This window comes from Rhizobium mesoamericanum STM3625 (genome assembly GCF_000312665.1).
In the GTDB taxonomy this organism is placed as follows: domain Bacteria; phylum Pseudomonadota; class Alphaproteobacteria; order Rhizobiales; family Rhizobiaceae; genus Rhizobium; species Rhizobium mesoamericanum.
The window spans coordinates 491,749-543,330 of the sequence record NZ_HF536778.1; the positions used below are offsets into that span (position 1 = coordinate 491,749).

The window sequence follows — 51,582 nt, forward strand, 5'->3', positions numbered from 1 at the left end:
AAAAAATCAGCGATTGATTGACAGATCAGCGCTGCCCGATTTAGCCGCGCGCGCTGAGCAGGCCTCAGTCATGGCCGATACTCTAGTTGCAGCCGGCTATCTGCAAATCGGGCTCGACCATTTCGCCTTGCCGCATGATGAGCTTGCACTAGCGCACAGAACAGGTCGTCTGCGGCGCAATTCGCTTGGGTACTCCGCCGAAACGCGCCAAACTGTGATTGGCTTCGGCGCGTCGGCCATCGGTCGTTGCCGCGAGGGTTACGTTCAAAACGAACTCACACAAAGCTTTTATAACCGACCCATTGCGTCCGGCCACCTAGCGACGTCAAGAGGCTATCGTCTAACCATCGAAGATCGCGTACGGGCCGCAATCATCGAGCAACTCATGTGCTACTTAGAGGCAGACGTACCAGCAATCTGTACGGCTCACGGATTTGATCCGATCCATTTGCGTAGTTCAGCTAAGCAGTTGGACATTCTGGCGGAGGACGGGATAGTTGATGTCGACGATGGTTTAATCCGTGTGCGGCAGGAATGTCGCTTTGCGCTTCGCGGTGTCGCTGCCGCATTCGATGCTTTTCTTGGCCGCCCGTCCCTCTAGAGTGTGGCTCCAATTAGCGGTTCTCCTCGTGTGCGTCACCTGCTGGCATAGGTGTCGAGCAATGCCTCGCAGGCCATTCATTCTTCAGCCTCGGCTCTAAGAGCTGCGCCATAAAGTCGAGTTTACAGAGCAGCCTTGGAGGTTCTTCAGATCGACGTCATTATCCTCAAGCTCGGCGTAGGTGAAGTGGTCCGCTGCCCGTTCGTAGTGATCTCCGCATCGAAATCCCCGCACTTGTCGATGAACTTCCGACAGGCCTCGTCTCGGTCAGCCTGGAATCTGGCGATGACTTTCTCTTCCTGGAGCCGATCGACCGCGACCGTTTCCAAGATCACGGATTCTCCATCTCGGAGACGCCAATTCTCGATCATCTTCAGACCGCGGACGTGGTCGTCGGTCTTGGGGAGCAGGCAAACCCCGTTCTGCAGATACCTGCGACCCGCTTTGCACCGGGTTCGGGCGGGACTTTGTAGGTCAGCAGCAGCCAGGATGACGTAGCCATAGCTGCATTCCAATGTTACGGCTTTCACAAAACAGTGTGCGGGAGCTTTAAATTCCCCCGCGATGAAGATGGTACTGCTCACCTGCCATCTTCTTCGCCTGGGGCTGCTGCGCATGCATCCAATCAGCCGCTTGCTGCGCCTTGCTCGCGGCGGTGAAGATGGCCCTGGGGTCGTTCTTCAGGACCTTGAGTAATCAGCACCAGCGCAAGGAGGACGGCGACAAGCCGTTGCGCGGACGCGCCGGGCGTCGCGCGCTCCGACCACGCCGGTATGGAGCCCAGCGCGGCAGGCCAGGCCTGCGCTCTCGTTCTTTGTGCGGGTTGGGATCAGCTACAGAGTTGCGCAGCTAGTGCCGCCACACCTTCACCGCAGAGATCAGAAGAATGATTGCCAAGGCCGGAAGCAATATCGCATTCGGAACAATGCCGAGCAGTAGACCGCCGATAAATGTGCCAACGATCGATCCTGCCGCCATCACCAGCATGAACGTCTTGTTCCGGCCGATCACCGAGAAGCTCTGATCCCGGCTGTATCGCGTGAAGCTCACCAGCATAGTCGGCAGACTGACGGCGAGTGAGAGACTACCGGCGAGTTTGACTTCCGCCCCAAACAGAAGGACAAGCGTTGGGATCAGCAGTTCACCTCCGGCGACGCCGAGCAATGCCGCGACGATGCCGATCATGAAGCCTGCAATCACCCCTGCGACAAGTTGGACCGCTCCCGTTAACAATGGCTGGCCCGCTGTCGCGGCGTGCCCGAGGACCAGGACAATCGCGATGGCCACGAGTATGATCGCAATGACCTTGTAAAGGGTCTCTGATCGAAGCCTCGTCGCCCAGCCCGCCCCGAACCAAGCGCCGATCAGGCTGCCCGCGAGAAGATTGACTACGATCGGCCAATTGTCGGCGATAACACTAAATGGCACGGTTCCAGCGCGAAAGGGCAGCGCGGTCGCGACGACGACGAGGCTCATGGCCTTGTTGAGAATGACCGCCTCAAGGGCCGCGAAATTGAAGAATCCAATCAGGATCGGAAGTCGAAACTCGGCGCCACCAAGGCCGACGAGGCCGCCGAGAGCGCCAATAATGGCCCCTCCACCGAAAGCAGCAGCAACATGACGGGACAAGGATGAATTGGCGGTGTCAGACATGGACGTTATGTATGCACAGATATTACGACGGTGGATAGTGGATATAGGGTGGAAGCGCCGCGAGTAACTATGCCGCTGTCGATGCACCGCCGATGTTGTTTAGGATCCTCGAATGCTCTCTTGAGTTCCTGGTGCAGAACTGCACGCCTGCGACGGCCGCTTCTCCTTCAACAGATTCTTGGCCTCGTCTGCAGCACGAGCCCATGCTGCCCGCTGCCTGGCGGGAATCTCAACACCTCAATCGCCTTTTGACCCCTGCCACGCCGGCACCGGTGGTCGGAGGCCGATCAGCGCGGCGATGCGCTGGCAACCCTCGTGAAACCCGACGCGTTCCAGACGCGACATCAGGGAAAACACGTGGCCTTTTTCGTCCCCGAGCGGGTCGAACCGGCCGCGCCCGTCATGCGTAGCAATGATGATCTCACTTCCGCGGCGATACTTCATCGCCCGCCTGGTGCTTTCTCTGACGTCAATTGCAAATCTCGGTTCCATGTCGCGTAGCATGTCCGATGTATCACAATGTCGGACATGCAAGACGGCGGGTTAGATCGATTGCGCTGTATCAAAAAAGAGAGTTTTGTTTTTGGCAGGCATTTTGCGCGGAGCCATTTGCAGGTGCGCAAGAGCAACGATAATGTGCGGAGAATGTCGAAATGTCAGAAAATTGCTTTCCGCCGCCGGGGCCTGCATCCGATCTTTCTCCAGTAGGACGATCCCGATGCAGACGAATTAAGAGGTCGTACAGGAATAGTCGAGCGAAGGCTGCACAGGGGCTTGCCGCGGTTCCCTCGCGCGGACGCCCAACTCTACATTCGTTCCAACCCGGCGAGATCCTCGATGTCCATAAAGGCGCTGTCACGGCAACTGCGGGAGGGGCTGATGATTCATGATGAAATGGATTCACTGGCGCAGGAAATCCGCGTCCCATATTAGCTCAGAGCCGGCTGGGCCTGGCCTATTCCGCTATCAGCGACAAAGAACCGCAATTCTTCGCAGGGAAGGAAGGCGGCCTGCAGGCAAGCCGCCTGGCCGACTTCTCCATCAGCATCGGCGGCCGGTAAGGCCCGAGGACTTGCGAACCTCGTTGTGATCGAAGCTCTCGATGTGCTCGGTTTGCGGCCCATCAAAATCCTGTTCACTACGATGGCTGCCGCCTTGATGGCGACCACCGCCTTTACTGCGGATCCGATCCCCGCAGACCTCAGAGCAATGGCGCTGGCTACCTTCAAGGCGTTGCCATCCACCACGCCGGCAGTCGTCAACAACCCGATCACACCGGAGAAAATCGTCCTAGGCAAGGCACTGTTCTTCGATCCACGCGTCTCGGCGTCAGGCGTTTTCTCATGCAACTCGTGCCACAACCTGGCCACTGGGGGCGACGACAATCTTGAAACCTCGATCGGCCATGGTTGGCAGAAGGGACCGCGCAACGCGCCGACGGCACTGAACGCTGTCTTCAATATCGCGCAGTTCTGGGACGGTCGCGCCGAAGACCTGAAGGCTCAGGCCAAGGGGCCGGTCCAAGCCAGTGTCGAAATGGCCAACACACCGGGTCAAGTCATTGCCACGCTCAAATCGATGCCGCAATATGTCGAGTGGTTTAGTGCAGCTTTCGCGGGTGACGCCGATCCCGTCACCTTCGACAACTTCGCCAAGGCAATCGAAGCCTTTGAGGCGACACTTGTCACGCCGGCTCCATTCGATGCCTTTCTCAATGGCGATGACGCCGCAATGACTTCCGAACAGAAACAGGGCCTGACGCTTTTCATGGAAAAAGGCTGCTAGTCCTGCCATGCCGGTACCAACGTTGGTGGGAATGGCTATCACCGTTTTGGCATTGTTGAAAAGCCCAGCGTCGGCGTCCTGCCGGAAAAAGACAAGGGCCGTTTTGCCGTCACCAATACATCCGACGATTTATATGTTTTCCGCGCAGCTCCGCTGCGCAACGTAGCACTCACGGCACCTTACTTTCATTCGGGTAAGGTTTGGGATCTCAAACAGGCCGTCGCCATCATGGGGACCACCCAGCTCGGCGAAGCATTGAAGGAAGAAGAAGTCGACCTGATCGTTGCCTTCCTTAATTCGCTGACCGGAAAGGTACCAGAGGTCGCCTATCCCCTTTTGCCCGCCGAGACGGGGGGAACACCCCGCCCTGTGTGGATAAAGGAGGGGAGTAGGGGCTCTATCGGACGATAGGATCTAGGACTGAGCTATCAGACGTGCCGTAGAGGCGGCCGTACATTCCTACGACCTCCTTCTCGGTCAGGCTAGCTACACAGTCAGCCGTAAATCTCGCTACGTTTTCCTCTGCTATCTCCCAAAGATAGCGAAGCTTCACGGGGAGAAATGTCGGATAAGTGCCCTTCGATTCTGAGTATATTGCCTCATATAGAGATCGCAGAATGTTCTTTTGACCGTGCTGCTGGGCGATTAGTGGCGGGCTTTTAATGATGAACTCTCTGAAGATCTGCTTTAATAGGATGACCGTCGTCTGCTCGTCTTCACCAATCCTGACTTCTTCCGGCGACACCACCTCCGCAGCTTTGATAAAACGGCCAATTAGTGTGGAAGTGAGATTTCTGAGCTGTAGGCGCTGATCCTTGCTACCTACGTAACGCTCGTAAAGAAGACTGTCGTAAAACTGGTTAAAGAACTCGAAGAGCCGGTAGAGAGTCGGACAATAGCTGCTCCGCATTAGGCGGCGCGTTATGCCATTTTTCGGCGGCGGCGTCGACAATTTGGTCGTGCGCTCCGAAGACCTCAATCCAAGGTATGGCCCCGCAGCGATGGAAATCCTCTAGGTCGTGCACTGAGTAGGCGATATCATCCGCCCAATCCATGAGCGCCGCCTCGACTGTCCTCTTGTCGCCACCATGGAATTTACGGACGAAAACAAAGGCCTCTGCATCAACCTTGTAGGCAGACCACTTAAAGGTTTTGTTCTTGTCCTTGCGATCACGCAGCCAGGGATATTTTAGTGTGGCTGCGAGCGTAGCTCTCGTTAAATTAAGGCCATTATGTTCTGGAAATCTGAGCGCGAGGGTGGTGAGAATTCGAAAGGTCTGGGCGTTGCCTTCGAAACCGTCCTGATCGTCACCGGAGACTAGCTGATCCAGCAACGATTCACCCACGTGGCCGAATGGCGGATGCCCCAAGTCGTGCGCGAGGCAAGCAGCTTCCACCACCTCTGCGTCGATCACGCTAGCGAATTTTGGATACTCATCGATGCAGCGTTGAGCTAGGCGTCGCCCAACTTGTGCAACCTTCAGGGTGTGCTGCTGCCTGTTGTGAAAAACTTCCTGCTCGCCGGCGCGCACCACTTGCGTAATTCCGGCGAGACGGTGAAAGGCGGTAGAGTAAAGTATTCGGTCGCGATCTCTTTCGAAGTCATTCCGTTGGTCGGTTTTGGTAGCTTCGTAAAAACGCTTCGAACGATCGTTAGCTGTCCACATGCTTAGGCGGCTTCGGACACCCGACCCAAGGTAAGCCGCATCCGGCTGTCGATTTCGATATAGCCTTTGTCCAGCGCAGATTGAACAGCGCGCTGCAAAGTCCGCTTGTCCTGGTGAACGGCCTTCGCCAGCTCGGATGGACGTATCGTGCCTCCGGCCGCTCTAATGGCCCTTACGACTTGATCGATATCGTTCGACATTCCAGTGACCCCTTAAAAAGAGTTGCGAACCAAGCCTAAAACAAACTGTTTTAGAATTGGTAAGTTCCCAATTTTGTTCTGCTTCCCTTGGCCCAAGCTGTTTTGCCCTCAGCTCGTTACAAAATGGATACCACTAGGCTACCTGCCGGACAAGCCAATGGAACAGAAATCACACTACACCAAATGTGGTGCCGCGATAGATCAAATGAATGGCCCATGTTGTCGCAGCGGCAACATTTTTTGCCCCACAAAAAACAGCGCCTGCTTCGGTTGAGTGAAATTCATCAACGAAATCAATGTTAATTTCTGTCGGTGGTGCCCCATGCCGGTGTCGTACCAGGGAAGCACGAGGCCCGCGCCTTTTCCCTTCTTTGGACAGATGCCACCCTCAGCGTCGACTTCTAAGATCGCTATCGGCCAAAAAGTACTGGGCTGAAGTGTCGATCCTGTATTTTACCCCGTGCATTAAAATCGGGGCCAGGCTCTCTACCCAAGGGCAGAGCTCCATCTTCTTGGTAAACCAGCGTACGCGTTTGTCGCCTCGGACAGGTCGCTGATGCCCACCAGCCGATCGACCGGACGCACCTGGTCCAAAAATCGCTTTCGCTCGGCTATCATTGCTGCTTTCTTATCTGTTTGTCTCAAAAACGCAGTCAATCTTCAATCACGTGAAATAAATGGCAGTGGGTTAAGACAAGTTACGCAAAGCATCGGCGGATCATAACAAATGGACCTCCGACTTTCCAGCAGTGACCAATGGGGATTTGAAGTTCACCACAAACGTTTAACGGCGGGGAGCGTGTCAAACACCTCGTCCGCTGAAATCAACGCCGTCCCAAAATCCAACGCACTGGCTGCCAAAAGACGGTCGAACGGGTCGCGATGTTCCCACGCAAGAGTCGCCACTTTCAAACAAATCTCCGGCGCCAGTGCGGCAACTCTGCCGCCTTGTTCTACCAGCAAGCTCGGCAAATGGTTGATGAATGGCTCCATCTCCGGCCACTTGCCGATACGAACCTTCTGTCCGATCTCGAAGAAGCTTATCGGACTGACGAAAACGCTGTCGGCGTCCGTAATTAGCGCGGTTGCTTTGGCAGATAAACGCGAATCGCCGGTCAGCGTCCATGCCCATGTGTGAGTGTCGAGCAATACAGCCGTCACTCTGCCCCTTCCCAAAGCGCCAATTCATCCTCACTCATAGGCTCGAAGAAATCTGGTCCATCTCCTGTGACCTTGTCTTTCAGTAGCCCGATGGTGAACCTGTTTTGCGTGATGGCAACGATCCGGGCAACAGGAGTCTTACCCTTGGCGATGACAACTTCTTCGCCAGCCTTCGCCGCCTCAATAAGTTTGGACAGGTTCGTCTTGGCGTTATGGATTGTAACCTGCATGGAAACCTCGGTTAGCTAAGTTAGACTGCTTTTTCATCTAAAATCCAGTCTCACTGGCATAGTCCCTACATACGCATGGTTCATCCGCTGTCGTATTGTTCGCATTGATTCGGCCTCTGTCCAGATCACCGGGATCGGTCATAGCTTATGAAGACACGATCCGTTGGCAACAACGATTGGCAATTTTGGTTATCGCGGGGGCCCAGTACGCAGCAGCTTACGACAGGAATCTAACCCTGCCGATCTCATACCACCGGCCACTAGTTGAGACTAGGTGGTCAAACCTTCGATTTCCATGAGGCGGTGGTGATCGTTGCGGTTGGCGGCGCGGTAAGGGACGGCCGTGCGGGAACTGAATCTCACGTTGCGATGGTCCCCGTAGGTTCAGCTTTTCCAAGAGCACTAAAACATCGGCTTGATATCGAGGCGTAAGCAAACCTGTCCGGGCATCAGTTCGCCATCGGAAGCCGTTCTGTGGCTTCCCAATTGGCGTTTCGTTCACCGCAATGGCCCACGACAGTACCCTCGCCGCCGCGGCAGGGTGCTTGCAATGCTGTCCGACCGCACTCGCAACCTGCCTATGTGAGTTCTTCAGCGTTATGCTTGATCGCGATTCTGTTCGGGAACGACGCCGCAATTTTCTCACGAGTCATGGCAGCTACGCGAAGAGGCGCCCATGGAAAAACTATCGGTGCGTTATCAACGATGCAAATGAGAGTGAAGTACGAACCAGGTCGAACGGCATCGTGTCGCGGACCCGACAAACCGAAGTGGTCGCTGCGACGAGCGTCTTCTTAGGAAAGCGGGCAGGGGAAATCAACCAACGATGGCGGCGCGGCCCGCGGCGCAGGTTCCATGTGGGCGTTGTGGTTACAGCTTCTATTCCGCCACGGTTTGTTGGAACGCGAAGGAGCTGATGGAACGTGTTTGCCATGGGTATGGCAGAATAGACAGCTCGAGTCCGTGAGGGGGAGGCGGACGTCATGGTGTTGGCTGATTTCGCAAACCTCCCTCATGCACTCCGCCTGCAGGCCATGTGGGGAACCGATGCGCTTCACTGTACGCACCGTGGCGCGGGCGAGGGTACTTCGCCGCGCGGTGATGGGTGGGTTGATGCAACAGGCCATAGCGAACGGCCAAATATCATTGGCAAATGCTTTGAGATCAAAGACGTTTGAGGAGCATGGCGCCTGGCGTCGGTTTCGTTCCGACGCTCTAAGGCGGCGCAGGCGCTTGAACGGCATTTGGCAGCCAAGGAGTCCTCGCTGGTGGAAAAACAAAAAAGAGCGCGATCTGGAAAACCAGACCGCGCTAATCCGCACTGGTGTGCGGCAGTTGCCCTGGAGGCATTATTCAGCTGGCTGGGCGGACGTCGCTTTGGTCTCAATCGGCGCTTCGCCTGCAAGCGCGGCGCGAAGCTGCGCCTGGTGGAGCTCGCCTTCCCACTTCGCCACGACCACCGTCGCGACCGCGTTACCGACAATATTGGTCATTGCGCGGCATTCGGACATGAAGCGGTCGATGCCGAGGATCAGCGCCATGCCGGCGACCGGTACGGACGGAACGACCGAAAGCGTCGCGGCGAGCGTGATGAAGCCTGCGCCGGTGATGCCGGCAGCACCCTTTGAACTCAGCATAGCGACGAGCAAGAGCAGGATCTGATTGCCGTAGGAAAGCGGGGTGTCGGTCGCCTGGGCGATGAAAAGCGCCGCCAGCGTCATATAGATGTTGGTGCCGTCGAGGTTGAACGAATAGCCGGTCGGAATGACGAGGCCGACGACCGAACGCTTGCAGCCAGCCTTCTCCATCTTGTTCATGAGGCCCGGCAGTGCGGCTTCCGAGGACGAAGTGCCGAGAACGAGGAGCAGCTCCTCCTTGATGTAGCGGATGAGCGCCATGATCGAGAAGCCGTTGTAGCGCGCCACAGCGCCGAGTACGACGAAGACAAACAAGAACGAGGTGAGATAGAAGGTGCCGATCAGCATGGCGAGGTTGGCGATCGAGGCGAGGCCGTATTTGCCGATAGTGAACGCCATGGCGCCGAGGGCACCGATCGGAGCAGCCTTCATCAGGATCGCCACCAGCCGGAAGATCGGCAGCGTCAGCGCCTGCAGGAAATCGACAATCGGCTCGGCCTTCTTGCCGACCATGGCGAGCGAGATGCCGAAGAGCACCGAGATGAACAGGACCTGCAGGATGTCGCCGTCGGCAAAGGCGCTCGTCAGCGTCGTCGGAATGATGTTCATCAGGAAGCCAGCGATCGACTGCTCATGCGCCTTTTCCGCATAGGTGCTGATCGCCTTACTATCGAGTGAAGCAGGGTCGATATGCATCCCCACACCCGGCTGCACGACATTGGCGACGATGAGGCCGACGACGAGCGCGAGGCTCGAGAAGGTCAGGAAGTAGATCATCGCTTTGCCGGCAACGCGGCCGACCTTGGCGAGATCGCTCATGCCGGCAATGCCGGTCGCGACCGTCAGGAAGATGACCGGCGCGATGATCATCTTAACGAGCTTGATGAAGGCGTCGCCAAGCGGCTTCAGCTGAGTGCCGAGCTCAGGATAGAAATGCCCGACCAGGATACCCGCGGCGATCGCCGCCAGGACCTGAACATAGAGATGGCGGTAAAATGGTATCTTGCCGCGGACCGCCGCGGGATGTTCGATGATCATGATATCCTCCGCGTGGGCGCCAAGTCCAGCAACGCGCCGGGCCTCCCAGGTCGCCGTCCGAAGATCGACAGCCGCGGCTGCTTGTAGAGCAATCAAGCAATCAATGTGCCAACTGACCCACGACGAGGAGCGCTAGCTATGTGTTACGCGCTAAATTGTAGCCTAATGCATGCGGCTTCGCAGAAACGCAGAGGTTCATCGAGCGAAATGGGAAAGCTGGCACGATACCTGTCAAAACGTCTTTCGATGGAGGTAATCCCACGCGTTGGCGACGAGTTCGACGAGTGGGGAGGATCACGCGTTCGAATGCAGGCGGCGGCCGCGGCCGCCGCCTGTGCCAAGCGCGCCGTCGATCAAAATCAATCCAAACCCATTCCGGACAACGTGAACCGTCGCCTGAGATTGAGCGCCAGCGACAGATCCAACAGGATCTGCGGGCGGAGAAGCAAACAAACCGCGAGACTGAAACACAAAAAGCAGACGCAAAAACCAAGGCAAAGGCGATAGGGCCATTCCCGTCCACCGAAGATAGCCCCGTCTCTACCGGGTGGCGGCAAGACAAGGCTTAGGGCGTCGCTGTCTCCAGCGAAAGTGCATCGGCTACGAGGGTGAGATCAACCATATCGCTTTTGCGAGAGGAAATTTTGACGACCAGGCGTTCTTCGTCTTGATTAAGCGCAGCGTCCCAGCCTCGACAATGTCGCACATTGAACATTGCACTATGAACGCCATCATTGTTTTAAAAACGAGTGGTCGTATGGCAAGCTACGTGCTTCACCGTTTAACGTTTTAACGAAGATCTGAAGGGCCCTACTGATGAATGAGCAGCTCATCATGCTTTTGACAGGAGCGAGCCGAGGTATCGGGCACGCGACAGTGAAACTGTTTCAAGAGCGAGGATGGAGAATCCTTACAGTTTCTCGTCTCCCCTTTTCAGAGGACTGCGCATGCCCAGCCGCACGCGAGAGCCACATCCAGGCAGATTTAGCGCAAATCGATAAGATAGACGATCTTGCCGAAGAGGTACGAAGCCGACTTCCAGCCGGCAAGCTTCATGCGCTCGTCAACAATGCGGGTATCTCGCCGAAAGGTCCGAACCAGAGCCGGCTAGGCGTGCTTGGCACTGATTCGCGCACTTGGACACAAGTACTGCACGTTAATCTCGTTTCCACGGCTTTGCTCGTGCGTGGCCTTCTTCCCGAGCTTGAGTTGGGCAAGGGCTCCATCGTGAACATAACTTCGATCGCCGGCGCTCGCGTTCACCCTTTCGCAGGCGCTGCGTATGCAGCCTCTAAAGCAGGTCTCGCGGCACTCACCAGGGAAATTGCTCATGAGTTTGCTGGACAGGGGGTTCGCGCTAATGCCATAGCCCCGGGCGAGATAGAGACGTCGATCCTGTCGGACGGCACGGACAAACTCGTTAGCAGCCAAGTACCAATGGGACGTCTCGGCGACCCGTCTGAGATCGCCGAGTCGATTTATTTCCTCTGCACGCCTGCCTCGTCCTATATCAATGGTGCTGAAATCCACATCAATGGTGGGCAACACGTATGAGGGTTCTCGTAAAGGATTGGCTCATCAATCCTCGGCCGTTGAGCGACTGTATTAGGGTTAGGTCAAGTGCTCATATTCGTGCGAATACCTGGAACAGTGCCACGTCGAAACATACGACAGACAGACCAATCAGCCTATAAGAGAGCTTCAACTAGCCAGTCAAAGACGGCGACTTTTCTCCAAAGCGGGCTTAGCAAAGTTGCTGGCCATTGAGCGGGCTTGCGTGCGCTCTAAAGGCTTATTCTAGGACAGGAGCGGTTACGAATACGCAAGGAGTTCGCGGCAGCCCTTTTGGGGCCTTGTGGCGGGGCAACAGAGCTGCCCTGTTGCGGCCAATCTGCCGGCGAGCAATTCGCAGCAACGCGATGCTGGATGGCAAATCGAGATTCCGCGTGTTCGCCGCATCGCCACTGGAATGTATTGCTTTAGACGCGGCGGCGTACGACAGGTCGACGAAGCCACCAAGAGTTAATATCGGCGAGGAACGCCCCGGCATGACTTTTGCACGTTCTCACAACGATCCTAAGGACCACCGTTGCAGCTTGGGAGAGTGGTCTGCTGCGAGGCTAACTGCATTTGCAGGGATTGCTTGTAGCGGATATCTCGAGGTGCCGTCAAACTTTTTGAGTCGGGAAAATTGAACACAGCTCTAGTTACCGGCGGTTCCGGATACTTCGGGGAATTGTTGAGCAAACAGCTGCTCGAGCAAGGAGCCTCCGTTCGCGTCTTCGATCTGAACCCTCCAAGCATGAGCCATCCAAATCTTGAGTTTCTCAAGGGCACAATTCTGGACAGAGATGCTGCAAAACAAGCAGTGACCGGCATCGGAAAGGTTTTTCACAACGTTGCGCAAGTCCCTCTGGCTAAGGAAATAGATCTATTCTGGTCGGTCAACAGGGACGGCACTCAGATCATTGTTGACGCATCCGTTGCCGCTGGAGTGGAAAAGTTCGTCTATACGTCCTCAAGCGCAGTCTTTGGCGCGCCGGATTCGAACCCCGTAACAGAAAAAACAGAACCGGATCCGGCGGAAGATTATGGTCGCGCGAAGCTTGCGGGTGAACTTATCTGTAAGAAAGCAATGCAGCGCCATGGTCTGGATGTGGCAATTGTGCGTCCTCGCACTATCCTCGGACATGGGCGCTTGGGCGTCGTTCAAATCCTTTTTGACTGGATTGAACGGGGATTCGATGTTCCAGTGCTGGCTGGCGGGAACAACAAGTATCAGTTCGTGCACTCGGATGATCTGGCATGGGCATGCATCGCAGCGTCGAATGTAAGAGGCTTTGCCGTATACAATATTGGTGCTGCCGAATTCGGTACAATGCGTGAACTTCTCCAGGGTTTAATCAATCACGCCGGAACCGGGAGCCGAATTAAATCCATCCCTATGGGACCGACGGCGCTGGCAGCGAATATGGCGAGTATGCTCGGCCTTTCTCCGCTGGGGCCATACCATTCGCTGATGTATGGCCGATCCATGTATTTCGACATTTCAAAAGCGCAGAAGGAACTTGGCTATGCACCGAGATATTCAAATTCCCGGATGATTACGGAATCCTATGATTGGTACCGGTCAAACAGGGAGGCTCTGTCTGAAGGCGTGGCGTCACATCATAGGTCGCCGGTCAAGCAGCAGATGCTAGCACTGGTTCCACGCATATTGCGGATGATCCCGACATGAACGCGCTGCCAATGGTCCTTGTTTTTGCTGCGGCCCTGAATTCCTGTATCGGCAATATGTTGCTGAAATGGAGCAGGGCCTCGCTGCCCGCCGACGCCGGAGTGGCCGACCAGTTTATATCAATCGGCTTCATGGGTGGACTGACATTTTATGGTGTCAACGTCGTCTTGTTCGCAAAGGCTCTCGATTCGATGGAAGTGTCCATCGCTTATCCGATTATGGCAGGCTCCGGATTCGCGATGCTGATGGTTGCGTCGTACTGCGTTTTCGGAGAACCATTCCACCCGCACAAATGGATCGGTCTTGCCCTTGTCTTGGCTGGCATCATCTTTCTGGCTCGAGGGAACTGAAATGGCATTCGATCGAATGCTCGTAGAGACAATGACGCCTATATGGCCATTACTTGATGGGGAAGAAAAGCCAATGGTGATAACGCAAGTCGCAAGCAGCGTCACTCGCGCCATTGCTATTGCCCCTTTTCATATTCGTCTGCCGGTGAAAAGCGCTTCGCTTTTCCTGAGCTTCTGCATTGTGTTTATTTCCGTCGGCGCGGGCGGTCCCTTAGCACGAAACCGCCGCGCAGAAAGGTTTTATCATCTCCTGCAAAGATTTCCGGGTCCGGTGGGCTCAGTCGTGCTCCTTTACCGCTCAATGACCCTGCTTGCATTCTATGAACAGACACCTGTGGCCGAGAAACTGTTGAGGACGCAGGCTCTGAACCGAGTTAAAAGGCTTGAGTATGAGAGGCACTTTTCGCCTAAGTAGTGAGCTGCAACTGGAAGCGGATGCGGTTATTATTGGCTCCGGTGCGGGCGGGGCCAGCGTGGCAGATGTACTGACAGCTAGCGGTTTGTCAGTGGTTATGCTGGAAGAAGGCAAACATGTCCCATCATCATCGGCGTCTCCTGTCGCAAGCGAAGCCTTCGCGGCAGCTTGGCGCAGTGGAGGATTGACCGCCGCGTTTGGACAGCCTCCGATTGCGTATGCAGAAGGCCGATGCGTTGGGGGAGGAACAGAAATCAACAGTGCCATTGCCCAACGAGCCGATAACTACCTCATCGATCAATGGCGCAAGGTCTACAAGATCGAGAATTTTACACCGGACGAATTGACGCAATATTACCAGCGAGCCGTTGCGACGGTAAATGCAAGTCTCACTCCGGGTCCGGTCGGACGTGCCACCGATATTTTGCGGCAAGGGGGCGATGTGCTCGGCTGGGAAGTGTCGGAGCTGAAACGGGGCCAGCGTGGCTGCAAGGGTGCTAATCGTTGTGCTTTTGTTTGTCCGAGCGGCGCCAAACAGTCCATGGCGGTGACCCTCCTGCCAAAGGCGATAGACCGCGGCATGCGGCTTTTTGCGCAAACACGTGTGGCCAAGATACGTCTTGTTAACGGGCGCGCCACGGAAGTCATCGCCCGCTCGTGGGATGTGGCTGGCCAAGGTCGTTCGATACGTGTAAAGGCCGGCATGGTGTTTGTCTGCGCAGGAGCAATTCACACACCGGCGATCTTGCGTCGCTCTGGCCTGCGTGAACGCATCGGCAATACGCTCCGCGTTCATCCGACAATCAAGGCAACGGCGCTGTTTGATGAGCCTGTTGATGCACATCGGTCGCGCCTTCCGTTGACAGCGGTCACCGAATTCATGCCGGAACAGCGGATCGGCGGGTCGGTGTTCACGCCTGCGCTGTTTGGCCTCTCGCTTGCGGGAGATTGGATCAATCGCGGCGACCTGATGCAGCATTGGCGCTTTTGCGGCTCATATTACGGCATGATACGACCACGGGGAGTGGGCGCAGTGAGACCTCTTCCCGGTATCAATGAGCCACTTGTCCGCTTCACGCTCGCTCCTGAGGACTGGATCGCTTTGGGCCAGATTCTCACCCGTCTGGGCCAGGTCATGTTCGCGGCCGGTGCCCGTAAGGTCTTCCCGAACATATTCGGCCATGAGGGCTGGACAAGCCCTGATCAGGTGCACGAATTCTGGGACAATCCCCTGCCCAAGCGGCAGACCAATTTGATGACCGTACACCTGTTTTCCAGCTGCCCGCCCGGCGAGCATCGGGATGTTTGCGCCGTCGACAGCTACGGACGCGTGCGAGGCGTCGAAAATCTCTTTGTCGCTGATGGCAGCCTCATTCCGGAGGCACCCGGCGTTAACCCCCAAATGACGATCATGGCCCTGGCATTCCGGGTCGCAGAAGCGGCACTCAGTCATTCCGTTAAAGAGCGCGCCCAATCAGCCGCAACAGATAGACGTTGAAGGCAAATGGTGGAGACCAAAGTAGGTTACAAACATTGAGCTGAGTAGCCTTATAATTTTAGTCAGACACAGCGCGCGAACTCGCAGCAGGGCGCATTATCGATAGATGCGCCACTTGCCCTTTTCCTCGGACACAAGCTTGTAAACCGAATTGTTGTCCAGTACCGGTTTGCCCCACAACCCATCTCTTGAAGTCACGACAAGAGTCTTGCAGAGATATTTTTCCTTCATAACTCTGAGTTGATCTTCAGTGGCATTGCCTTCGAAGGCATCCACGAAGAATTCATAAACGCCTGATGCTTGCTCAGGTGTGAGTTGAGCAGCATAGGCGCGCAAGAGCCCCAGCGGCGTTCCGCAATTTCGTCTCTGTGACAAAACCGCCCAGGCAATGTTTCCTGGCCAACGCGTTACACTTGCCAGATCAAGCGGGTTATTGGCGACTGCTTCAGCCGATGGAGTCACCTGACGGACAGCTTTCCACATCTCAGGAGATGCCTTGAAAGCTATGCCCTCCTCTGTCTCAGGTCCCTCAACTCGAAATTTGAAGTTGGCCGCGTATACGCATTGGGCGCCAGCTAAAATTGAGGGGACCAGAAATATAATTGCGGTCATCGTTGTTAGGCGCCCGACCAGCGTGTTTTTTTCGATGCGTGTGGAGAAAAGTGCAGCAGTCATTGCCGTCATAAGAAGCAGCGATGGAATGAGGACACGCCATCCTAGATCATTATACATAATGACACTATGAAGGAACTGTGTGCAAAACAGCGGAGCAATCACCGCGACAATTATCGCGCGGTCAATATGTGGACGCCTGATCGTCTCGTCTGAAACGATAGAAAAACTCCAGATGATAAATGCCAAAAATACAACGCCGAATTCAAGAAGGAGCAAAACCGCCCAGAACCCGGGAACATCATAAAACCAATTTCCGCCAAGAAATATCGGAAAAACCCAAAACGCCACGACTTTTCTCGCGTGTATAATGGAGGATTGTTCACGAACCAGGACACCTGCACATAGTGCGGCTATGGTAACAGCGCTCGAAAGTGAAATGGCAACTTCCAGCAGTCGCTTGGCCCTTAGCACATGCGGAACCGACAGCGCCCCGATAATGGGTAATATCGATAGCAGCGAAAAGCCGCCCGCCCACATCGAGCTTCCATAAGCAGAAGCCAACATCGCGCCCATAAACGCTGCGAGAACCAGATTACCCCCGGCGTCACAATATAGAATTCGCAAGTACGCCAGGACGATAATCAACGTCAGGGTTCCGGAAAATAGATGCTGGGGTACCCACGCGGCCTGAACGATCCACGTTTGGAGTCCGTGTTCGTGTGCCATCCATGTGTCAAGCCACTTTCCGGAGGCAAATCGCACGATTGACTTCAGCGAACCGGCGAGCAAGAGCGGGAGTACCCACCACGCTGCATTCGCACTTCTGCTTCGGGCAACCGCCAGCCACGACACTACAGACGTCGAGAACAATGCCGTCAGGCCGGTAAGCGCAATGTCTGCCTCCCAGCCGCTCGCACCTGTGACGACGGACGAACATGCCGCGATGAAGTGCCAGACGTAGTAGTAAATAAGAGTGGGCGGAGTTCCGGCTTGGGAATGGAATGGATTAGCGGGAGGCAACCCGTTTTGAGCTATTTCATTTACGATGGCAATTTTCGCATGATCCCAGATCGGGTAACCTACGCCGACGCTCTCACCATAATGCTGCGGAATGATCGCGAACGTTGGCAAAAGACAAAGGAGAAATGCAACAGCCAACCAGGACAAACTTGGACTGGTCGGCGAGCGAAAGAGTGGCTCGATGGCCCCTTTCGATAACCAGAGTGCGACAGCGAACAACGCAACAACGATCAGGATCAGATTGCTGGCGGTTAAAGGTAACAAGTGAAAAACGGAAACACCTGCAGCGCCGAATATTCCTAATCCGATGACCGGGGCTATAAGCAAGCGCATCCGGATATTGCTTTCGAAGTACTTCGAAACAGGCAATCCTATTGCATATCCTATTGTCATCGAAACGAGTGTGCTGGAGATCACAGGGGAAATTTGTACCAGCAATAGTCGTCTCCGTATTCTTTGATATGTCTTAAATTGCCTGACCGTGCTTGAGGCACCAATCGATCGAAAGTCGCATGCCGTCGCGCAAAGCGATCTTGGGCATGTAACCGAGTACGTTTCTGGCTTTGGTGATATCGCAAGCTATTGTTTTGTTCATTTCGGACAGAACGTGGATTTGCTGGAGATAGATGCCAGCATGCTGGAGAGTCACGTCCACCATCCTTGCGACGTCGCCGACGACGGCTGGTAGATGAAGCTGGTTAGGCTTGACCGTCATGCCGAAATCTTCGCGCAGTACTTTTCCGACAACGTCGATAATTTCGTTCATGGAGTAGGGCGTCTCGTCTGCAAGCCAGAATATCTCTCCGGCCGCCTGCTCATGAGCTGCGGCAAGAAGCACGCCTTGGGCGAGGTTATCCGTGTAGCCCATCGAGCGGCGGTTGCGTCCCGATCCAACGATAGGAAACCTACCGTCCTTGACCATCTTGAAAAAGAGCGTTTGCCTTGGCGGCTGGTTGGGGCCGTAAAACCACGGCGCGCGAACGATGACAATTTGCATCTGGCCGCCAGCAGCGATTTCCTCACGCAGTGCCTCTTCCATTAACATCTTGGAGCGGCCATAACCACCCCAGGGGTTATAATGGCTTTCCTCCGTGAATCGATGGTCCGGGTGTGGATTGCAGCCGATCGGCGAATTCGATGACATGACGACCGCCCGCCGCACGCCTGCTTTTTGCGCTGCCGTGACCAGGTTGATCGTGCCCTGTGTGTTGATCGCTTCGAACTGCGCAACCGTTCTGGGGTGAATGATGCCGGCCATGTGGATCAATACGGCGCCCTCGGCGCCTGCCACGAATGATCGGACACATTCCATATTCCGGATGTCGCCTGTCACGATCTCCAGGCCCTGTTCGCGCAGCTGTGATACGTCTTCTCCCGCGGGTACGAGCGCCCTTACCCGAAAGCTGCCGGTTGCGAGAAATCCTACGTCCGGCACCTCCGTCGTTAGCGCCGCCGCCACGCGGCCGCCCAACCAGCCGGCAGCTCCGGTCAGGAGTACGAGAGGCGCATTCAGAGGTCTCAGGTTCGTGTCTTGCATCCCGGCAATCGCCTTATTTTACAAACCCAGCGCAAACGCCAATGCGATGATGGCGCCGATGAACAAGCTGATCCTGTCCCTGAGCGCGAAGACAATTGGATCGTCGTGCAAATCCATTCGATGGCTCAGAAGCCAGATCCTTTGCAGCCATATGAACACGCCCGCCGGCGCAACATAGAGCCATTCTGGTTCGCCATACGCTTGCGTCCCTTGGGCTTCGAGGGCAATGAAAAGCAGCATGATAACGATCGAAGCCGCGGCCGAAGCAATGCCATAGCCCAGTGTGAGCGGCCAATCATTGGGCAGGTACCCGCGCCCTTTGATGGCGCCTTTCCCTTTTGACCATGCGCGCATTGCTTCCACATGGCGTTTTGCCAGCGAAAGCGACAAAAAGAACATGGCTGAAAAGGACAAAAGCCAAGGCGAGAATGCTAGATCATGCAGCACCTGACCCATGACAATTCTCAATGTGAACAACACGCCGATGACCGTCACATCGAGCAACGCGTAACGCTTCAGGCGGAATGAATAGGCTAATGTCAGCACTAGATAGACTGCAACAGCGAGCGCGAATTTACGGTGCAAAAGCAACGCGATCCCAAAGCCCGCGGCCAGCATAGTCATGCTCGCCAGGAAGCCGTTCATAATGCTGATTTTGCCTGCAGCAATCGCCCGGAAGCGCTTGGTCGCATGCGCCCGGTCCGCCTTCAGATCAGCCAGATCGTTGATGATATAGGTTGCCGAAGCAATCAGGCTGAAGGAGAGAAAGGCAATTGCCGTTTTCAGCTCGGCATAAATGTCGTCCGCAAGATGGGCGAGAAACAAGGGAACGAAAATCAGCACATTTTTCGACCACTGGTGGATCCTAAGTTCAGACAGCCAATCTTGCACCGGATTGCTTTTCTCGGGACTGATCGTCCTTACTTCGACGCCAGCCTCGCGGAGCTGGCGTGCGTATTTCACCCCGTTGCCAACTAGAACGGCGCCCGAAGCAGTCTCCCAGATCGGCAGGTCGGCGGCACTGTCGCCCGCATAAATGAAACCCTGAGGGAAGTTCTGCTGAAGCCATCTCAGCTTGTGGCGACTCTTCATGTTCGATGAACCATTGCTGCCCCTCGCACCGTCGAAAATGCCAAGATAACAAATGACGTTATCTGCTATGCTCTGATCTGCTGCCGTCACGAGATAAGTCTTACGTCCGTCGGCTTTCGCGCAACGTATCAATTCCAATATCTCTTCACGATAAGGAAGTACGCGCGGCTCAATCGAACGAACGTTCGCTAGCGTTTCCTTCAAGGCTGCGCGACCCTTGAACCAGCTTGGAATGACGCGGAGCAGCTGTTGCGGCGAATGAACGATGGCTTCAAAAAAGTTCTCATGAAGGCTGTCTGTTTGTATTAGGGTGCCGTCCAAGTCGCAAACCAAAGGCAGCTGACGATCAAAGCAGTCCAGATCCAGCATCTTCACCTCGCTGATCGCGACATCATCATCAGAGGCAAACGTCGTCCGGGCGGATCTCCCGATAAGGATCCAAAAGTGCGGTTACGTGTCGTGGGCCTGACGTAATGCTTTTGCCGCCTTTTTATCGCAACATCACCCACGAGATGACCACAGGTCCGCACCTCCAGGCGTATTGCGACGAAAGAGCATCAAGACTCGTGCCAATTGTGCGACAAGAGCAGCGGAAGAGACTTTCTATACATCCTTCAATGACGCGCATGAGTGCCGGCAGGAATGCTGCTGGGCAGCCCTGTGTCGCGGACTTGACAAGATCGACAGCGGGTGTCGCTTGAAGTTTCCTACGATCTCGACTTGCTCAGCAGCGAATCGAGTCCAGGCCACGGTCGAACGGCACCTGGTCTAAACCCGAGAGCTGAGCCATCGCCGGCCCTTACCCAATATTACCCAATCGCTGCCTTCGTCGCCGTTGCGCCAGAAATGGGGCTGCCGTAAGCCCTTCATCATGGAGCGGGAGAAGCGATCGGAGGGGTCGCAAGTGCTCCAAAACGGAGGAGAACATGAAACGTCGCACCTTTACCGCTGGGCTGGCGGCTTTGCCGTTCCTCGGCACCAGCCTGACCCGCGCTTTCGCACAAAGCGCTGCTGCTCCGCTCCCGAAAACCTATTCGGGACAGAAGATTCGTGCTCTCGCCTCGACCGGCGCGGTTTGGGAGTCCATGGCAAACATCAGTCGGGAATTCACGGAGGCGACCGGCGTTACGGTTGAGTACGTCAATCTTTCCTACAATGAGCAGTACCAGAAGCTGATCCTCGATCTGACCAGCGGTGCGGCCTCATTCGACGTTTTCAACTTCGCCTACCAGTGGAAGTATGAGATCGAACCTTATTCCGCTGATCTCGCGAACATCGCAACCGAAATTCCCGGCGCTCCAGACCTCGCCCTCGATGATTACCCAAAGCGCGCCTTAGACATCTACGGTCGCGTCAAAGACAAGCTTGTCGGTCTACCGACGATCGGCGACGTTACGCTTTTCGTCTGGAACAAGGATGCCTACAAGGCTGCGGGACTGGACCCGGCCGTTGGACCGAAGACCTGGGACGAAGTCGCAGAGCGCGGAGCCAAGCTCGTTGGCAACGGCCAGTTCGGCTATGCCATGCCGGCAGGCAAAGGCATTCAGACGACAGTCACCTGGATTTTGATTTTTAAGTCGATGGGTGGCGAATATTTCGACGCCTCCGGCGCGCCGACCTTCGGTAGCGAAGCCGGCGTCAAGACCATGAAATTCCTGGTCGAGAAACTTGCCCCGATCAGCCCGCCTGGCAATCTGACCTGGGATTTCCCGGAGATGTTCAACAGCCTCTCCACGGGTCAGGCCGCGCAATCGATGATGTGGCCGGGAGCGTTCGGCGATCTGCTTAACCCGAAAACATCCCAGGTCCACGACAAGGTCGCCTGGTCGCCGACGCCACAGGCGTCACTGCTAGGTGGCTGGGCGATGGGTGTAAATGATTCTTCCCGTGCCAAGGATGCAGCCAAGCTCTATGTTGCCTGGCTCACATCACCCGACATTGTTCGTCGCATGGGTCTGATGGCCGGTGCTCCGGCCCGCATTTCAGCGCTTAAGGATCCGGAACTGGTCAAGCAGGCACCGAACCGCCCCGCCGTCCTTGCCGGCTTGCAGGGTGACGTTGCCGAATATCCGCCGATCAAGGAAGCCGAGCAGATCCACATCATGATCTATGATGAGGTGAATGCGGCGGTGGCGAAGATCAAGACGCCGGAACAGGCGGCCACCGATCTGCAGGGCAAGGTGGAGTCGTTCATGCGGCGCCGCGGTTATCTCAAGACTTGAAGCCGCGCTCCCGCAAGGGGCAGGTGGTCCTCCCCGCCTGCCCCTTCAGTGACAACGGCAAATCCGTGGTGGTTAGTTGATGACGATTTCACAGACAGTGACCGGCGACAGAGTGGCGCCACGGCGGCGGCGCATCCGTATGAGCTCGGTGTTCTGGTTTACGCTGCCGGCCGCGGCAATCATGCTGCTCGTGCTGGGCGTGCCGCTCGTTTATTCGTTCTACTACAGCTTCACAGGCTGGTCCCTCGTCTTGCCCGGCAGCGACCAGGATTTCATCGGGCTTCTCAACTACACCGATGTGCTTGGCAGTAGCGAATTTTGGGCCGCGATCCGCGTGACGCTGATCTACGCTGTGGTGGCGGTCAGTCTGGAATGCGCCCTCGGCATCCTCTTTGCGGTGCTCCTGAACATGGAATTCTTCGGCCGGGGATTATTTCGATCCCTGATGTTGATCCCCATGGTGATCACCCCCGCGGTGGTCGGCATTTTCTGGAAGCTGCTCTACGAACAGGATTCCGGCGTCTTCAACTATCTGCTCGGCACCATTGGCTTGGAGCCGGTGCCGTGGCTCGGTCTCACCTTTGCGCTCGCGTCCGTCATCATCATGGACTTCTGGCAGTCGACGCCATTTTTCACGCTGATCATCCTGGCGGGCCTGCAGTCGCTCGACCGAGATACGGTGAGCGCCGCGCAGGCAGATGGTGCCAATGCGCTTCAGGTTTTCCGCTATCTGACACTGCCGCACCTTGTGCCCTACATCACGATTGCAGCCGCGTTTCGCATTATCGGCGTGATGGCCGACTTCGACAAAATCTTCCTGTTGACGCTGGGCGGACCGGGGAACGCGACGACAACGCTGAGCGTCTACGCCTATAACACAGGGTTCAAAGTCTTCGACATCGGTAGAACCACAGCAATCTCCTGGATTTACGTCGTCTTCGTTCTCCTGATCAGCGCTCCGCTGATCTGGCGCCTGTTCCGTGGCGCCAGCGTAAACCGACACTAAGGGAGGCACGCCATGATCCTTTCCTACGCGGCTACCCGGTCCACGCGCAAGACGCTCTTGACACTCTTCTGGTGCGTGCTCGCCTTCGTCTATCTCTTTCCCTACACATGGATGGTGCTAACCGGATTTCGGCATGGGGTCGACACGATCTCGGTGCCGCCGCGCTTCATTTTCCAACCAACACTTGACGGGTTTCGCCACCTCTTCGAGGTGACGGGCTTCCAAAAATATCTCTTCAATAGCGCGGTGGTCACCATCGCCAGCGTATTGCTGGTCATTGGGGTCTCGGCGCCGGCCGCCTATGCCCTTGCCCATTTGAGCAAGGGTGGCGGCATGCTGCTGGTCGCCATTCTCGTCGCGCGGATCATTCCGGGTATCGCGATCGGCGTGCCAGTCTACCTGCTCGCCACGCGTCTGCATCAGCTCGACACCTACCAGGCGCTCGTCGTGATCAATGTGGCCGTCAACATCCCCTTTGCGATGTGGCTGATGCGGAGCTTCTTCATGGAGGTCCATCCGACCCTGCGCGAGGCGGCAATCTCCGACGGCTGCAGCGAGTGGCAGGTGTTCACAAAGATCATGTTGCCGCTTGTGCTTGGCGGGATGCTGGCGACGTCGGTGTTCGTCTTCATCGCGGTATGGAACGAGTTCCTCTTTGCGCTGATCCTGACCACCTCGGTCAGTCCGACGGCACCGCTTGCGATGCTGGGCTTCAGGACTCAGTACGGCGTGCAGTGGGATGCGGTCGGTGCCGCGGCACTGCTTGTCTCGACCCCGGTTATCGTATTCGCATTCATCATGCAGCGTTATCTGGTGCAGGGCCTGACCATGGGATCCGTCAAATGACAGGCATGGCTGAACAATCTTTGCAGAAAGGCCGAGTAAATCATGACTGATCTTACCATCCGCAATGTCACCAAACGCTACGGTGCGCTGACCGTCATCCCTCAGCTTTCGTTCAGGATCGAGGACGGGGAGTTCGTCGTCCTGGTCGGACCGTCGGGATGCGGCAAGTCCACTCTGTTGCGCATGCTTGCAGGTCTGGAAGAGATCTCCGGCGGCGAGCTTCTGATGGGCAAAGAGGTGATCAACGACCGCCCCGCCAAAGAACGCGACATGGCGATCGTTTTCCAGAACTATGCGCTCTATCCGCATATGACGGTGGCCGAGAATATGGGCTTTGCGCTGAAGCTGCGCAAACGGCCGCGGGCGGAGATCGACGAACGCGTCGACAAGGCTGCGGCGATCCTTGGCCTCGGCAGCTTGCTTGACCGTTACCCACGCGCTCTTTCCGGCGGCCAGCGCCAGCGTGTCGCCATGGGGCGGGCGATCGTGCGCGACCCGCAGGTCTTCCTGTTCGACGAGCCGCTTTCGAATCTCGACGCCAAGCTCAGGGTGCAGATGCGGGCCGAGATCAAGGCCTTGCATCAGAGGCTGAAGATCACCACCGTCTATGTCACGCACGATCAGATCGAGGCCATGACCATGGCCGATAAAATCGTGGTGATGAACGAGGGGAGGGTGGAACAGATGGGCACTCCACTCGAACTCTATGATCGACCGGCCGACATTTTCGTGGCCGGCTTCATCGGATCGCCATCGATGAATTTCCTGCCGGCGACAGTCAGTGCTTCAAGTGGTCCGGTTCTGAACACTCCTGAAGGTGTGAACCTGCCGATCGAAGGTATGGGCCTCAACGGACGCTCCGAAGTGACCTACGGTATTCGGCCAGAGCACCTGGAACTTGGCGAGACGGGCATTCCGGCGGAGGTCGTGGTGGTAGAGCCGACCGGTTCCGAAACGCAACTCTACGTCACGGTCGGAGGTCGCGACGTCAACGTCGTCCTGCGGGACCGGGTCGATGTGCGGCCGGGCGAGAAAGTCTGGCTCGCCCCCAGAAAGGGCTGCGCCCACCTCTTCGATCCGAAATCCGGAATGCGGATCACAGGCTGATCGTCGCTTCACGTTTCGCCGACGGCGTCGGCAAGTCGAAACAGCCCCAGGGAGGTCTCATGCGCAAGCCCGGAAAGCTCGGCAAGCATCGCCTCGTTGGCGTGGCGCGCCGCGATCAGGCCGCTGGCGCCGATCGCGACGGCGTCCTGCGCCATGGCGAAACTGTCAACCGTGGCGAGTGCACTGAACCCCTTTGCGACCGCCGCACGCAACAGATTGATTTCGGTTGCCACCCCGTAGCCGAAATCCTCGAGGCTGACCCGCATCTCGCCGTCTATCGCGGTAACGCTCGGAAAGTTGACGACGCCGCGGCAACCGGCGGCTTCAAGCGCTTTCAGGATGTCGACGTGGCGGCGGAACGGGTCGAGCGCAAGCACGCCCGCGAACATATGGCCGTCTTGTGGGAGCCCGTTCTTGATTTCGGCGAGAAGGCGCCCGTTGGCGTCGTGGACAGGAAGCAGCACCAAGCTGTCATAGGCGCTGCCAGCCAGCCCATCGCAGGAAGGGCAAAAGATGGTGACAGAGTCCGGCTCGTGATCGGAGATCGCCGCAAGGCGGGTCACGATCTCGACGGGGCGAAGAGTGGAGGAAACGTGCATTTTGAACCTGCGAGAAATGATTACCCAATTCTACCCAAATCATCGCTCCGCACCAATTGATTTGCTGCCGGCGCGGCGCCTAGGTTTTTGCTGAGGTGAGGAAGGCTGACGGAGCGCGGCCGGGAGGAGAACAATGAACACAGTCTACGTGGTGGGTACCTGCGACACCAAGGGCGGCGAGCTACGCTATCTACGCGATCTGATCCGCGACGCCGGTTGCGACGTCGTTCTGGTCGATGTGTCGGTATCGGAGTTTCACAAGGAAGCCGCCGATGTCGACGTCCAGCCCTCGGAGGTGGCGGGCTTTCATCCGAACCGACCTAAGGCCGAGGAGCTCAAGGACCGGGGCAAAGCGGTCGCCACCATGTCTGAGGCGCTCGTCAAGTTCATCCGCTCCCGTCCGGACGTTGACGGCATCATCGGCGCGGGCGGAACCGGCGGCACTGCTCTCATTGCTCCTGCCATGCGAGCGCTGCCGATCGGCACGCCGAAAATGCTCGTCTCGACCGTCGCTTCGGGCAACGTCGCCCCCTATGTCGGACCGACCGATATTTCCATGATGTATTCGGTCACGGACGTATCGGGGCTGAACCGCATTTCGCGGGTGGTCCTCGCCAACGCCGCACATTCGATTGCCGGGATGGTGCTCAACAAGCCGACCGGTATCGCGGCCGATGAGCGGCCGGCGATCGGCCTGACCATGTTCGGCGTCACGACGCCCTGTGTCCAGGCGGTCACCCGGACGCTGGAGGCAGAGTTCGATTGCCTCGTCTTCCACGCCACCGGGACGGGGGGGCAGTCGATGGAGAAGCTCGCCGATTCCGGGCTGCTGGTCAGCGCTATCGATGTCTCCACCACCGAGGTTTGTGATTATCTAGTTGGAGGCGTTTTCCCTTGCACGGCCGATCGTTTCCGAGCCTTTGCGCGGACCAAACTGCCTTATGTCGGCTCCTGCGGCGCCCTCGACATGGTGAATTTCGGCGCCATGGACACGGTCCCGAGCCAGTTTCGCTCGCGCCGCCTGCACGTCCATAATCCCCAGGTCACCCTTATGCGCACGACCGCGGAGGAGTGCAACAGGATCGGCGAATGGATCGGCCAGCGCCTCAACCTTTGTGAGGGGCCAGTGCGCTTCCTGATCCCCGAACTCGGCGTTTCGGCAATCGATGCGCCGGGGCAGCCCTTCCACGATCCCGAAGCAGACAGCGCGCTCTTCACGGCGCTCGAGCGCACGCTCCGTCGTACCGACAAGCGGAAGCTGATCCGCGTTCCCCTTCACATCAACGATCCGCAATTTGCCGATCTCCTCGTCACTAACTTCAGAGAGGCCCTTCGTGAGCATTGATATTTTTGCCAAGCGTCCCACCCGATCGGAGCTGCTCGAGAATTTCCACAAGAAGATTCGCGCCGCCGAGCCGATCATCGGGGGCGGTGCCGGCACGGGCCTTTCCGCCAAGAGCGAGGAAGCCGGCGATATCGATCTCATCGTCATCTACAATTCCGGCCGCTATCGCATGGCCGGCCGCGGCTCTCTTGCCGGATTGCTCGCCTATGGCAACGCAAACCAGATCGTCGTCGAGATGGCGAGCGAGGTGTTGCCGGTTGTCAGACGCACCCCCGTGCTTGCAGGCGTCAACGGAACCGATCCGTTCGTCGTCATGCCGACCTTCCTGCGTGAACTGAAGGAGATCGGCTTTGCCGGCGTGCAGAACTTCCCGACCGTTGGTCTGATTGACGGCCTATTCAGACAGAACCTCGAAGAAACGGGCATGAGCTACGCCCAGGAAGTCGAGATGATCGCCGAGGCGCACAAGCTCGATCTGCTGACCACGCCTTACGTGTTCGGCCCGGAGGATGCAGTGGCAATGGCGAAGGCCGGCGCCGACATCCTCGTCTGCCATATGGGGCTGACAACGGGTGGCGCGATCGGTGCGCGGTCGGGCAAGTCGATGGAGGACTGCGTCACTCTGATCAATCAGTGCATTGGGGCGGCGAAAGAGATCCGCAACGACATTATCATCCTCTGCCATGGCGGTCCGATCGCCAATCCCGAGGATGCCCGCTTCATTCTCGACGCCTGCCCAGGATGCCACGGCTTCTATGGGGCGAGCAGCATGGAACGGTTGCCGACCGAGGAAGCGATCAAGTCGCAGACCCTCGCCTTCAAAGCGATTCGTCGCAAGAGCGCCTGACAGAAGAAGGGAGCGGGAAAATGTCCGTCTTCAGAAGCGGAGAACAGCCGCCAGGCTGGTGCGAACTCACATCATTTGAGTTCGTCGAGCTTTCCGAACAGCCGCTGCCAATTTCGATAACGGCTCAAAAGCAGCGCCTGCTCGTCACGCGCGGATCGTGCCGGCTGACCGGCGCAAGGGGAGCGCAGGTCTTCAGCGAAGGCCAGTTCGCCGATATGGATACGGCGAACGGCCCCTTCACCGCTGATTCAGGCGACGGCACAGCCCAGATCCTCGTTTTCTACGGCCGCTGGGGTAATGAACTGGGCGGATGCGGCGTGTTCAAGCTTGCTCCGGACACCCCCGTTCAGGTCAAAGGCGATCCGGTCAGCTATCCGAAGTCAACCAATTTCGATTCCCACTATCACGACTGTGACGAATATTGGGTGATCATCGAGGGGGCGGGTACCGTCGTTGTTGGCGCGCACAGTTTCAAGGTAGAGGTCGGTGATTGCGTCGCTATCGGCATGGGATACCATCACGATCTTCCTGAGGTTCGGGCCGACGTTAAGGGTGCGTATTTCGAGACGACGCTCGAAGGCAGGAAGCGTTTCGGTCACCTCTGGGAGCACACACACGGACCTGCTGATATTCGCCCCGAGCGGGTCTGATCGGTGTGCGGCAAGTCCTGCTCATCTAGAGGGAAATTTCATGACGTATAAGGTTCTCCATATTGGTGCCGGCGGCTTCGGAGAGCGCTGGTGCGACACGTTCCTGCCGCCGAATGTGGCTGACGGAACGATCGAGGTTGCCGGCCTCGTGGATATAGACGTCAAAGCGCTCGAAGCCGGCCGGAAGCATCTCCGCTTGAAGGCGGAACAGTGCTTCACCTCGGCCGCACAGGCCTTCCAGACAGTCGATGCCGACTTCTGCACCATCGTCATCCCGCCCGCTTTGCACGAGGCAATCGTCGACCTGGCGCTCGCCCGCGGCATGCATATCCTGTCCGAGAAGCCGATCGCCGACACTATTGAGGCGTCCGTCCGTATCGCGGAGAAGGTAAGAGCGGCGGGCTTAAAGATGGGCGTCACAATGAGCCACCGGTTTGATCAGGATAAATCGACGCTGAGAGCGCTCGTCGATGCGGACGCCATCGGCCGCGTCAATACGGTGTCATGTCGGTTCGCCGGCGACTTCCGCGTTTATGATTCCTGGGGGCGTTTTCGCCACGAGATGATGCATCCTATGCTGATCGAGGGTGCCGTGCATCACCTGGATATCATGGCCGATCTAGCCGGAGCGCCCTGCACGTCGATTTATGCCCGGACTTGGAAGCCAGAATGGGCAGATTACAAGGGCGACACAGACGCCATAGTATTGATGGACTTTGCCAACGGCGCTCGTGGTGTATATGAAGGATCGTCGGCACAAGCCACCGGCCTTAATGACTGGACATTCGAATATTTTCGGGTGGAGGGGGAAATCGGGGCGGCTATTCTCGACCACCGTGAGATCGAGGTATTCCACCGCTATCCTACGCGACTTCGACATACAAGCCGTCAAGGAAAAGGTCAGCAGGTGTCGCTGCTTCCTGGTCAGAAGTGGCAGAATTCACTTTTGATCGAGCAATTCTGCCAGTGGCTCGACGGCGGCCCTCCGATGGCAACCAATGTCTGGGACAACCTGCAGTCTGTTGCGCTCGTGTTCTCGGCCATCGAAAGCGCACGCGTGGGCCAGCCGGTGAAAGTACAGGAATTCCTCCAATCCTATTGGGAGGGGGCTTCGATCGGGCCTCAATAAACTGTAGATTGGCCTCACAATGGCTGAGCTTGTCGTTCACGCTTCGGAATCGCTAACTTCGTCGTCAACTCGCGCACTCGCACGAGCAGATATTGTCGCGACCCTTAAAGCTACCCTCGACAAGCCTAACACCACTCTCGTGGGCGCTGCAATCGGCACAGGATTGGCCGCCCAGGCTGCCTCGCGAGGCGGCGCCGACTTTATACTCGCACTGAACGCCGGCCGTTTGCGTAGCATGGGCGCTCCTTCAATCTTTTCCCTGCTTGCATTGCGAAGCAGCAATGACTTCGTCTTGGATTTCGCCCAATCAGAGATCCTGCCGTTCGCCAAAATACCGGTTTTCTTCGGAGCTTGTGCGTTCGATCCCCGCCGCCAGATAGAGTCTGAACTGGAAAGGATCGCGGATGCGGGCTTCGGCGGAATCGTTAACTTTCCCACGTCCATCTTCCTTAATGGACGCTTTCGCACCGACATCGAGCGCGCAGGGCTGGGATTCCAGCGTGAACTTGAAATGCTCCGTGCCGCCCAGAGAAGGAGCATGGCGACTCTCGCCTATGTTCGAACAGTGGCAGAGGCTCAGCAAGCCGCTGAGGCCGGTGTGGACGTCATCAACCTTAATCTCGGCTGGAACGTCGGAGGAACCGTCGGGGGCCGCACCGGGCTCAGCCTCACCCAGGCGGCCGAGTATGCCAAGATTGTCTTCCGTCGGATACGCAGCATCTCAGAAGAGACTCTTTGTGTTCTAGAGGGCGGACCCATCGTCAGTCCGGACCAAATGTATGAGGTATCGGCGGTATCCAAGGCAGACGGATACATCGGCGGCTCTACCATTGATCGGGTGCCTCTCGAAGCCTCGATGGAGCAGATTACGTCCGCCTTTAAATCCGTCGGCACATTACAAAAGCGAATTGATGAACTGGAGCGCCAACTCGAGCATGCGCAGCGCGAATATTCAATCGTCGGGCGGTCACCCTCTATTCAGCAAATCAAGCAACGCATCGAAAAGCTTGCCGCGTCGACGCTGCCGGTTCTGATTACCGGCGGCGCCGGAACAGGCAAAAAGCTCTTGGGTCGAGGGATTCATGAGGCGGCCAGACGCTCCGGGAGCAAGCTAATCAATGTCGGCCCTGTCGACGCAAGCGGTGTATCGCTTTTCGGCTCCGCCCAGATGGAGGGCGGTAAGAAGGCGCTTGGGCTGCTACAATACCATCCAAAGGCCACCTTACTGATCGAGAACGTCGAGTGCTTATGCATCGACGCCCAGGAACGGCTGGTTGAAGTGATTGAGACAGGCATTTATCGCCGTCTCGGAGATAACGACAGAGGGCGCTTCGAAGGCCGCCTGATCCTGACCTCGAAGCAAACACTATCCCAGCTGGGCTCAAGCGGGCTTTTGATACCTTCGCTAGCGTCGCGCCTGTCTCCTGGACACGTATTCATCCCCGATTTGCGTGATCGCCTCGAAGACCTGCCACTTCTTGCAGAACACTTCCTTCAGGAACTTAGAAAAGATCGTCGCAGCCGAAAGCTATCAGTTGACCACTCAGCCTACCGCATTCTTATGACATATGGATGGCCCGGAAACGTCCGTGAGCTGCGGTCTGTATTGGAGACTGCCGCCATGAATTGCGAGGGAGACTGGATCCAAGCAGCGTGTTTGCCTCCGGTGGATGCCTCATCCGAGCCTCAGCCGCACTCGGCGGACGAAAGGGAGTGGATTCTTGATGCTTTGCAGCGGCATCGTTTCCGCCGCGGGGAAGCTGCGCGCTACCTCGGGATATCGCGCAAGACCTTATACAACAAAATGCGGGTTTATGGTCTCCCATTGCAGCAACGGACGACCTCCTAAACTGGGCGATCAACTTCTTTCCTAAGGCAACCTTCATGAAAACGGCGGCTGCGCGTAATCTGCGTATTCCTGAAGCTGTCCGGTTCAGCGTTGGGAGTGCCCGCTCGAGGTCCCCACCGAGTTCAAGAGCAAGTCAAGCTGAACGTCACCGTCGCACGGGCCCGAGCAAACCCGATGGGGATTATATGTCGGTTACACGGCGCCTCTCAAGGAGCGTCTGACCCATTTCGTGCCTGTCGATCCGCATTTGCATTGTCCGATCGTTGACAAATGTCGGACAACGACAAAGCGGTGTTTGAGCCTTCATTTGTTTAGCGTGGTTTTCTAGTTGGCACGCCCCGTGCATCCTCGTTCGCAAACGCGTCTCGGAGCCAAGACTAAGAGGAAATGGGTCTCCTCGACAATCATAGCATGTAGGAAAGATGCGCCCGCGGCGAGTCCCCCGGCTGAGTACCAGAGACCCGGAGAACGGCTGCAGGATCTTAGTGAGGCGGTCGAGGAATACTGGCGCCGATCCCGCTGGCAGCGGCACCAAAGAAGTTGTGAGCCTTATGTCGTTTCGGTTAAACGGAGGGTTTATTGAGACCTGTCTATCTCGACAATAACGCGACGACACACGTCGACGTCGACGTTCTCCAGGCGATGCTGCCGTTCTTTACAGATCAGTTTGGCAACGCATCGTCGATGCATGACATTGGCACCGCTGCCGGCGTCGTGATGAAGGCGGCGCGTCGGCAGTTGCAAGCTCTGATCGGTGCGAAGTTCGACCATGAGATCATTTTCACTTCGGGCGGGACCGAAAGCGACAACACGGCGATCCTTTCCGGGCTCGATGTGATGCCCGACCGCACAGAGATCGTCACTTCCGCAGTCGAGCATCCAGCCGTGCTGTCGCTCTGCGCCCATCTTGAGAAGACACGCGGCGTCAAGGTTCACAGAATTCCAGTGGATCATCATGGCCGACTCAACCTTAACGCCTATGGCAAGACCCTTACCCCTCGCGTGGCAATTGTTTCGATCATGTGGGCAAACAACGAGACGGGTACGATATTCCCGGTGGCTAAGCTTGCCGAGATGGCGAAGAGAGTCGGTGCACTTTTCCATACGGACGCAGTGCAGGCCGTCGGCAGGCTTCCGATGGACCTGAAGGCGACCGCTATCGACATGCTGTCGCTCTCCAGTCACAAACTCCATGGACCAAAGGGTATCGGCGCACTGTATGTAAGGCGGGGTGTGCCTTTCTCCTCGCTAATTAAAGGAGGCCATCAGGAGCGCGACCGACGTGCTGGCACGGAGAATACGCCCGGAATCGTAGGTCTCGGCAAGGCGGCCGAACTCGCCTTAGGGTACATGGACGACGAAACCACACGGGTAAAGCTGCTCCGCGACCGGTTGGAGGAGGGACTTCTTGAGCGCATTCCCGAGGCCTTCGTCACCGGCGATCCGCTGGCGCGGTTGCCGAATACCGCAAACATTGCCTTCGACAGCATCGATGGCGAGGCCATACAGTCTCTCCTTAATCGTGACGGCATCGCCTGCTCTTCTGGCTCTGCCTGCACCTCCGGCTTCTTGGAGCGGAGTCATGTCCTGGAAGCCATGAGCATCCGGCGGGCTCGCGGGGCGGTGCGTTTCTCCTTTTCACGCTATAACTGCGAGGAGGATGTCGACCGGGTGTTTGAAGTGCTGCCGGGGATCGTGGAGAAACTGCGCGAACGTTTCCCAAAATCTTCAAAGCGCGCGAAATGCCGATGACTTCGGTGCCACCGCCTTGGGCGGTGCGCGACATGCTCAGCCCCCTCAAACTTCTTCGCCGAAGAAAGACAGGCTGCTGCCGACCAAACGTGGTCGGGACTTCCTGACAAGCCCAAAGCCTACTTTGATCTGATCGCGAGCGCGGCCTGAGACGATCGATGCGTGTCCGACATCGAAGGATGAGACCGAAGCCTGATTTCTAGGCCTTCCAAGGCATCACAAAGTGCTATCAACTGGTCGCGGCCAACACCCACAAGTGATGCCAACGGTTCGTCGGCGTCGAGATAGAGCCCGCGCATCCACCCCGAAAGGCTCAGACGATCTCGTTGGATTCGCATGGCGCCGCCGAACGCCTCACTGCTTTCTATCAGCCGATGGATTTCTTTCAGGCGTTGACGGTTCTCGGAAAGCTTTCCTGCACTAACCGTCTCGGCGCGTCTTAGCTCGTTCAATCTGACGAGGCTTGCGTCTACGCCTTCGATACTTGGTTGAGCGTCGATCGGCTTTGCTCGCACAATCGAGCGCAGCAAATCCACGATCTGCGGCCACTCCTCGGGAATTCGCTGACCGGCGGGCAGCAGGCCGTATTCAATTGCCTGCCGGAGCCAGGCGTGTGCTTCACGCTGCCACGTCGCAGTTGAAGATACGACGGCACGCAGTTCGGCTTCCCTGCGGCGTAAAATCCGGCCGAGACGGTCGAGTTCGAATCGGGCGAGCAGGATTTGTGACGTCACCGCGCCAAGCACGTAGGGGAATATTATTCGGAGTTTTTCGCGGTGCTCTGTTGTGTCCGCCTTGAAAAATGGGACATCCGGGTTCGCGACAATGTTCTGGGGTTGGAAAATGAAGGCCATCAGGTCGCGGAAACTGGGACGTTCCTTTCCGGCCGTCTCGGGGGAGGGATCAACTGCCAAGCCCGTCAGCCCGGCCAGACTGTTCATTTTTCCCTTTATCGCATCAACGTTGTGAGTCTTCGCTGAAATCCGGCGTGGGATTTCGATGACAGGCCCTTCTAGGATTGATCCCACTCGGCCATTCCCGGCCCAAAAATCAACCCACTCTCGGCCCAGAGAGTTTTGTCGGCGACGTACGCAGGTAGTCGCTACACCGCCCTGAACCTATCCCGCAACGAAGGACCTGAAGAGGGTCTTGAATTCATCGGCGTCCAGCACCGCGCGCCCTGAAATCTATAACGTCCAAATAAACAGGCTTTTTGGTTATTTGGAAGACGTTTGCCCGACCTACCAAAAATTGTATTAATCGCGGCCTACTCTCGTCGGCCATTTTTCTTGCCGTTGCCAATTTTGCGGTTGGGAACGGCTGTTGGGGAGCGGCTTCCAAGCGAGTGGTAGTAGGAACGGCGAAGGCGGAATGCAGATCCTATTTACCGACAAAATTCAGCGACCTTGTCCCGGCAGCGGTTGAAAATAAATGTGAAAAAACGGAGCGCCCATGTTACGTGATTTCATGCTTCCGGCCCGTGCGCGGACGTCGGTTTCTTTGAACGTTTTCCCTTCTAGCGCTGCCGGGAGCCGGGAGCGCTTCGGCAGTCGAAGAGAATATTGCCATGTCGCGCGACGCGTCGAAACGCGGAACCCCCACGCGGCTGTTCCGGCATAGCGGTGTAGTGGAGTGTGAAGTGGACGACCAGCAGGATTTGACCACGGAAAAGAGGGCGTTTCTCTCCCTGGCGATGATGAAGGGCGTAGGCTTTCACACGCTTTGGCAAATTGCAGAGTCGCAAAGATCGTTCCAGTCAGTTTTCAATTCTAGTGAGGAGGACTTGGTCCAACTGCTTAAATCGAGGGGCGCCCGCCTTCCGAACAGCTCGAAAGCCGATTGGAAAGAAATAATGAGCTCGCTCGCCAGATCCGTCGATCAACTCGAAGCTACTTTTCAGGCAAGCCAAATCCAGATCGTTCTTCGCTCAGACGAAAGCTACCCACGCACCCTGCTTCATCTCGACGATCCACCGCACTGGCTCTTCGTCCAAGGCAATACAGAAGTCCTTACCGCGCCATCGATTGCAATTGTCGGAACGCGTGATCCCTCTCCTGAAGGCTTGTGGCTCGCGGAATACGTCGGCTTGACTTTGAGGCATTGGGGTCGCCCTACGGTTAGCGGCCTTGCACTTGGGATCGATCAGGCCATCCACAACGCCAGCCTTGCTGCCAAGGTGCCCACAATAGCCGTTTTGGGAACGGGAATAACAGTGGATTATCCAAAAAACATTGGTCCAATTCGGAAGAAGATAGTTGATGCCGGCGGGGCTGTAATCACCGAGTATTTGCCTGGCGAAAGCTATAGCGCCATCAACTTTGTCCGCCGCAACAGATTGCAGGCTGCGCTGGCGAGAGCGCTCATCCCGGTACAATGGAAAGAACGTAGCGGCACGGCGCACACAGTTCGCTACGCAGCAGGCCTCGGACGGGCCATCGCGGGTCTGCGGTTGCCCACATGGGATCGTCGATCAATAAATCTTCCGGACGGGCGAGGCCCCCGACATGTCTTCACCGTGCCAGGGCAGGACGAAGCATTTCGCGCCTTTGTCGAGAAATCTTTAAGCGACGACCTTCTTTATCGACAGACAAGTTTTCTTTAGTGGGGCGCGTAAATGTACACCTTGAAAGGCGCAATCTTTTCCCTGCGCGACACCCTCGTCGTCGAGGGCAGCATCGACCCAACGCTGATGGGCGAAACCGTTAAGCTCCTGAAGTTCTTACTGGCCAGAAATGTCACGCCGGTGATCGTCAGCAATAGCAGTTGGATTGAGACTGCGTCTAAACGCGAGATACCCGATATTTTGAGTGAGATGGTCGGGCACAAGATCCCCTACTTTCGCGGTGGTCACGATATGCCGATGAAGCAGTTTGCCGGCGCCATGGAGCATGTCTTGCAGACTCAAAACTGGCAGCCGGAAGAGGCGATCTATATCGGTTCGACCAAGGAGGATATGATAGCAGCCAGAAACGGGAAGCTCATGTTCCTCAACGCCCGCTGGCATGCAAAGAACAGCGCTTATGGGTTCGAATTTGAGTCCCCGAAGGACATTGCTCGATTTGTCGATTGTTGCTGTCTGTCAATCGGTGACTGGTTTTGGGCAATCGAAAACGGTGACCTGAAGGTCTATTGCATAGCTCCGCTTGCAGAGTATTCAAAGTCCTACCCAACTGCCGGGGCTTATTCCACGGATGCGAAGCAGGCTGTCAAATTCAATAAAGGCGATGTGCGGTTCTGGGGCCGCTTGATGGGAGCGCGCCTCTATTTTTCCGGGTTGGGGAGAGTCATCAACTACGTGGCACCCTATCCGGGCCATCATTCCAATTCGACCCAAAAGGTTCTTTCAAATGCCCTTAAGATTGTGGCCGACACCTTGCGTGCGAGCTATTTGGTCGATCTTGTGGAACGCCATGCTCCAGCGCAAAAGTCTCAGACGGCCCGCCAGCAAGGCATAAGCCTGGACCACAAAAATCAGCTCTCCACAATCAAGCTTCGCCGTGACCCGTCGAAGACAGGACAACTCGGTGGTCGCTATAAAGCTAGCCCTCTTAAGCCTGGCAAGACCGTTTTGGTCGTTGACGACATTCTAACAGAGGGTTTTTCCCTCGAGGCGGCTCGGACTTTCATTAAAGCCACAGGAGCTGACGTCATCTGTGCGGCCTGGCTGAAAACACCAGGAGGGAATCATTACCGCGCCCTGGCTGGGGCCACCCCCGAACTGAAGGATCCCTACAAGCCCTATGCTGTTGCCGCGACGCAAGTAAATGTGATTCCAAATGGTGCACAAATTCGAAATCTTAAGGCACCAGAGGAGGTCGCGGACGCCTTCAAACGATATTCCACGTGGGAATGGCCGTAGGACCATGCGCGAGGCCGTGGGTGCAACGTCAACTATTCCAAATCCAAGTCCGCGAAAGGATTTTGCGGAACGCGGCGTGCGACGAATACGCCGATGATCGATGATTCGGGCCAGATTTCACCAATCATCTCCTTGCAGACTTTAAAACTACATCCAGTGGTCAGCACGTCATCGAGAAGTACGACTTGCTTCCTCCGATTGCCGACAAGACGAGTATCGATTGCCAACGACGCTCTCAACGCGTCACGGTCACGTCGATCTGTCTTTGTATGCCTGGCTTCTCGTTCAACCGCTGTGTAAAGGACTTCCCGCACATCAGCGCCGTGTCCCATCGCCAGTGCGACGCGATGCATGCGGTCATCATACTCCGCCGAGTCGCGCCGTTTCGATGGCGGAATTGGCACAAATATGGTGTTTTGCCAGCTGTTAGCATTGACGTTTTGGGCAATTGCGGCCCCGACATTGGCAATAGCGCGCTGCTTATATTGCCACTGCCCGGTATTTCTAACCGCCGGGCTCTTCTTTAGGTTGCCGATGATCTGATTTGTATAACTATGGGCGAACCCTGCCCGCGGCGTATAGGTGCCGAAATATGCACAGGTATCGCTATCATCAAGATAGAAGTGATCGGGGCGCTCGATATCGCCAACGACCCTAAGACGAGCTGACCAGCTCGCGTCTGATGTCGTCATATTCGCGTACTCTTATAGCGCCCTCGGCCTCAAAACGCTTCGGCCATGTGAGATCCGATCGCTCAAAGCAACTGTTCAAAATGAAGAGCTTTCGTTTTTGCTTAATGGCCTCTCTCGCCTGCACTAGTGTTCCCGATGTTTCACCAGCCTCGACAATAATGGTCGCCTCGGTAAGAGCTGACATCGTCTTGTTCCGTTCGGGAAAGAAGAAACGATTAACTCGAAAATTTTGCGCCTCGTATCGTTCAAGTGGAACCTGGCTGATCAACAGATGATCTCGCGCGATACGCTCCTGCAGGCTCGCGTTCGATTTTGGGTAGACATGATTTAACGGAGTACCGATAACCGCAATCGTCTCACCTTCCGCTGCGATTGCAGCGTTGTGAGCTTCGGTATCGATCCCTTCAGCAAGGCCTGATACAATAGTAAATTTATCTTGCACGAGCCTCTTCACGAGCTGTCGAACGCGGCTCAAGCCGTCGGCAGTAGGTTTTCTGGTGCCAACAACTGCCACGGATCGTGTGGCAATCAATTCCCACCGGCCTTGAAAATAAAGGAGCTCTACTGGGTGAGTGGCCTGCCGCAATCTCTCGGGATATTCGAGTTCTCCCCTGATTCGCACATCAAACCGCGTGCCGTCGGGACCGCGGAGCTTGTCGATGACCCGGCTCGCAACCAACCTTGCTTGTTCGGGCGGAATGAAATCAGACGGTCGCGCTTCAGGAGATTCTGCAAACTTTTCAGCGAGGGATTTGAAGCTTGCGTTTTGTTCAGTCCACAGGGCCTCGTATGCGCCGAGTTCCAGCGCAGCATCGATGGGGTCGAATAAAGGGCCCACCTCGTTCTTGACGTTCCAAAGAGTCGCTTGCTTCATTTCGCCCGTTCCTATCCTTTTTTTCAATGACATCGCAAGGATGCGTCAAGCTTAATTGGGCCGCTCCACGGTTTCTTAACATCTTATAATAGAACAAACAGTGAACATCAATATCGAACTCCAACTGGCGCATCGTTACCAATTTTCTAACACCCCAGGGCATATTGCGAAAAATGCCAAAGGTGGCGGGTAGCTCAGTTCGCGTATCCTCGACGGAGCATAGATCACCTTGCCATTGGGGATGAGCTCGGCGAACCCTGTTGTTTTACCAACTCACGTCATCCACACCAAACGCAAGTGGAAGCGAATTGAGAAGGATGGGGCGATGTCCACGGAACTGAAGAAACATTGCAAGACTTCGAGAGCCAGCTGGACGCGGCGCTCGATGCCCTGCCAAGCCTGTGTTGGGCAAGCACAAGCGCCCTTCGAATGGCGTCAGAGCTATATGAGATTGGGGCGATCAAGAACGGTATCGACAGCGTCGACCCTGTCGAGGCGGCCAAGGAGGCGCCGCTCCAGGCCAGGGTGAATGGCGCCGAGGAGCTGGCGCAATCGGGAGATACGGCGTATCTGGTCATCGGTGATCTCGCGTCGGCGCGTGACCTTCGGTTAAGCTAGTCGTCGCCACGTTCATAATGATGTGATCCGCGGTACCAAAAACCGACACCGCCCCAAACACCCAGCGAAACTAGTTCAAGCGGGTAGGGAGATTGAACTGCGTTGGACTAAGGTCCAACTTCTTTTCAAACGTTTTGAGGTCGGAAGGTTGCAGAACCATGGGCTTGCCCCCTGACACATCTCCCCCCTGAGGAAGCGCCTGACCTTGAACGTCTGAAAAACTAGGAACTTTATTCCCTGGCCAGACGTCTACTGCGTCGAGTTCGATCCGTTTTGGATCAAGGACGACGCCGAGGGAATTTGGATCGAGGCGATAGGCTGACGTTGCAAAAATCTCCCTGGTAGTGGCGGCGTTGGTTTCGATGCTCTCAATCGAGGCTGCGACCGTTCCGCTAGGCAAAATATCGAGCGTCGCCCCATCCGACGTCCTGAGATTTCGTGCGATCGCATTGAATTTTCCGACTGCGACAGCCAATGTTGCCGGATTTTCAAGGTCGACGCCCGGCTTGGGAACAGTCGCAGTGACTACATTGGGAACTGAAGTGCATAGGCTGCCGGTGGGGCCAGCGGTGCACTGCAGTTGGTTCACGACCTTTGTTTCCAAAGTCCAGTCTGGGCCGTAGGTCGCGACCGCCCAGTACATCGCCTTTGCTTTCCATTCGGGCACCCCATTGGCCCGCATGCCGTAGTAGAAGTTCCTATGCGTGTCGTGAGCTGTACGGGTTTGCCTGGCGCAAAAATAGTCATGGATGATGGAGGCCTTCAGGTAAGGCCCCTCGAATGGGCCGCCAATAATTGACCAGAAGGCCTGCGGGATAGACGCGCCATCGACTTTCTCACCGGCGGGGACGTCCCACCTAAGGCCGTTCGGATCATCGAAGCTGAAGTTGTTTGACAATTCAAATACCGGTCGTGGATCGGCATCGATGAACTGGCCTGAGGGTCCGCTCGAGAAACTGCCGAAAAACTCAGTTGCGTTGATTTCAATCACACTGCACGAGAGAAAAGCGGCGGCCAATACCACGCGTTTGAAGAAGCCTTCTCCATTACTGCTTTTCACGGAAACGTCACGTTGCATGTCTGAGATCCCAGTCCTAGCTCCATAAGGTCCAAGCATGTACTCCCGATAATTGCAAATCCTACTGATTTAATTCAAAGAGTACAGGGAGGTCGGCTCGCTTGCGCGACTTCAGTGATTTTGACGTCCCCGCGGCACCTCGACGCAATCCTCGACGATCGACGCGACATCCATTATCATCCGAAGAAGCGCGGCGGTTGCGTCGGTTCGTGCCGAAAATGCAGATGCTCGAACTTCTCCGCTTATTTCGAAGTTCGATATTCTTGATTTAATGACGACTATTTGTGTTCGAATATTTGATCCCCAGTCAAGAGCTTCAAGTTTTACCAAACGTTGATGAGAGCCTTTTCAGCCGCTAGGCAAGGGTAACTAGTCGATCGTGAAGAACTCGCTTTCAGGCAGGTTGTTGCGGCATCGGTCGGCTCTGGAACGTGAGGAAGAGTGCGGCGAACAGACACAAAAGTTGCCTGAACCATCGCAGCAGGAGGGAGAAGTTGTATCCGGCGGCGGCCAGAACGGCATTGACGGCATCCCCCTGTTCCCCAGAGAGATAATTCCGGTCCATTCTGTGTTCGCTCTCGACAACGCAGCTACGCCGCAACCCCAAAAACAGTCCTCAGGACGCCGTCCTGTTTGATCGCGAGCTTGAGGAGCTGCCACCGGAGTTGCGCGCGCGAGTGGATACTCAGGGTCGAGGCGGTGGTCTTCGCCGCCGCCGAGCCGGTCAGCCGCGAGGTTCTGGCGCGCGCGGTCGGCCAAAACTGCAGCATCGAGCTCTTGATCGACGACCTTCGGGATGAATTGCGCGATCGGCGTTACGATATCGTCGCAGTCGCCGGCGGCTGGCAGCATCGAAGCCGTTCGGCTTATGCCTCCGCAATCCGGGTGTCGCAGCACCGACGCGTTCGTCATCAGCCTCTCTGTTCGGAACACGAGGCTGCGGTCTTGGCGGCGATTGCCTATCTTCAGCCGGTGACGCGCGGTGACCTGTTCGACAAGGAGGTCAGCAGCGACACGATCGCCAGCCTGCGCGACGCCGGCTTGCTCGGCTCCGGCCGGCACAGCCCCACACCAGGCGCGTCCTACACCTATGTGACGACGAAGCATTTTCTATCCACATTCGGGATGGAGATGCTACGCGACCTTCCCGACCTCGAGCGGCTGGAGGACGCCGCGCTGCTTAGCACGCTCGATGAGGCTACCGGCCCGCCGGGAGCCATGTCGAGGAGGACGAGGAATCGTTGTCGATCGAATGAATGGTCTGGCTCGGACGCTTCGAGGAGAGATACGGTGGAACGTCATCGAAAAGCTCGTTGGCGCCCGAAGGGGCTATCGCACTGGTCAGTGGAAGTTCAGGCCGCAGCAGCGATCATTATTGTCATTTATCTTTAGCTTGCTCATCAGATGATGTCGCGGCTTTCTTCAGCTTCCGCAACCCCTGTCGGAAAAGAGATACGTAACGTCTTTGAAGTATATGAAAGCCCTTCGCCGACTTGATTTCCGGCACCACGCTTAGCAGCACGCGTGTCGCGTTCAGAAGGGCAAGCGCCATGACGGAGGCTGCATCCTCCATATCCTCGGTATCGACTTTAGGCTCGATCCGCAGTCGGTTGACGTTGTTGCGATCAAGCATCAGGTGACGGTCGATTGAGGTGAGCGAGACATGCAAGGTATCTGCGGAAAGCTCTCGATAAACGTGGGTGAGCCTCGGCAGGACGGAATCATGCTCCGAAAGCTGCAGTTTTTTGCTCTTCGCAGGGACTTTCTTGATGAAGTCGCTCAGCGTCTTGTCTGACTCCTTGGCCAGATTGGGGTTTTTCGCGCGGAACCGAATGGCGCGCGATCGCCTGCTCGCGTCATCATCTTCCTTAAGGCGCTTAAGGTAGGTCGGATCGCTCTCCGCCATTTCGAGATGTAAGGAGCACTCGATAACGCTCCGACACGTGCTGCGAAATGCAATGTCCCGCTTGGCGTCTGCTAGCAGCAGTCCCGTAATCAGTTCGCTGAGCAGTCGGGCATAAAGAGCTAAAACGACCGATTTTACGTCTGCATTATCGGAAAATTCGAGGGAGACCTTTGTTATCTGAAGATAATCCGTCGCCTCGGCGAAATCGGCAAACCATTTTCGCCATGTTGGCCGAATCGGCATTCACGCTCCTTGTTTCGGGCCTTGCAGGACTTCCGCGGACCGAAGTCACTCCCCAAGAAATTGCCGCGCACCGGACTTGTCGCCGGTCTGAAAGACGTCCGTTGTTATACAATGGCCTTCTGACGCGTACGCAACGATTCCGCCCAGTCCGTCAGAGTCTTGATATCGGTGAGAATCTCTGAGGGTGGCGGCGGCTCCTCGTTTCTGACACGCGACGCATCATGGGCCTCGATAATATCGCTACACTTCTTGAATGCCGCCCGGAAAGTTTCCGCATCGGCCTCCTCAAGCGCGGATACCTTCTTGAGATTCTTGGTGTCGATGTAATCCCGATGCCGGATTAACACGCCGGCAAACACGATCTCCTCAAGCGCCCGCTCCCATGTCGCCCGCAGGAAGCCATATAACCTCACGGCGGAGCTGCGATACCCTTCTTCGTCATTGGCATCGTAAAGAGCCTTTGCCGCCCGTTGATCTTTCTCAAGCCTATCCACTCTGGCTTTAACGCCCGCATGGTCCCACGGAAGGCCATCGCCCACTATACCCGTGCCGTCCGGACCCCGCGATAGATTTGCCAGCCGGGTCGGAATTGTCTGCCGATAGGCGCTGTCGTTCAGATCGTTCACAAAGACGAGATCGTGGGTAAATACAATGATTTGGCGCTCCTTCGCCTCTTCGACGAGCCTTTGTGCGACTTTCCTGCGCCAGCGGTGATCGAGCGACGTAACCGGGTCATCGAAGATGAGCGCAGACTTATGGGTTGCTGTTGCCAACTCGGTAAGAAAAGCTGCCAGCGCTACGCAAGTCTGTTCGCCTTCGCTAAGCACCAGGTGGACCTTCGTCTTGGCGTTCGCGAACAGCCGAATTTGGTAGTTCGGCGAGCCGTACTGGCCGCCCGAACGTACCACTTCGACACGGACCTTTTCTGCCGCAAGTCTGACAATCTCACTCTGAAAACGGTCGCGCATCCGCGGCGTGATGATGTCATCGGCAAGCTCATTACCGAGTTTCGTGATCGGAGTCGTGGATGTCTGCGCAAGGCATTTTGCGATGCGCTCCAGCTTGACGAGGCGGTCCACCTCCTTGGTGGCTATTTCATAAAGATCCGTCGCGGCAGCCCGGTCCTTGAGTTCGTCGTGCTCAGCCTGAAGGACCTTGCGGCCTTCGATATCGGCGGCAGCCTCCAGCTGGCCGGCATATGCGCGAACATCATTTTCAAGGGCGATCAGATCCGTTTCGGGAAGGGCAACCTGTGGCGACAAGACCATCGCGCCGTTGCTGGCCACATCCCTGAGACACTGAAGCCTGCGCATATCGGCCGACGCCATGAAACGCAGCACGGCGGCCGCGACGGCGGGATGCTGAATGGCAATGCGCCGGCGGATTTCGCCGATCAGCCGTATGTCGGGCCGGCGACCCCGGAACTCCTTGAGCGCGGTGTCGTAGTCCTTCTCTGCCGCGGTGGCCTGCTTTTCGGTATCGTCGCGTATGAAACGCTCGAAACCTCCCATGCGCGCGTCGGCCTCAGCCGTTAACGGCTGATGGCACAAGACGCAGTGCTCTCCTTCCACAGCCGGAAACTGCTGCTCAATGTGCTGGGAATAATGCCGCGATGCTTCCCAAAGCGATCGCCATGCCTCAGCGCCGACGCCGGGGAACGTGGCATCTTTAAATGCGATTGTCGCCGCGAGGGTTGCTGCCGAACGCTTGGCTCGTGCATCGTCCGCCAGGATTTTCAGTGCGGCTAGGGCTTCGTCAGAATAGGCATCAACCATTTTCTTCAGGTAGCGCAGGATCCTGCCAATGCCATCGGCAAACTGGCGCTGCTCGGCGGCCGCCTCCACAGGATTTTTTGCCAGGTCCTCCACAAGCTGCTGGAGGCGTGCTCTCTCCCCATCAGCCATGACGGCGAGGGGCGTCATGGCGTCCAGCTTCGTGCTGTGCTTCAGGCCGGACATGATGCGCCCGACGGCTGTGGTTGCCTGCCAGGTCGGCTTGTCGAAGACGGGATTTCGGAGGGCCTTGAGCTGGCCTTCTTCGGCCTGGAGCAACGCCTTGATCTTCGTGCAGACGGCGGCAAGGTCGTCGGGAATGTCGAGACCGAAGGGTCGAAAGGCAACTTCGTTCTTGTCCTGGATATGGACTGCCCCACATTCACGGTCAAACACGCTCACTGCGGAAAGCACCGGGTCAGGATTTGCATTGTCCTCCCACGAAAGGGCCGGCTGCGCCACCCCCTCGCGCGCGATCGTGAAGGTGGCGGTGGCCTTCCCGCCAAAGGTAAGGGAAAACGCGTCCGGCATGATTTCGCCGGCTTTGCGAGCCCGGCAAGCGCGCTTGAGAACGCGGCCGTATCCAGATTTGCCGGCTCCGTTCGGTCCGTAGATGATTGTCAAACCCCGCTGCTCGAACGGAAGGGTTTGCTTGGGCGCCAACTGATTGACCCCCACGATATCGCCGAGGGAAACGAGCGTGATGGCCGCACCATTCCCGGGGTTGGCGGGCAAATGTTGGGCTTCGAGCGCCGAGGCGGCCAGCAGAACACCTGGCTCGCCGTGCTCCTTCTTACATAGAGCGAGGACCTCGCCAAGCGAAGCCGGGTCCAGCGTTCCTCCGGTCACGATGCGGCGAAGAGCGTCCCGCTGCCACATCGGCCGGCTCTGCGACCAGTCCAGTATCGTTTGCAGCACGGATTTCGGCGAGACAGGCTGGTGCATGATTAGAGCTTTACTAAGAGATTCTCAGACAATAGAAATGCATGCAACCTATCCTAGCGCATGGAATATACAATCGAGGTTCCGGAAGAACTCGAAGTTATCAACAAAGCCAGGCCACGACGGAGAGGTCCGGTTCGTTTACCGCAGCAGCGCCCCCTGCTAAGGATTGAAGGGTCGGCCTAGATTGCGTATTTTAGGCGTATTAAGCGCGAAATTGCGCATTGCAACACCAATGCGCCCAGCAAATCGGTTGACGAATGCGCCGTCCCTCACTATGTTAATGTCAACAACTAACCCAGCATCCTGAGAGACATGGGCTCCGGGGCGGTTGGGGGAAAAAGCCGGCGCAAGCCGGTTTTTTTATGTCTTGGGGGCAGGAGTGGCAGCGTAAGAACGCGCGTCTATATCGACGGATACAACCTTTACTACGGTTGCTTGCGAAAGACCGCCTTTAAGCGGATTGGCGTGCTAACGCTGTTTGAGACGCATATCCTGCCCACAATCCTCTATCGGCCGGCAACGGACACCGCCCCGGCGAAAATGATCCTGCATCCAGATTGTGCGATCATATTTCACGGCAAAGATCATCGACAGCGCCGCAAAGGGCGAGGACTCCGTATCCTCGCAGGCTCAATACCACAATGCGCTAACGGCGCATTGTGGTGGTCGCCTGTCCTTTGTGATGGGCAATAGCTCGCTCTGCAAGGCCAATCAACATATCGTTCCAGCCGACGATCCGAAATGCTGGCCGCGTGACTGCGACAAGATCCAGGTATGGAAGCTCGAGGAGAAGCAGTCGGATGTGTATTTGGCGCTTCACCTCTACGACGACCTGAACGGGGAGGTTGATCAGGTGGTACTCGTCACCAACGACACCGATTTAGCGCCGACGCTGGAAATGCTTAAGGTTCGTTGCCCACACATCGTCCGCGGCCTGGTGATACCGACGCGCAAGGTCGGGGCGGGCGGTGACCTTGAACGCGAAGCAAACGTCTCGCTCGCACAACTCGCTCATGGGTCAGGCGGCATATCTCGGAGGATGAGCTGCGCGCCTCACAATTGCCATATGTCGTTCCTGGCCGCCGCCGCGCCAGCATCAAGCCACACTCATGGTATGCGAAACCGCATCACCTTGCGAAGGTGCTGGAAATGGCGGAAAGCGACCATCTCGGCGGTCGTCGCCCTATCGATATGATCGAGACGGATGAGGGCGCGGCAGAGGGTCTTTAACTACATAGAGGCATATATCCACGACAGGCTGAAAAAGACCGGCGACCAAACTGATTTGTCCTCGAATCCTGAACCAGACGGGCGGGAAGGGAGTGCGAGGGGTGGGGCTTTGGGGCACCCCTCGAAGCTGTCGCGCGCCGCTCGCATGCGGCAAGGGACAGCCACCAGGCACGCGGTGGCGAGGAGGGGAGGGCGAGGCGCCGCTGCTTCCGGGGGCGCCTTTCCCTTGGCACGTTTCACGCCTTCAGCGCTGCCATCCTCTCGCCGAGAAGCCACAAGGCCTTGTTCAGCTTGATATCCTGATCAATGCCGTTGACGGCGCGTGACCTCATACGGCGCGGTCTGCCGAGGTTATCACGGCCGACACCACGTAAGCCGCCTTTCAGGGAATTTTCCTGCACGACGTTCCAAGTTGTCCAGAGATCGTCGGAGCGGTCATCATGGCGGCGGGGAACGAGCAACTGCTCGGCCTTGATCGGCGTCTTCGTTTCGCCGTCAGTGTCACCAAACCGAAGCACATGGGCAGCATCCGCAAGAATGTTGGCTTCCTCGCGATTGAGGCGAATGGTCGACCAGTCCTGCGGCGCGGCAAGGGTGCGTTCGGCCTCGCCAAGAACCCGGTAGGTGCCCTCGATCACCTTGTGTTGAACATCGCCGGAATGCCGAACCTTGATGGCGTCGATGGTGCCGGTCTGCGTCACCAAGGAATTGAGGCAGCGGACACGAAAGAGGCCGGCCATCAATTCGTAAGCCGACGTACCATCGTTTGCATTCTTGAGCAGGATCTCGCACACGGTGTCGCCGACATGATAGACCTTGCCGTCATCGACGCGGCGCAGACGAATGAGATGCTTGGTAAAGTCGGCCTTGCCCTCGGTACGGCTGCGCGACTGCTTGGCGCCGACCGGCATGAAACCTTCCCGCATCAGGCCGCGCAGCACCTCGATGGTCGGGATCGGCTTGAAGCGTTCCGACCGGCTCTCATGGGCGGTCACGGCAAAGATCGACGGCGCGAAACGGCGCATTTCGGTTTCGGTGAGCGCGCGGCCGGTATCGAAGCGGGCGGTCTCGGTGTAGATGCTCATAGCTCTGTCTCCTGATTTCCCGGTTCCCGAGGGAAAAGCCCCTTCGGGCGAAGCCTCCCCGATCTGTCCGGGGGAATGGCCTCTGACATTCCCCCGGACAGAGGGGGGAGGGCGAAAGCCCGCCCCACGGCGGCAAACGGGACTGTCAAGCGGCGTGGCGCGGAAGGCGGGGCATCTTCACGGGTTCGCCTCCGGCGGACTGGCGCGGAAGATCAACCGGCTTCACGGGCCACTTGACCGGCCTGGACGACGATGTCATGGGGCGGAAACGAACATGTGGCCCGCAGGGCCTCGATACCGATGCTTAAAGCATCGCCGGATAAGCGATCGTTACCGGGAACGGCGGAGACGGCCGCAGGCTGGCTCCGTTCCAATGGCAGAGAGCGCGGCCGTCTGGAACGGCGGTGGCCCACCTTTGGTCCTTCGGCGCTCAAGCGCCCTTCTTGGCAACCAGATTGAACAGCTGAGCAATGATATCGGTGGCATAGACCTGTTCACCGTCTCGCTCAAAGCTGGAGTTGGCTATCCGGGACTCGATATAGACGAGATCGCCAGGCCTGACATTTTCCTGGATCCACTCGGCCTGCTTCTTGTCGAGGACGGTCCCCTGCACCCAATCGGTCGCAGTTTTCTTCTCCCCATCGGCCTGCCACTCGCGGTTCGCGGTGACGCTGACTTTCAGCACGTTCTTCAGCTGCGCGACGACGCCGCGCACAGCAAAACTTCGCACCCCCAATCACCCGCCGCTACGGGCGCAACAAATATAGTGGCCGACAGGAAGGTTCCGACGACGACGCGGATCCGCTTGATTTTTCCAGACATGGACACCTCTTTGGACGATCGAGACTGGATCATCGATTCTGCGCGCTATGGTATCGCAGCCCTATCGCATCTATGTCGAACGAACCGACGCCACGAAGAACATGGCGCGCTTCTTCGCGATGGAGATTTCGAGCACTCTGTTCGGCGAAACCTGCCTGACCAGGACCTGGGGCAGAATTGGTCGCCGCGGTCACAGCAAGGCGCATCACTTCGACCATGAAGCAGACGCTGTCGAACTCTTCCTCGAACTGACGCGGCAAAAGAGACAACGCGGATATTGTCCGAGGCAGCGTGCTTAACGACAAAAGTTTCCCCGCCCGTGTAATGTCGCAAATAGCCGGTGTCGTCATTCAAGAACCAGAAGCGCTCGCATGCAAACTACCGGTTCAAGCGCTTGTAAGGCATTCGGTTGCCAGCAGCTATTTAGCCGGTCATGCGATAGACGTCGGCGTTATCCTGACGATCGCGCAGCCCCTTGTAAGCCGCATGCCGTAGCCGATTGTCGTTCGTCCACGCCCGATATTCGATTTCTGCGATCAGCGTCGGTTGGACCCAGACCGCCTTCCTCTTGCCATCATAGGGCAGGGGCGGCTGTTTACGCTTCCAGGGAAGCTTGTCCATCAGCTTGCGCAGCTGAAGCACTTCACGCTCCTTAAAACCGGTTCCGACGGAACCGACATAGGCGAGCTCGCTTCCGCGATATGCGGCGAGCAGCAGCGATCTAAATCCTATGGCCGGGTTCGGCGACGGCTCATAGCCGATGATCATGAAGGCCTCGGATTGGACGCATTTGAGTTTGACCCAGTCGCCGAAGCGGTCAGATCGATAGAGGCTGTAACCTTTCTTGCCGACGATGCCTTCGAGCCCGTGACGGCGGGCTTCCTCAAGGAGGGCTGCCGGATCGGCGTAGAACTCTTCGGAGATTCGAATCGCACCCTCCTGTCTATCGAGGACGTCCTCGAGGAGGTGACGTCTCGAGCGATATTCGACGCCGCGCAGGTCGTGGCCATCAAGATAGAGGAGATCAAAGGCATAAAGGACCGCCGGCGAGGCGAGAGCCCCGGGCGTGTTGCCGCTCGCGCCGAGAGACTGCTGCAGCAACCCGAAATCCGAGCGGCCGTGCTCGTCGAGGATCACGGCTTCGCCATCGATGATCATGGTGGCCGGGCCAAGCGCACGAGCAGCTTTCGCGATAACAGGAAAGCGATCGGTCCAGTCAAATCCGCCACGCGTGAGGATGCGCACGCCGCCTTGCTCGATGTGAACATGGAGGCGATACCCGTCCCATTTGACTTCCCAGCCCCAATCGTCGCCGACGGGCGGCTTCGTCAGCAATTTTGCAAGGGCCGGTTCGATACGATCCGGCATGGGATCGAACAGGAGCTGCGGCTGCGCCGGGTTGCGTTTCCGGATCGGTCGGCTTTGGATGGGGGCGCCGTCATCACGTAACAGCGGCTTGGTGGTCTTGCGCGGTCGCCTGGTCATGACGGCATTCTATCAGGAAATATTAAAATCCATTTTACTGAATGTAGAAGGCTAGCGGTGGTCTAGAAACGTGGGGCGGCGTCATGCCGGCACTTCTCCGTCTTTGCTACCGATTGGGGTGGCGGTAAAGGTGTTGTGCGTCACGGAAACTGGGGCGGCCTCATCGCGCCGCTTCACAATCAGTTCGAATCGGCGACATCTTGCTCGAACCTCGGACGAGACATTGCAGGGCTGAATGAGCACCAACGAAAATAGTAGACCAAGAGAAGCGACCAAGCACACTGGTGTTATCGGAACGGTCGTGCAAATGTGGGAAAAACTCGCCTGGGATATCGACGTGTTCGAGGATATCCAAAGGAGCTATCCGAACGAGAAGCAGCCACTTGCCTATGCGGCAATCAACATCTGCATCGCCGCCGAGAGCCTCCGCGACTGGATGACCGAAGCCATCCGATCGCGTTCGTTAACCGGGGGCAAGCCCTCCAAGGATACCATCCGAGATCAACTTGCCATGCAGATTCCTCAACTCAACATGTGCACGGCGATCGCGAACACGGCGAAGCACCACAATTTCAAAGAGGGAAGGTGGGTCGGCGGGCGGGTCGAGCTTGGTTGGGAAGAGGGAGACGAAGACATTCCTTCCGGCTTTGCGCTCTACCACGTCGATAACGACGGACAGAGCATGACGCTGGCTTTCACCTCTTTCCAGGCGCTCAAAGAGGCCTGGTGGAATGCGATGGTTGCCGAAGGACTTGCAGCGGGCCGAATGCCCACCCCGGAGTAGATGCAAAACAAGTTGGCAAGGATTTTCCGGCCAATCGTAGAGAAGCTTCCCCCGTTGACGCTTCGACCCTTGCCGCCAACCTACCCTCCTGCCGAACCTGTCCAAGAGCAAGACGTGGCGGAATACGGGTTAGCCACAATGATGAAGTTGCAGTTGGCCTGGCCTAAATGTGAGCCATAACGCCCCCCCGGACCGGCGTTGCTCCCATGCCGGCGACGCCGTTTAACCTGTCATATGAGAAGATTGCTGGCGATATCACATTATGTATAGTGCAATCATTGATATCAATGTCGAAAGGAAGTCATCATGGCGAGCGTGACCATTAGGAACCTGCCGGATGAGGTGCACCGCGCGCTTCGCGTGAGAGCAGCGATGCATGGCCGCAGCACCGAGGCCGAGATCCGCGACATCCTCGAAACGATTGTCCGTCCGCCGGAGCGCGTCAAACTCGGTTCTTTATTGGCGTCTATTGCCCGTGACGCAGGAGGGCTGACCGATGCTGAAGCGGAGCATTTCAACCAGCTGCGTGACAAAACACCGGCTGAACCGATGAGCTTCGAATGATCGTCATCGATACCAACGTCGTTTCCGAACTGTGGAAGGCCGAGCCCGACCGCAATGTGATGACCTGGATCGATGCGCAGATGATCGAAACGCTGTATTTGTCCGCAATTACGGTGGCCGAACTGCGTTTCGGCTTGGCGGCCATGCCAGCAGGCAAGCGACGCACGATCTATCTGAATCGCTTGGAAGGAGAGGTATTGCCGGCCTTAGCGGGGCGCATACTCCCCTTCGACTTGGATGCGTCACGAACTTATGCCGATCTGATGGCGCAAGCCAAGAGGGCAGGCAAAGCCATCAGCAATGCGGATGGCTATATCGCCGCAACGGCGTTGGCACGTGGGTTCATGGTCGCTACGCTCGGTACAAGCCCGTTCGCGGCCGCTGGGCTAGATATCATCAACCCCTGGGAGGCGTTATGATGGCACGGATTTTCAGGTCCTCCTGTTATGTTATAACATGCATATGTGGCGGCCAGGTTGGAATTTCCACTGTTGCGCAAAGTAGATGGGGTGGTTGCCGCCCTCGTGTTTGGACAG

47 protein-coding genes and 2 pseudogenes are annotated in these 51,582 nt (G+C 56.9%); 26 read left to right on the plus strand and 23 right to left on the minus strand.

Going from position 1 to position 51,582, the window contains the following annotated elements:
• The coding region (locus BN77_RS30940; RefSeq protein WP_040679172.1) for a coproporphyrinogen III oxidase at positions 1–601 on the plus strand (601 nt) is incomplete at its 5' end.
• Between the two features lie 146 nt (positions 602–747).
• Here the strand turns inward: BN77_RS30940 and BN77_RS30945 are convergent.
• The 3 genes from BN77_RS30945 to BN77_RS30955 form a co-directional block, all read right to left on the minus strand.
• Entirely contained in the window at positions 748–1,185 is a 438-nt protein-coding gene (locus BN77_RS30945) for a Chromate resistance protein ChrB (RefSeq protein ID WP_341872178.1), read from the minus strand.
• Positions 1,186–1,450: 265 nt separating this feature from the next.
• Positions 1,451–2,254 (minus strand): sulfite exporter TauE/SafE family protein, encoded by an 804-nt coding sequence (locus BN77_RS30950; protein WP_007539760.1) that lies wholly within the window; start codon positions 2,252–2,254, stop codon positions 1,451–1,453.
• A 237-nt stretch (positions 2,255–2,491) separates the two neighbouring features.
• Positions 2,492–2,698 carry a hypothetical protein gene (locus BN77_RS30955; protein WP_040679123.1) on the minus strand — a complete coding sequence of 69 codons (207 nt, stop codon included), beginning with the start codon at positions 2,696–2,698 and terminating at the stop codon, positions 2,492–2,494.
• 699 nt (positions 2,699–3,397) lie between these two features.
• Here BN77_RS30955 and BN77_RS30960 point away from each other — a divergent pair.
• Positions 3,398–4,450 (plus strand): annotated as a pseudogene (locus tag BN77_RS30960) (cytochrome-c peroxidase).
• Here the strand turns inward: BN77_RS30960 and BN77_RS36120 are convergent.
• The 6 genes from BN77_RS36120 to BN77_RS30995 form a co-directional block, all read right to left on the minus strand.
• Positions 4,437–4,949, minus strand: coding sequence for a hypothetical protein (locus BN77_RS36120; protein ID WP_007539771.1), 513 nt, complete (start codon positions 4,947–4,949; stop codon positions 4,437–4,439). The pseudogene BN77_RS30960 and the gene BN77_RS36120 sit on opposite strands and share 14 nt — an antisense overlap.
• Complete coding sequence (locus BN77_RS30970) at positions 4,900–5,706, minus strand: deoxyguanosinetriphosphate triphosphohydrolase family protein (RefSeq protein WP_007539772.1); 807 nt, start codon at positions 5,704–5,706, stop codon at positions 4,900–4,902. Before BN77_RS30970 ends, BN77_RS36120 begins: the two co-directional genes overlap by 50 nt.
• A gap of 2 nt (positions 5,707–5,708) precedes the next feature.
• A complete protein-coding gene (locus BN77_RS30975) occupies positions 5,709–5,906 on the minus strand; it encodes a MarR family transcriptional regulator (protein ID WP_028746991.1) in 198 nt (65 codons plus the stop codon).
• A gap of 771 nt (positions 5,907–6,677) precedes the next feature.
• Complete coding sequence (locus tag BN77_RS30980) at positions 6,678–7,067, minus strand: type II toxin-antitoxin system VapC family toxin (protein ID WP_007539776.1); 390 nt, start codon at positions 7,065–7,067, stop codon at positions 6,678–6,680.
• On the minus strand, positions 7,064–7,297 hold the full coding sequence (locus BN77_RS30985; RefSeq protein ID WP_007539778.1) for a type II toxin-antitoxin system Phd/YefM family antitoxin: 234 nt from the start codon (positions 7,295–7,297) through the stop codon (positions 7,064–7,066). The genes BN77_RS30980 and BN77_RS30985 overlap by 4 nt, the downstream gene beginning before the upstream one ends.
• 1,349 nt (positions 7,298–8,646) lie before the next feature.
• Entirely contained in the window at positions 8,647–9,972 is a 1,326-nt protein-coding gene (locus BN77_RS30995) for a dicarboxylate/amino acid:cation symporter (RefSeq protein WP_007539780.1), read from the minus strand.
• An 816-nt stretch (positions 9,973–10,788) separates the two neighbouring features.
• Here BN77_RS30995 and BN77_RS31005 point away from each other — a divergent pair.
• From BN77_RS31005 to BN77_RS31025, 5 genes are all read left to right on the plus strand, one after another.
• The gene (locus BN77_RS31005) at positions 10,789–11,526 is read left to right on the plus strand and encodes an SDR family NAD(P)-dependent oxidoreductase (RefSeq protein WP_007539786.1); all 738 of its coding nucleotides are present in this window, start codon (positions 10,789–10,791) and stop codon (positions 11,524–11,526) included.
• Positions 11,527–12,163: 637 nt separating this feature from the next.
• Positions 12,164–13,210, plus strand: a complete 1,047-nt coding sequence (locus BN77_RS31010; RefSeq protein WP_007539789.1) for an NAD-dependent epimerase/dehydratase family protein — start codon at positions 12,164–12,166, stop codon at positions 13,208–13,210.
• The gene (locus BN77_RS31015) at positions 13,207–13,560 is read left to right on the plus strand and encodes a DMT family transporter (protein ID WP_007539790.1); all 354 of its coding nucleotides are present in this window, start codon (positions 13,207–13,209) and stop codon (positions 13,558–13,560) included. The genes BN77_RS31010 and BN77_RS31015 overlap by 4 nt, the downstream gene beginning before the upstream one ends.
• Before the next feature lies 1 nt (position 13,561).
• Positions 13,562–13,975: a hypothetical protein gene (locus BN77_RS31020; RefSeq protein ID WP_007539792.1), complete on the plus strand. Its 414-nt coding sequence runs from the start codon at positions 13,562–13,564 to the stop codon at positions 13,973–13,975.
• Positions 13,950–15,473 carry an FAD-dependent oxidoreductase gene (locus tag BN77_RS31025; RefSeq protein ID WP_007539794.1) on the plus strand — a complete coding sequence of 508 codons (1,524 nt, stop codon included), beginning with the start codon at positions 13,950–13,952 and terminating at the stop codon, positions 15,471–15,473. Before BN77_RS31020 ends, BN77_RS31025 begins: the two co-directional genes overlap by 26 nt.
• A gap of 96 nt (positions 15,474–15,569) precedes the next feature.
• Here the strand turns inward: BN77_RS31025 and BN77_RS31030 are convergent, their stop codons facing one another.
• The 3 genes from BN77_RS31030 to BN77_RS31040 are packed head-to-tail and all read right to left on the minus strand — an operon-like array spanning position 15,570 to position 20,106.
• A complete protein-coding gene (locus BN77_RS31030; protein WP_007539796.1) occupies positions 15,570–17,546 on the minus strand; it encodes a hypothetical protein in 1,977 nt (658 codons plus the stop codon).
• Positions 17,547–17,574: 28 nt separating this feature from the next.
• Entirely contained in the window at positions 17,575–18,645 is a 1,071-nt protein-coding gene (locus BN77_RS31035) for an NAD-dependent epimerase/dehydratase family protein (RefSeq protein WP_007539798.1), read from the minus strand.
• Positions 18,646–18,663: 18 nt separating this feature from the next.
• Positions 18,664–20,106 carry a UbiA family prenyltransferase gene (locus BN77_RS31040; RefSeq protein ID WP_007539800.1) on the minus strand — a complete coding sequence of 481 codons (1,443 nt, stop codon included), beginning with the start codon at positions 20,104–20,106 and terminating at the stop codon, positions 18,664–18,666.
• A 557-nt stretch (positions 20,107–20,663) separates the two neighbouring features.
• Between BN77_RS31040 and BN77_RS31045 the strand changes: the two genes are divergently transcribed.
• From BN77_RS31045 to BN77_RS31060, 4 genes are all read left to right on the plus strand, one after another.
• Positions 20,664–21,959 (plus strand): extracellular solute-binding protein, encoded by a 1,296-nt coding sequence (locus tag BN77_RS31045; RefSeq protein ID WP_007539804.1) that lies wholly within the window; start codon positions 20,664–20,666, stop codon positions 21,957–21,959.
• Between the two features lie 79 nt (positions 21,960–22,038).
• On the plus strand, positions 22,039–22,965 hold the full coding sequence (locus BN77_RS31050; RefSeq protein WP_028746987.1) for a carbohydrate ABC transporter permease: 927 nt from the start codon (positions 22,039–22,041) through the stop codon (positions 22,963–22,965).
• Positions 22,966–22,977: 12 nt separating this feature from the next.
• Positions 22,978–23,811 carry a carbohydrate ABC transporter permease gene (locus BN77_RS31055; RefSeq protein WP_007539808.1) on the plus strand — a complete coding sequence of 278 codons (834 nt, stop codon included), beginning with the start codon at positions 22,978–22,980 and terminating at the stop codon, positions 23,809–23,811.
• 42 nt (positions 23,812–23,853) lie between these two features.
• The gene (locus tag BN77_RS31060) at positions 23,854–24,918 is read left to right on the plus strand and encodes an ABC transporter ATP-binding protein (RefSeq protein WP_007539810.1); all 1,065 of its coding nucleotides are present in this window, start codon (positions 23,854–23,856) and stop codon (positions 24,916–24,918) included.
• 8 nt (positions 24,919–24,926) lie between these two features.
• On the opposite strand, the gene BN77_RS31065 is transcribed toward BN77_RS31060, so the two are convergent.
• Positions 24,927–25,517: a phosphoenolpyruvate hydrolase family protein gene (locus BN77_RS31065; RefSeq protein WP_007539812.1), complete on the minus strand. Its 591-nt coding sequence runs from the start codon at positions 25,515–25,517 to the stop codon at positions 24,927–24,929.
• Positions 25,518–25,650: 133 nt separating this feature from the next.
• Between BN77_RS31065 and BN77_RS31070 the strand changes: the two genes are divergently transcribed.
• From BN77_RS31070 to nifS, 6 genes are all read left to right on the plus strand, one after another.
• On the plus strand, positions 25,651–26,862 hold the full coding sequence (locus tag BN77_RS31070; protein ID WP_007539814.1) for a Tm-1-like ATP-binding domain-containing protein: 1,212 nt from the start codon (positions 25,651–25,653) through the stop codon (positions 26,860–26,862).
• The gene (locus tag BN77_RS31075) at positions 26,852–27,709 is read left to right on the plus strand and encodes a phosphoenolpyruvate hydrolase family protein (RefSeq protein WP_007539815.1); all 858 of its coding nucleotides are present in this window, start codon (positions 26,852–26,854) and stop codon (positions 27,707–27,709) included. Before BN77_RS31070 ends, BN77_RS31075 begins: the two co-directional genes overlap by 11 nt.
• A 20-nt stretch (positions 27,710–27,729) precedes the next feature.
• Positions 27,730–28,359, plus strand: a complete 630-nt coding sequence (locus tag BN77_RS31080; protein WP_007539817.1) for a cupin domain-containing protein — start codon at positions 27,730–27,732, stop codon at positions 28,357–28,359.
• A gap of 40 nt (positions 28,360–28,399) precedes the next feature.
• On the plus strand, positions 28,400–29,488 hold the full coding sequence (locus tag BN77_RS31085; protein WP_007539819.1) for a Gfo/Idh/MocA family protein: 1,089 nt from the start codon (positions 28,400–28,402) through the stop codon (positions 29,486–29,488).
• A gap of 19 nt (positions 29,489–29,507) precedes the next feature.
• Positions 29,508–31,337 carry a sigma-54-dependent Fis family transcriptional regulator gene (locus tag BN77_RS31090; RefSeq protein ID WP_007539821.1) on the plus strand — a complete coding sequence of 610 codons (1,830 nt, stop codon included), beginning with the start codon at positions 29,508–29,510 and terminating at the stop codon, positions 31,335–31,337.
• A gap of 579 nt (positions 31,338–31,916) precedes the next feature.
• Positions 31,917–33,089 carry a cysteine desulfurase NifS gene (gene nifS / locus BN77_RS31095; RefSeq protein WP_007539823.1) on the plus strand — a complete coding sequence of 391 codons (1,173 nt, stop codon included), beginning with the start codon at positions 31,917–31,919 and terminating at the stop codon, positions 33,087–33,089.
• 119 nt (positions 33,090–33,208) lie between these two features.
• On the opposite strand, the gene BN77_RS31100 is transcribed toward nifS, so the two are convergent.
• Positions 33,209–34,030, minus strand: coding sequence for a hypothetical protein (locus BN77_RS31100; RefSeq protein ID WP_007539825.1), 822 nt, complete (start codon positions 34,028–34,030; stop codon positions 33,209–33,211).
• Between the two features lie 626 nt (positions 34,031–34,656).
• Here BN77_RS31100 and BN77_RS31105 point away from each other — a divergent pair.
• Together BN77_RS31105 and BN77_RS31110 are read left to right on the plus strand one after the other, a co-directional pair.
• On the plus strand, positions 34,657–35,691 hold the full coding sequence (locus tag BN77_RS31105; RefSeq protein WP_007539827.1) for a DNA-processing protein DprA: 1,035 nt from the start codon (positions 34,657–34,659) through the stop codon (positions 35,689–35,691).
• Between the two features lie 12 nt (positions 35,692–35,703).
• Positions 35,704–36,948: a phosphoribosyltransferase family protein gene (locus BN77_RS31110; protein WP_007539828.1), complete on the plus strand. Its 1,245-nt coding sequence runs from the start codon at positions 35,704–35,706 to the stop codon at positions 36,946–36,948.
• A gap of 32 nt (positions 36,949–36,980) precedes the next feature.
• Here BN77_RS31110 and BN77_RS31115 read toward each other — a convergent pair whose 3' ends face one another.
• Together BN77_RS31115 and BN77_RS31120 are read right to left on the minus strand one after the other, a co-directional pair.
• Positions 36,981–37,640 (minus strand): hypothetical protein, encoded by a 660-nt coding sequence (locus BN77_RS31115; protein WP_007539830.1) that lies wholly within the window; start codon positions 37,638–37,640, stop codon positions 36,981–36,983.
• Positions 37,603–38,514 carry a DNA-processing protein DprA gene (locus tag BN77_RS31120; protein WP_007539832.1) on the minus strand — a complete coding sequence of 304 codons (912 nt, stop codon included), beginning with the start codon at positions 38,512–38,514 and terminating at the stop codon, positions 37,603–37,605. The genes BN77_RS31115 and BN77_RS31120 overlap by 38 nt, the downstream gene beginning before the upstream one ends.
• A gap of 429 nt (positions 38,515–38,943) precedes the next feature.
• On the opposite strand from BN77_RS31120, the gene BN77_RS33970 reads away from it, so the two are divergent.
• Complete coding sequence (locus tag BN77_RS33970; protein WP_157224566.1) at positions 38,944–39,132, plus strand: hypothetical protein; 189 nt, start codon at positions 38,944–38,946, stop codon at positions 39,130–39,132.
• 70 nt (positions 39,133–39,202) lie between these two features.
• Here BN77_RS33970 and BN77_RS31130 read toward each other — a convergent pair whose 3' ends face one another.
• Positions 39,203–40,210 (minus strand): DUF1353 domain-containing protein, encoded by a 1,008-nt coding sequence (locus tag BN77_RS31130; protein WP_007539835.1) that lies wholly within the window; start codon positions 40,208–40,210, stop codon positions 39,203–39,205.
• Positions 40,211–40,604: 394 nt separating this feature from the next.
• Positions 40,605–40,790 (minus strand): annotated as a pseudogene (locus BN77_RS31135) (IS5/IS1182 family transposase); the annotation flags it as partial.
• 119 nt (positions 40,791–40,909) lie between these two features.
• Between BN77_RS31135 and scpB the strand changes: the two are divergent.
• Positions 40,910–41,602, plus strand: a complete 693-nt coding sequence (gene scpB / locus BN77_RS31140) for an SMC-Scp complex subunit ScpB (protein ID WP_007539839.1) — start codon at positions 40,910–40,912, stop codon at positions 41,600–41,602.
• On the opposite strand, the gene BN77_RS31145 is transcribed toward scpB, so the two are convergent.
• Positions 41,589–42,359 (minus strand): DUF5677 domain-containing protein, encoded by a 771-nt coding sequence (locus BN77_RS31145; protein ID WP_007539841.1) that lies wholly within the window; start codon positions 42,357–42,359, stop codon positions 41,589–41,591. The genes scpB and BN77_RS31145 overlap by 14 nt on opposite strands.
• A gap of 104 nt (positions 42,360–42,463) precedes the next feature.
• On the minus strand, positions 42,464–45,076 hold the full coding sequence (locus BN77_RS31150) for an AAA family ATPase (RefSeq protein ID WP_007539843.1): 2,613 nt from the start codon (positions 45,074–45,076) through the stop codon (positions 42,464–42,466).
• 559 nt (positions 45,077–45,635) lie between these two features.
• Here BN77_RS31150 and BN77_RS35475 point away from each other — a divergent pair.
• Positions 45,636–46,271, plus strand: a complete 636-nt coding sequence (locus BN77_RS35475) for an NYN domain-containing protein (protein WP_244426299.1) — start codon at positions 45,636–45,638, stop codon at positions 46,269–46,271.
• 271 nt (positions 46,272–46,542) lie between these two features.
• On the opposite strand, the gene BN77_RS31160 is transcribed toward BN77_RS35475, so the two are convergent.
• The gene (locus BN77_RS31160) at positions 46,543–47,391 is read right to left on the minus strand and encodes a DUF932 domain-containing protein (protein ID WP_007539845.1); all 849 of its coding nucleotides are present in this window, start codon (positions 47,389–47,391) and stop codon (positions 46,543–46,545) included.
• Positions 47,392–47,821: 430 nt separating this feature from the next.
• Positions 47,822–48,121: a single-stranded DNA-binding protein gene (locus BN77_RS31165; protein ID WP_040679124.1), complete on the minus strand. Its 300-nt coding sequence runs from the start codon at positions 48,119–48,121 to the stop codon at positions 47,822–47,824.
• 139 nt (positions 48,122–48,260) lie between these two features.
• On the opposite strand from BN77_RS31165, the gene BN77_RS31170 reads away from it, so the two are divergent.
• The gene (locus tag BN77_RS31170; protein WP_007539849.1) at positions 48,261–48,512 is read left to right on the plus strand and encodes a WGR domain-containing protein; all 252 of its coding nucleotides are present in this window, start codon (positions 48,261–48,263) and stop codon (positions 48,510–48,512) included.
• A 124-nt stretch (positions 48,513–48,636) separates the two neighbouring features.
• Here the strand turns inward: BN77_RS31170 and ligD are convergent, their stop codons facing one another.
• Complete coding sequence (ligD, locus tag BN77_RS31175) at positions 48,637–49,698, minus strand: non-homologous end-joining DNA ligase (protein ID WP_007539851.1); 1,062 nt, start codon at positions 49,696–49,698, stop codon at positions 48,637–48,639.
• A 235-nt stretch (positions 49,699–49,933) separates the two neighbouring features.
• On the opposite strand from ligD, the gene BN77_RS31180 reads away from it, so the two are divergent.
• The 3 genes from BN77_RS31180 to BN77_RS31195 all read left to right on the plus strand — a co-directional run bounded on the left by BN77_RS31180 (position 49,934) and on the right by BN77_RS31195 (position 51,465).
• Entirely contained in the window at positions 49,934–50,482 is a 549-nt protein-coding gene (locus BN77_RS31180) for a hypothetical protein (RefSeq protein ID WP_007539853.1), read from the plus strand.
• Positions 50,483–50,788: 306 nt separating this feature from the next.
• Positions 50,789–51,046: a FitA-like ribbon-helix-helix domain-containing protein gene (locus tag BN77_RS31190; RefSeq protein ID WP_007539855.1), complete on the plus strand. Its 258-nt coding sequence runs from the start codon at positions 50,789–50,791 to the stop codon at positions 51,044–51,046.
• Positions 51,043–51,465 (plus strand): type II toxin-antitoxin system VapC family toxin, encoded by a 423-nt coding sequence (locus BN77_RS31195; protein WP_007539857.1) that lies wholly within the window; start codon positions 51,043–51,045, stop codon positions 51,463–51,465. The genes BN77_RS31190 and BN77_RS31195 overlap by 4 nt, the downstream gene beginning before the upstream one ends.
• The last annotated feature ends 117 nt before the right edge of the window (positions 51,466–51,582 follow it).

Excerpts from the sequence above, each read along its gene's own strand:
- BN77_RS30950 (WP_007539760.1), bottom strand. The coding sequence starts at position 2,254 with ATGTCTGACACCGCCAATTCATCCTTGTCCCGTCATGTTGCTGCTGCT.
- BN77_RS30955 (WP_040679123.1), bottom strand. The coding sequence starts at position 2,698 with ATGAAGTATCGCCGCGGAAGTGAGATCATCATTGCTACGCATGACGGG.
- BN77_RS36120 (WP_007539771.1), bottom strand. The coding sequence starts at position 4,949 with ATGCGGAGCAGCTATTGTCCGACTCTCTACCGGCTCTTCGAGTTCTTT.
- BN77_RS30970 (WP_007539772.1), bottom strand. The coding sequence starts at position 5,706 with ATGTGGACAGCTAACGATCGTTCGAAGCGTTTTTACGAAGCTACCAAA.
- BN77_RS30975 (WP_028746991.1), bottom strand. The coding sequence starts at position 5,906 with ATGTCGAACGATATCGATCAAGTCGTAAGGGCCATTAGAGCGGCCGGA.
- BN77_RS30985 (WP_007539778.1), bottom strand. The coding sequence starts at position 7,297 with ATGCAGGTTACAATCCATAACGCCAAGACGAACCTGTCCAAACTTATT.
- BN77_RS30995 (WP_007539780.1), bottom strand. The coding sequence starts at position 9,972 with ATGATCATCGAACATCCCGCGGCGGTCCGCGGCAAGATACCATTTTAC.
- BN77_RS31005 (WP_007539786.1), top strand. The coding sequence starts at position 10,789 with ATGAATGAGCAGCTCATCATGCTTTTGACAGGAGCGAGCCGAGGTATC.
- BN77_RS31015 (WP_007539790.1), top strand. The coding sequence starts at position 13,207 with ATGAACGCGCTGCCAATGGTCCTTGTTTTTGCTGCGGCCCTGAATTCC.
- BN77_RS31020 (WP_007539792.1), top strand. The coding sequence starts at position 13,562 with ATGGCATTCGATCGAATGCTCGTAGAGACAATGACGCCTATATGGCCA.
- BN77_RS31025 (WP_007539794.1), top strand. The coding sequence starts at position 13,950 with ATGAGAGGCACTTTTCGCCTAAGTAGTGAGCTGCAACTGGAAGCGGAT.
- BN77_RS31035 (WP_007539798.1), bottom strand. The coding sequence starts at position 18,645 with ATGCAAGACACGAACCTGAGACCTCTGAATGCGCCTCTCGTACTCCTG.
- BN77_RS31040 (WP_007539800.1), bottom strand. The coding sequence starts at position 20,106 with ATGCTGGATCTGGACTGCTTTGATCGTCAGCTGCCTTTGGTTTGCGAC.
- BN77_RS31045 (WP_007539804.1), top strand. The coding sequence starts at position 20,664 with ATGAAACGTCGCACCTTTACCGCTGGGCTGGCGGCTTTGCCGTTCCTC.
- BN77_RS31050 (WP_028746987.1), top strand. The coding sequence starts at position 22,039 with ATGACGATTTCACAGACAGTGACCGGCGACAGAGTGGCGCCACGGCGG.
- BN77_RS31055 (WP_007539808.1), top strand. The coding sequence starts at position 22,978 with ATGATCCTTTCCTACGCGGCTACCCGGTCCACGCGCAAGACGCTCTTG.
- BN77_RS31060 (WP_007539810.1), top strand. The coding sequence starts at position 23,854 with ATGACTGATCTTACCATCCGCAATGTCACCAAACGCTACGGTGCGCTG.
- BN77_RS31065 (WP_007539812.1), bottom strand. The coding sequence starts at position 25,517 with ATGCACGTTTCCTCCACTCTTCGCCCCGTCGAGATCGTGACCCGCCTT.
- BN77_RS31070 (WP_007539814.1), top strand. The coding sequence starts at position 25,651 with ATGAACACAGTCTACGTGGTGGGTACCTGCGACACCAAGGGCGGCGAG.
- BN77_RS31080 (WP_007539817.1), top strand. The coding sequence starts at position 27,730 with ATGTCCGTCTTCAGAAGCGGAGAACAGCCGCCAGGCTGGTGCGAACTC.
- BN77_RS31085 (WP_007539819.1), top strand. The coding sequence starts at position 28,400 with ATGACGTATAAGGTTCTCCATATTGGTGCCGGCGGCTTCGGAGAGCGC.
- BN77_RS31090 (WP_007539821.1), top strand. The coding sequence starts at position 29,508 with ATGGCTGAGCTTGTCGTTCACGCTTCGGAATCGCTAACTTCGTCGTCA.
- BN77_RS31100 (WP_007539825.1), bottom strand. The coding sequence starts at position 34,030 with ATGAACAGTCTGGCCGGGCTGACGGGCTTGGCAGTTGATCCCTCCCCC.
- BN77_RS31105 (WP_007539827.1), top strand. The coding sequence starts at position 34,657 with ATGTCGCGCGACGCGTCGAAACGCGGAACCCCCACGCGGCTGTTCCGG.
- BN77_RS31110 (WP_007539828.1), top strand. The coding sequence starts at position 35,704 with ATGTACACCTTGAAAGGCGCAATCTTTTCCCTGCGCGACACCCTCGTC.
- BN77_RS31115 (WP_007539830.1), bottom strand. The coding sequence starts at position 37,640 with ATGACGACATCAGACGCGAGCTGGTCAGCTCGTCTTAGGGTCGTTGGC.
- BN77_RS31120 (WP_007539832.1), bottom strand. The coding sequence starts at position 38,514 with ATGAAGCAAGCGACTCTTTGGAACGTCAAGAACGAGGTGGGCCCTTTA.
- BN77_RS33970 (WP_157224566.1), top strand. The coding sequence starts at position 38,944 with ATGGCGTCAGAGCTATATGAGATTGGGGCGATCAAGAACGGTATCGAC.
- BN77_RS31130 (WP_007539835.1), bottom strand. The coding sequence starts at position 40,210 with ATGCAACGTGACGTTTCCGTGAAAAGCAGTAATGGAGAAGGCTTCTTC.
- BN77_RS31145 (WP_007539841.1), bottom strand. The coding sequence starts at position 42,359 with ATGCCGATTCGGCCAACATGGCGAAAATGGTTTGCCGATTTCGCCGAG.
- BN77_RS31150 (WP_007539843.1), bottom strand. The coding sequence starts at position 45,076 with ATGCACCAGCCTGTCTCGCCGAAATCCGTGCTGCAAACGATACTGGAC.
- BN77_RS31160 (WP_007539845.1), bottom strand. The coding sequence starts at position 47,391 with ATGAGCATCTACACCGAGACCGCCCGCTTCGATACCGGCCGCGCGCTC.
- BN77_RS31170 (WP_007539849.1), top strand. The coding sequence starts at position 48,261 with ATGGTATCGCAGCCCTATCGCATCTATGTCGAACGAACCGACGCCACG.
- ligD (WP_007539851.1), bottom strand. The coding sequence starts at position 49,698 with ATGACCAGGCGACCGCGCAAGACCACCAAGCCGCTGTTACGTGATGAC.
- BN77_RS31180 (WP_007539853.1), top strand. The coding sequence starts at position 49,934 with ATGAGCACCAACGAAAATAGTAGACCAAGAGAAGCGACCAAGCACACT.
- BN77_RS31190 (WP_007539855.1), top strand. The coding sequence starts at position 50,789 with ATGGCGAGCGTGACCATTAGGAACCTGCCGGATGAGGTGCACCGCGCG.
- BN77_RS31195 (WP_007539857.1), top strand. The coding sequence starts at position 51,043 with ATGATCGTCATCGATACCAACGTCGTTTCCGAACTGTGGAAGGCCGAG.